General features: G+C 62.2%; 45 protein-coding genes and 2 rRNA genes. 20 read left to right on the plus strand and 27 right to left on the minus strand.

The features are described 5' to 3' along the window. Together rrf (NJC38_RS21420) and rrf (NJC38_RS21425) are read left to right on the plus strand one after the other, a co-directional pair. A 5S ribosomal RNA gene (gene rrf, locus NJC38_RS21420) occupies positions 1–103 on the plus strand; the annotation flags it as partial. Positions 104–207: 104 nt separating this feature from the next. Continuing rightward, positions 208–323: ribosomal RNA gene (rrf, locus tag NJC38_RS21425) — 5S ribosomal RNA — on the plus strand. Between the two features lie 65 nt (positions 324–388). On the opposite strand, the gene NJC38_RS21430 is transcribed toward rrf (NJC38_RS21425), so the two are convergent. From NJC38_RS21430 to NJC38_RS21455, 6 genes are all read right to left on the minus strand, one after another. After that, on the minus strand, positions 389–2,887 hold the full coding sequence (locus NJC38_RS21430) for a TonB-dependent siderophore receptor (protein WP_253117001.1): 2,499 nt from the start codon (positions 2,885–2,887) through the stop codon (positions 389–391). Between the two features lie 82 nt (positions 2,888–2,969). Then, positions 2,970–3,911 carry a DUF4880 domain-containing protein gene (locus tag NJC38_RS21435; protein ID WP_253117002.1) on the minus strand — a complete coding sequence of 314 codons (942 nt, stop codon included), beginning with the start codon at positions 3,909–3,911 and terminating at the stop codon, positions 2,970–2,972. Further along, the gene (locus NJC38_RS21440) at positions 3,908–4,408 is read right to left on the minus strand and encodes a sigma-70 family RNA polymerase sigma factor (protein WP_045485630.1); all 501 of its coding nucleotides are present in this window, start codon (positions 4,406–4,408) and stop codon (positions 3,908–3,910) included. The genes NJC38_RS21435 and NJC38_RS21440 overlap by 4 nt, the downstream gene beginning before the upstream one ends. A gap of 111 nt (positions 4,409–4,519) precedes the next feature. Next, positions 4,520–5,260: a GntR family transcriptional regulator gene (locus tag NJC38_RS21445; protein WP_253117003.1), complete on the minus strand. Its 741-nt coding sequence runs from the start codon at positions 5,258–5,260 to the stop codon at positions 4,520–4,522. Between the two features lie 298 nt (positions 5,261–5,558). Further along, positions 5,559–6,566: an aldo/keto reductase gene (locus NJC38_RS21450; RefSeq protein ID WP_253117004.1), complete on the minus strand. Its 1,008-nt coding sequence runs from the start codon at positions 6,564–6,566 to the stop codon at positions 5,559–5,561. A 31-nt stretch (positions 6,567–6,597) separates the two neighbouring features. Then, positions 6,598–7,290: an HAD-IA family hydrolase gene (locus NJC38_RS21455; RefSeq protein WP_045485638.1), complete on the minus strand. Its 693-nt coding sequence runs from the start codon at positions 7,288–7,290 to the stop codon at positions 6,598–6,600. A 252-nt stretch (positions 7,291–7,542) separates the two neighbouring features. Here NJC38_RS21455 and NJC38_RS21460 point away from each other — a divergent pair, with 252 nt between their 5' ends. Next, complete coding sequence (locus NJC38_RS21460) at positions 7,543–9,027, plus strand: YdgA family protein (RefSeq protein ID WP_253117005.1); 1,485 nt, start codon at positions 7,543–7,545, stop codon at positions 9,025–9,027. Between the two features lie 159 nt (positions 9,028–9,186). Here NJC38_RS21460 and NJC38_RS21465 read toward each other — a convergent pair whose 3' ends face one another. The 20 genes from NJC38_RS21465 to tssA form a co-directional block, all read right to left on the minus strand. Next, positions 9,187–10,014, minus strand: a complete 828-nt coding sequence (locus NJC38_RS21465) for a mechanosensitive ion channel family protein (RefSeq protein WP_253117006.1) — start codon at positions 10,012–10,014, stop codon at positions 9,187–9,189. Between the two features lie 185 nt (positions 10,015–10,199). Continuing rightward, on the minus strand, positions 10,200–10,790 hold the full coding sequence (locus tag NJC38_RS21470; RefSeq protein WP_253117007.1) for a hypothetical protein: 591 nt from the start codon (positions 10,788–10,790) through the stop codon (positions 10,200–10,202). After that, positions 10,787–15,139, minus strand: a complete 4,353-nt coding sequence (locus NJC38_RS21475; protein ID WP_253117008.1) for an RHS repeat-associated core domain-containing protein — start codon at positions 15,137–15,139, stop codon at positions 10,787–10,789. The genes NJC38_RS21470 and NJC38_RS21475 overlap by 4 nt, the downstream gene beginning before the upstream one ends. A 31-nt stretch (positions 15,140–15,170) precedes the next feature. Further along, entirely contained in the window at positions 15,171–15,605 is a 435-nt protein-coding gene (locus NJC38_RS21480) for a DcrB-related protein (protein WP_253117009.1), read from the minus strand. 21 nt (positions 15,606–15,626) lie between these two features. Continuing rightward, complete coding sequence (locus NJC38_RS21485) at positions 15,627–17,567, minus strand: type VI secretion system Vgr family protein (protein ID WP_253117010.1); 1,941 nt, start codon at positions 17,565–17,567, stop codon at positions 15,627–15,629. 42 nt (positions 17,568–17,609) lie between these two features. After that, positions 17,610–17,816, minus strand: a complete 207-nt coding sequence (locus tag NJC38_RS21490) for a hypothetical protein (protein WP_253117011.1) — start codon at positions 17,814–17,816, stop codon at positions 17,610–17,612. Positions 17,817–17,840: 24 nt separating this feature from the next. After that, positions 17,841–18,032: a hypothetical protein gene (locus tag NJC38_RS21495; protein ID WP_253117012.1), complete on the minus strand. Its 192-nt coding sequence runs from the start codon at positions 18,030–18,032 to the stop codon at positions 17,841–17,843. Next, a complete protein-coding gene (locus NJC38_RS21500; protein WP_253117013.1) occupies positions 18,029–21,994 on the minus strand; it encodes an RHS repeat-associated core domain-containing protein in 3,966 nt (1,321 codons plus the stop codon). The genes NJC38_RS21495 and NJC38_RS21500 overlap by 4 nt, the downstream gene beginning before the upstream one ends. Positions 21,995–22,024: 30 nt before the next feature. Continuing rightward, positions 22,025–24,091, minus strand: a complete 2,067-nt coding sequence (gene tssI, locus NJC38_RS21505; RefSeq protein ID WP_045485659.1) for a type VI secretion system tip protein TssI/VgrG — start codon at positions 24,089–24,091, stop codon at positions 22,025–22,027. A gap of 90 nt (positions 24,092–24,181) precedes the next feature. Beyond that, positions 24,182–26,851 (minus strand): type VI secretion system ATPase TssH, encoded by a 2,670-nt coding sequence (gene tssH / locus NJC38_RS21510; protein ID WP_253117014.1) that lies wholly within the window; start codon positions 26,849–26,851, stop codon positions 24,182–24,184. A 1-nt stretch (position 26,852) separates the two neighbouring features. After that, a complete protein-coding gene (gene tssG / locus NJC38_RS21515; protein ID WP_253117062.1) occupies positions 26,853–27,896 on the minus strand; it encodes a type VI secretion system baseplate subunit TssG in 1,044 nt (347 codons plus the stop codon). Then, positions 27,860–29,716, minus strand: a complete 1,857-nt coding sequence (gene tssF / locus NJC38_RS21520) for a type VI secretion system baseplate subunit TssF (protein ID WP_045485672.1) — start codon at positions 29,714–29,716, stop codon at positions 27,860–27,862. The genes tssG and tssF overlap by 37 nt, the downstream gene beginning before the upstream one ends. Next, a complete protein-coding gene (gene tssE, locus NJC38_RS21525; protein WP_253117015.1) occupies positions 29,713–30,228 on the minus strand; it encodes a type VI secretion system baseplate subunit TssE in 516 nt (171 codons plus the stop codon). Before tssE ends, tssF begins: the two co-directional genes overlap by 4 nt. After that, a complete protein-coding gene (locus tag NJC38_RS21530) occupies positions 30,222–30,632 on the minus strand; it encodes a hypothetical protein (protein ID WP_253117016.1) in 411 nt (136 codons plus the stop codon). Before NJC38_RS21530 ends, tssE begins: the two co-directional genes overlap by 7 nt. A gap of 23 nt (positions 30,633–30,655) precedes the next feature. Beyond that, complete coding sequence (locus tag NJC38_RS21535) at positions 30,656–31,105, minus strand: hypothetical protein (protein ID WP_253117017.1); 450 nt, start codon at positions 31,103–31,105, stop codon at positions 30,656–30,658. Then, positions 31,102–31,539 (minus strand): type VI secretion system amidase effector protein Tae4, encoded by a 438-nt coding sequence (locus tag NJC38_RS21540; protein WP_253117018.1) that lies wholly within the window; start codon positions 31,537–31,539, stop codon positions 31,102–31,104. The genes NJC38_RS21535 and NJC38_RS21540 overlap by 4 nt, the downstream gene beginning before the upstream one ends. A gap of 80 nt (positions 31,540–31,619) precedes the next feature. Then, positions 31,620–32,108, minus strand: coding sequence for a type VI secretion system tube protein Hcp (locus tag NJC38_RS21545; protein ID WP_045485680.1), 489 nt, complete (start codon positions 32,106–32,108; stop codon positions 31,620–31,622). Positions 32,109–32,245: 137 nt separating this feature from the next. After that, the gene (gene tssC / locus NJC38_RS21550; RefSeq protein ID WP_045485683.1) at positions 32,246–33,739 is read right to left on the minus strand and encodes a type VI secretion system contractile sheath large subunit; all 1,494 of its coding nucleotides are present in this window, start codon (positions 33,737–33,739) and stop codon (positions 32,246–32,248) included. A 14-nt stretch (positions 33,740–33,753) separates the two neighbouring features. Beyond that, positions 33,754–34,284, minus strand: a complete 531-nt coding sequence (tssB, locus tag NJC38_RS21555; protein ID WP_045485686.1) for a type VI secretion system contractile sheath small subunit — start codon at positions 34,282–34,284, stop codon at positions 33,754–33,756. Between the two features lie 86 nt (positions 34,285–34,370). Beyond that, positions 34,371–35,393, minus strand: coding sequence for a type VI secretion system protein TssA (gene tssA / locus NJC38_RS21560; RefSeq protein ID WP_253117063.1), 1,023 nt, complete (start codon positions 35,391–35,393; stop codon positions 34,371–34,373). 424 nt (positions 35,394–35,817) lie between these two features. Between tssA and tagH the strand changes: the two genes are divergently transcribed. The 15 genes from tagH (at position 35,818) to NJC38_RS21635 (ending at position 55,213) form a co-directional block, all read left to right on the plus strand. Continuing rightward, positions 35,818–37,326 carry a type VI secretion system-associated FHA domain protein TagH gene (gene tagH, locus NJC38_RS21565; protein ID WP_253117019.1) on the plus strand — a complete coding sequence of 503 codons (1,509 nt, stop codon included), beginning with the start codon at positions 35,818–35,820 and terminating at the stop codon, positions 37,324–37,326. A 29-nt stretch (positions 37,327–37,355) separates the two neighbouring features. Further along, entirely contained in the window at positions 37,356–37,871 is a 516-nt protein-coding gene (tssJ, locus tag NJC38_RS21570; protein WP_253117064.1) for a type VI secretion system lipoprotein TssJ, read from the plus strand. A gap of 15 nt (positions 37,872–37,886) precedes the next feature. Further along, complete coding sequence (gene tssK / locus NJC38_RS21575; RefSeq protein WP_253117020.1) at positions 37,887–39,221, plus strand: type VI secretion system baseplate subunit TssK; 1,335 nt, start codon at positions 37,887–37,889, stop codon at positions 39,219–39,221. Positions 39,222–39,228: 7 nt separating this feature from the next. Next, positions 39,229–40,518, plus strand: a complete 1,290-nt coding sequence (locus tag NJC38_RS21580; protein ID WP_045485693.1) for a DotU family type VI secretion system protein — start codon at positions 39,229–39,231, stop codon at positions 40,516–40,518. Beyond that, complete coding sequence (tssM, locus tag NJC38_RS21585) at positions 40,515–44,018, plus strand: type VI secretion system membrane subunit TssM (protein WP_253117021.1); 3,504 nt, start codon at positions 40,515–40,517, stop codon at positions 44,016–44,018. The genes NJC38_RS21580 and tssM overlap by 4 nt, the downstream gene beginning before the upstream one ends. Then, the gene (gene tagF / locus NJC38_RS21590; RefSeq protein WP_253117022.1) at positions 44,015–44,686 is read left to right on the plus strand and encodes a type VI secretion system-associated protein TagF; all 672 of its coding nucleotides are present in this window, start codon (positions 44,015–44,017) and stop codon (positions 44,684–44,686) included. Before tssM ends, tagF begins: the two co-directional genes overlap by 4 nt. Then, positions 44,686–45,402, plus strand: coding sequence for a protein phosphatase 2C domain-containing protein (locus tag NJC38_RS21595; RefSeq protein WP_253117023.1), 717 nt, complete (start codon positions 44,686–44,688; stop codon positions 45,400–45,402). The genes tagF and NJC38_RS21595 overlap by 1 nt, the downstream gene beginning before the upstream one ends. Positions 45,403–45,410: 8 nt before the next feature. Continuing rightward, positions 45,411–48,503, plus strand: a complete 3,093-nt coding sequence (locus NJC38_RS21600; RefSeq protein WP_253117024.1) for a serine/threonine-protein kinase — start codon at positions 45,411–45,413, stop codon at positions 48,501–48,503. Continuing rightward, on the plus strand, positions 48,503–49,222 hold the full coding sequence (locus NJC38_RS21605) for an ABC transporter ATP-binding protein (RefSeq protein ID WP_253117025.1): 720 nt from the start codon (positions 48,503–48,505) through the stop codon (positions 49,220–49,222). Before NJC38_RS21600 ends, NJC38_RS21605 begins: the two co-directional genes overlap by 1 nt. Beyond that, positions 49,219–50,421 (plus strand): FtsX-like permease family protein, encoded by a 1,203-nt coding sequence (locus NJC38_RS21610; protein WP_253117026.1) that lies wholly within the window; start codon positions 49,219–49,221, stop codon positions 50,419–50,421. Before NJC38_RS21605 ends, NJC38_RS21610 begins: the two co-directional genes overlap by 4 nt. Beyond that, positions 50,414–52,171 carry an SUMF1/EgtB/PvdO family nonheme iron enzyme gene (locus NJC38_RS21615; RefSeq protein WP_253117027.1) on the plus strand — a complete coding sequence of 586 codons (1,758 nt, stop codon included), beginning with the start codon at positions 50,414–50,416 and terminating at the stop codon, positions 52,169–52,171. Before NJC38_RS21610 ends, NJC38_RS21615 begins: the two co-directional genes overlap by 8 nt. Before the next feature lie 80 nt (positions 52,172–52,251). After that, a complete protein-coding gene (tagQ, locus tag NJC38_RS21620; RefSeq protein ID WP_253117028.1) occupies positions 52,252–53,262 on the plus strand; it encodes a type VI secretion system-associated lipoprotein TagQ in 1,011 nt (336 codons plus the stop codon). Positions 53,263–53,348: 86 nt separating this feature from the next. Next, positions 53,349–54,257 carry a hypothetical protein gene (locus tag NJC38_RS21625; RefSeq protein ID WP_045485714.1) on the plus strand — a complete coding sequence of 303 codons (909 nt, stop codon included), beginning with the start codon at positions 53,349–53,351 and terminating at the stop codon, positions 54,255–54,257. Next, on the plus strand, positions 54,254–54,697 hold the full coding sequence (locus NJC38_RS21630) for a hypothetical protein (RefSeq protein ID WP_253117029.1): 444 nt from the start codon (positions 54,254–54,256) through the stop codon (positions 54,695–54,697). The genes NJC38_RS21625 and NJC38_RS21630 overlap by 4 nt, the downstream gene beginning before the upstream one ends. Continuing rightward, positions 54,698–55,213, plus strand: coding sequence for a hypothetical protein (locus tag NJC38_RS21635; protein WP_253117030.1), 516 nt, complete (start codon positions 54,698–54,700; stop codon positions 55,211–55,213). A 327-nt stretch (positions 55,214–55,540) separates the two neighbouring features. Here NJC38_RS21635 and NJC38_RS21640 read toward each other — a convergent pair whose 3' ends face one another. Next, entirely contained in the window at positions 55,541–55,861 is a 321-nt protein-coding gene (locus NJC38_RS21640; protein WP_253117031.1) for a hypothetical protein, read from the minus strand. Positions 55,862–55,970: 109 nt separating this feature from the next. Between NJC38_RS21640 and NJC38_RS21645 the strand changes: the two genes are divergently transcribed. Continuing rightward, a complete protein-coding gene (locus NJC38_RS21645) occupies positions 55,971–56,408 on the plus strand; it encodes a thioesterase family protein (protein WP_045485720.1) in 438 nt (145 codons plus the stop codon). A 185-nt stretch (positions 56,409–56,593) separates the two neighbouring features. Continuing rightward, positions 56,594–57,655, plus strand: a complete 1,062-nt coding sequence (locus NJC38_RS21650) for a transposase (RefSeq protein WP_253117032.1) — start codon at positions 56,594–56,596, stop codon at positions 57,653–57,655. Positions 57,656–57,671: the final 16 nt, after the last annotated feature.

Raw genomic sequence — 57,671 nt, forward strand, 5'->3', positions numbered from 1 at the left:
GAGTGTTGGAACCACCTGATCCCATCCCGAACTCAGTAGTGAAACGATACATCGCCGATGGTAGTGTGGGGCTTCCCCATGTGAGAGTAGGTCATCGTCAAGATTCAAACACAGAACCCCTGATCGCTCTGCGATCGGGGGTTTTGCTTTTAGTAGAAGACATTCAAATTCGCTGGCACGTCGTTGACGGGTCGAGCTACAGAATTTCTTGACGACCATAGAGCGCTGGAACCACCTGATCCCATCCCGAACTCAGCAGTGAAACGGTGCATCGCCGATGGTAGTGTGGGGCTTCCCCATGTGAGAGTAGGTCATCGTCAAGATTCAATTCCGAAACCCCTGATCGCCATGCGGTCAGGGGTTTTGTCATTTCTGCGCCCTGCTTTTATCAGAACTCGTAGCTGACAGTCGCGACCACATTGCGCTCTTCGCCCATGTAGCAGTAACTCAGGCTGGCACAGGATGCGACGTACGACTCATTGCTCAGGTTATTGGCGTTGAGCCGTACATCCACACCTTTGAGTCCGACCTTGCCCAGGTCGTAACCCACCGAAGCATCGAACAGGGTATAGGCTGGAACCTTCAGGGTGTTCTCTGCATCTGCCCAGCTATAGCCGACATAGCGTACCCCGGCACCGAGGCGCAGCCCGTCCAGCGCCCCCTGGTTAAAGCGATAGTCGCCCCACAGCGAAGCCATCTGCCTCGGCGCCTGGGTTGGAGAGTTGCCTTTGTTCTCGATTACATTGCTCGCCGTGCTCAAGGTGCTGAGCATCGACTTGGAGTATTCGATGTCGGTAAAGGTGTAGCTGCCCAGCAACTTGAATTGCTCGGTGAGCTGCACATGGGCTTCCAGCTCCAGACCTTGCGAGCGTACTGCTCCTATCGGCCGGTAGAAGTTCTCCTGTGGCAGCTTGGACGCCAGGTTCTCCTGATCGATGCGAAATACCGAGGCGGTGAACAGGTTATCGGTGCCCGGTGGCTGATATTTGATCCCCGCTTCCCATTGCGTTCCGTCAGTCGGTGCCAACGGGTTGCCGTTGCTGTCGGCAAACGAGTTGGGGTTGAACGACTCGGAGTAGCTCAGGTACGGCGCAACGCCGTTGTCGAACAGATACAGCACCCCGGCGCGGCCGGTGAATTTGCTACGGCGATCTTCGACCTCGGTACCCAGCGGCCGAGCAAACTCGGCCAAACGGTTTTCTTCCGAGGTCTTGACCCAGTCCTGGCGCAAGCCGAGCGAGACGCGCCAGCGGTCCAGTTCAATCAGATCCTGAGCGTACAGCCCGGTCTGCTCCAAACGACGCAAGTAGCGGGTCGGGCTGTAGTAACTGATGGTCGTGTCGCCATACACAGGCGTAAACGCATTGAGCGGTGACGCCGCGCCGCTGGTCCAGTCGACCACGGTCTTGCGCCATTGATAGTCCGCGCCCAGTAATACGGTGTGCTTGATCGCGCCGGTGAAGAATTCGGCCTGCACCATATTATCGACAATGAACGAATGCAGCCTTTCGCGACCGCCCGAGTAATACCGGTTCAACTCGTTGCCGGTGGCACTGGTCCAGCCATAGCCGTAGACCTGATCCACGTCGACGTCCGAATCCAGATAACGGAAGTTCTGCCGTGCGGTGAAGGTGTCATTGAAACGGTGCTCGAACTGATAACCGAAAGACTGCTGATCGCGGCTGTAGCCATCGACGCCCGGCTCGCCGTCGAAGAAGTGTTCAGAGATCCGTTGGCCATTGCGCTGACGCAGCGAACCATCGGCGGGCACGCCGCTGTGATAACCGCCCTCAGGATCATGCTGCAAGTAGGCCTGCAAGGTCAGCGAGGTGTCTTCGCTGAAGTCGATACTCAAGGTTGGCGCCAAGGCATAACGCTTTTCTTCGACATGATCGAACTGGGTATCGGAGCGTTCGCTGAGGCCGATCAGCCGATAGGCGATGCGCTTGTCATCGTCCAGTGGTCCGCTGAAATCGAAGCCCAGCCCGCGCTGCCCTTGAGTGCCTATGGTCGCCTGAATCTGATGGTAATCCTCATACAGCGGCTTCTTGCTGGTCAGTGCCACCAGGCCACCGGGTGAACTGCGGCCATACAGCACCGATGACGGCCCCTTCAGCACGTCCACCCGCTCCAGAAAGTACGGGTCGACCTGCATGGTGCTGTAGGTGCCGCTGTCGCCCATCGATTTGAGGCCATCGAGGTAGATGTTATCCACCGAGCCATCGTTGAAGCCACGCATCGCCACATAGTCATAACGATGCGTTGCACCATAGGGATTGGTCAGCACGCCGGGGGAGTAGCGCATGGCCTGGGCGACGCTCTGGGCGCCCTGGTCATCCATCTGCTGGCGGGTCACCACCGACACCGACTGTGAAGTCTCCAGCAGCGCGGTACTGGTCTTGGTCGCCACTTGGCTGTGGGTCGCGTTGTAGCCTTCGGCACTGCCCAGTGCGTTGCCCAGCGAGAAACCGCGAATGTCCGTCGAGGGCAGCGACAAGGTCTGCTCGACGCTGCTGCTCAGGATGTAGTTGCTGCCATCGGCCGAGCTGGCCTGCAGGCCGGTGCCCTGTAACAGCAGCTGCAGAGCCTGGTCAGTGGCGTAACGGCCTTGCAGACTCCGGGAGCGCAGGCCGGCAGTTTGCTCTGGGGTGGTGGCCAGGCTGATGCCGGCCTGGCGGGCGAATTGATTCAAGGCTTCGCCCAGCGGCGCTGGCGCAATTGAGTAGTTGCGTAGCGCCTGGGTCACGCTCTCTTGCGCTTGTGCCTGGAATGACCAAGTGACGGCTCCTAGCGAAGAACAGATGATGGCTGTGCGTACGGCCAGCCCCAGGGCTGAGCGGATGATTGGTCTGGCAGCGGATAGCGAGGCAGAGTGAGGCTGGTTCATGGGCCGTTCCATTCGGGTCAGTAAGACAATGAGGGTTACTGACTGCTATGCCGAAGCAGCGGCACAAACCCGCCAGAAAATTTCACACCTGACGCTGCAGGGTGATCCACCAGCGTGTGCGGTAGTTGAGTTGGACCGGCAGGGTCTTGGGCAGCATGGCCAGCAACTGGTCGGTATCGGCAAGGCGGTACACACCCGACAGACGCAAGCCGGCGATGTCGTCAGTGCAACCCAGATAACCACGGCGATAGCGGCCGAGCTCCGCCAGAAAATCCGCCAGCCGCATATTGCGGGTGACGATCAGCCCTTGCGCCCAGGCGCCAGCCTCCATGTCCAGTTCGGCCAGGCGCTGCACGCCCTTGGTGTCGACCCAATAGTGTTGCCCGGCCGCTACCTGAGTGACGGGGCCGCCGACACCGTGAATACTCAGTTGGCCTTGCAGCACACTGACCCGGCTACGTGACGCTTCCTGGCGGATCACAAAACGCCCGGCCTGGGCTTCGAAGTGTCCATGGCGGCCCGCGACGCTGACCGGGGTGGTGCAGTCCAGCAATAGTTCGCCACGTTCCAGCTGCAACTGACCAGGCCCGGCCAGGCTGGCGACGCTGTCAGTATTGAGCTGCAACTGGCTGCCGTCGTCCAGTCGATAACTCTGGCACTGGCCGATTCCGGTACTGAAGTCGGCATTCCACGCCGGGTAATCCCTGGCCAGCCAGCTTCCCGCGCTACCGAGCAGCACAGTGCCCGACAACAGCTTCAGGGTCCGTCTGCGGCTCAACTGGCGTGCGCTGTTTTCCAGTGTCTCGAAGGTCTGGCCTGCACCAGGCAGCGCGTCGAAGGTGCTGTTCAGGTCACTGCTCAATGTCTGGACCCGCTGCCAGGCCTGCTCATGATCGGCATGTGCGCTGCGCCACTGGGTGCACTGTTCATACAGGCGTGGATCGACTTCGGGCTGTCTCAGGCGCAGTGACCAGTCGATAGCCTGGCGCACGACCTGCGCTGAAGGGGAGTGCAGGGTGCTCACGTCTCGTACCGCAACAGGTAGCAGTGATACAGCGCGTCGGCGACGTAGCGTTCCACAGAACGTATCGAAACGCCCAGGCGTTCAGCGATCTGCTTGTGGGTCAGCCCTTCGCATTGTGCCAGCAGAAAGGCCTGACGCACTTTGGGCTTCATGCCATCGAGCATGCGTGCCACGGCATTGAGCAATTCGAGGATCAATTCACGGGTTTCCGGGGACGGTGCTTCGCCAGGCGGCAAATGGGCGATAGTGTGCAGCCAGGCCCGATGCAATTCTTCACGACGCCAGTGATCAATCACCAGCCCGCGTGCCACGGTGCGCAGAAACGCGCGTGGGGTTTTCAGTTCCAGAGGCTCATGCCGGTTGCACAGGCGCACAAAGGTGTCCTGGGCCAGGTCGGCGGCATCGGCAGCGTTGCCCAGCTTGCTGCGCAGCCAGGCGTTGAGCCAGCTGTGATGATTGCTGTAGAGGTTATGCAGGGCCAAATGATGGGCAGACATCGTGACACGCCATCTCGATGTGTAAATGATAATAAGTCGCATTGTGTTGAGGCCGACAACAATTTGCAACTATTGCAGCGCGCAAGGCGCCCGTCGGAGTGCTCCGGGGGCTCAAGCGTCGACGGTGCCTTGCTTACGTTGGCGTCTGGGCCGGGTTTCAGCTGCCTTGCTCGCCAGATAACGGGTAATGGCGTTGACCGCACGATTGAGGTGGTTATGCAGGGCCTCGACAGTGGCGTCGATCTCCCGGGCTTCGGCAAGGCGCAGCAGTTGCCAATGGTCGTCCTGAACAAGTTTGCCCAGGCCCATGGCGGAAAGATTAAACCGCAGGAAGCGCTCTTCTTCGTTCAACCCGGCCTCGACCAGACGCATCAAACGCTTGTTGGGCGTCTTGGCGTACAGCGCCATATGGAACATGCGGTTGAGCGTACCGATACGGCTGTAGTCGGTTTCTATCTCCAGCTTTTCGATGCATTGGCGCGCCAGAGCGTAGTCCTCGGCATCAAGCAGCGGGATCGACAGGCGCAGCGCCTCGGACTCGAACAGGATGCGCAGCGCGTAGGCGTCTACGGCGTCTTCCGTGATCAAGGGAGCTACTACGGCGCCTTTATGCAATTGGACACGTACCAGCGACTGAGCCTCAAGCTGGCGCAGGGCTTCGCGTACCGGCATGCGGCTGACGCCGAACAGGGTCGCCAGCTCTTGCTGGCGCAATGCCGTGCCGCTGGGCAGGCGGCCGTCGAGGATGGCGCTGCGTAGTTTTTCTTCGATCACGGTTCGGGCAAGGTGCGCCGGCAGCTGCTCGTTGCCCAGCACTTCGTATAAAAAGGCTTCTCTATCGATCTTGCGCATCGCCATATTTCTTTATCAACCTGGCCTAATGGGATCCAATAAATGCACAGCCTGCCAACAGACTAGTCAAAATTCTTCCAGTGGCCATGAAAAACAACGGCCTGAGCCGTCTCAAGTACGTTGATTCGCATACAGGCGTAAAAAACGAGACGCATTCTTCTCATTCAAGGCGCGTTCATCAATATCTCTGGCAGATATTTTAATGTCGCTCGTCGGTCTGATGGATATGAGTATCTACCGACACAGGCGTTATGAAGTGTGGCATCGTGCGGGAGCGAGCCCGCACGGCCACTGTTCGTCAGCGCAGTGGACGCCCTGATACGAAGTGCTGCACATCATTGAAACCCGGCGTCGAGGCATGGCCAGGGGTAACCAGCGAGTCGACGAACGCTTCGTCTTCGGCGCTGATGCGCACCTCAAGTGCCTTGAGGTAGCTGTCCCATTGTTGCTCGGTACGCGGCCCGACAATGGCCGAGGACACCGCCTGGTTGTTCAGTACCCAGGCAATCGCAAACTCGACGATGCCCACGCCCTTCTCGCGGGTGTAGTCCTGAATGCGCCGGGCGATCTGCAGCGATTCGGCGCGCCATTCGGTTTCCAGCAGACGCTTGTCCTGGCGCCCGGCCCGGCTGTCACTGGCCGGGGCTGCATCCACGGCATATTTGCCACTGAGCACGCCACGCGCCAGCGGGCTGTAAGGCACCACGCCCAGGCCATGAAACGCTGCGGCAGGAAGCTGCTCAAGCTCGGCCTGACGGTTGACGATGTTGTACAACGGCTGGCTGATGACCGGTTTGTCCACCCCCAGACGCTGAGCGACATTGGCGATCTCGGCGATCCGCCAGCCGCGAAAGTTCGACACCCCCCAGTAACGGATCTTGCCCTGACGAATCAGATCGCCAATCGCCGATACCGTCACCTCCAGCGGCGTGTCGTGGTCTTCCTTGTGCAGGTAATAGATATCGATGTAATCGGTGTCGAGGCGGCGCAGGCTGTTGTCGATGGCGTTGAAGATATGCTTGCGGTTAAGGCCGGCCCGATTGGGCACGCCGTCGCTCGGCCCCACCGCGACCTTGGTTGCCAGCACCCATTCGCTGCGCCGCGCGGCGATGGCTTCGCCGACGATTTCTTCCGAACGCCCGCCGTTGTATACGTCGGCGGTGTCGATGAAATTCACCCCCTGGTCCCAGGCTTTATCGATGATGCGCAGTGACTCCTCGGTGCCGGTTTGTTCGCCGAACATCATGCTGCCCAGGGTCAGGGTGGAAACCTTAAGGCCCGATTGGCCCAGTGTGCGGTAGCTCATGCTCAACAATCTTCCATATGACTTAAGGGGTTCAGGTTGGCAGCGCAGGCAAGCCCCATTGCGCCAGCGGCGCCTCACTCAGCGAGCCGAGCACCAGGTCGGCGTGGTGATAGCGATCAGTCGGCATGTTCGGGTCCGGGATGGCCACGGCGAGCATGCCGGCGGCCTTGGCTGCGGTCACGCCAAAGGGTGAGTCCTCGAACACCAGGCAATCGCCCGGCGCTACGCCCAGGCGTTCGGCGGCACGCAGAAAAATGTCCGGGGCGGGTTTGGCGGCTGTCACCTCAGGGTCATCAGCTGTCACCACGGTATCGAACAGTTCGAACCAGGCTTGGTGCCGGGTGATCTTGGCGTGGTAATAGCGCACCGATGAGCTGGTGCCTACCGCGATGGGAATACGGTGCGCTGCCAGATGCCGGACCAGCGCCTCGGCACCGGGCATTGCGGGGCACTGCGGGAAGCGCTCATCGAGCAGCGGCTGGCGGATCTCCAGGAACTCGTCCACCGAGATCGGCAGCTCCAGGGTGTCGATGATGTAGCCGGAAAAGTCGCGGGCCCCGCGACCGATAGTGTTCTGCTTGATGCTCCAGTCGAAATGCTTGCCATAGCGTCCGGCAATCAGCTCGGTGACTTCGGTGTAGATCCCTTCGGTGTCCAGTAACAGACCATCCATATCGAAAATCACGGCCTTGATCGGCCCGCGCTCGCCCTGCTGTGCACTCATGTGATCGGCCTCTTGTCAGTCCGCAACCAGACTAACGCGTCCATTGCGGCACTGGCTACCCTGGGCCAACTGCAACGAAACACCCGCTAATGTGTCGAACCGCGCATTCAGGCCATGTTCTCGGGCCTGTGGGCGCTGCCGATGTTAATCTTCTCCGGTTTTTCGGCAGGGCATTGCCCGGCCTGGCTCTGCATCCGATAGCGGACAGGGAAGGCCTTTTCCAACCATCAGAACGGACATCTTCAGGTCGATATGAATAAATCAGGTATTGCAGCAGGCGTGATCGTGGCTGTCGGCGCACTGGCCATCGGCGGCGCCTGGTACACCGGTCAGCAACTGCCGGGCGTGCTCAACGAGACCCTGGCCAAGGGCAATCAGGAACTGACCAAGGCTTTTGCCGGCAGCCAGTACAAGGTCGATCTCCAGCTTGAGTCACTGGACAGCGGCTTGTTCAGCAGCACCGCGCGTTATCGTTCGACCGTCCAGGCGCTGGACGAGAATGGCCAGACCCAGACCCTGGAATTCAAATTCGTCGATCATATCCAGCACGGTCCTTTGCCGCTGTCGCGCCTGGCGTCCCTGAAACTGCTGCCGGTCATGGCGGTGAGCAAGGCCGAACTGGAAAAGACCCCCGATGTAGAAAAGTGGTTCGCCATGAGCCAGGGCAAGACGCCATTTCATACCGATGCCAGCATCGGCTATGACCGCTCGGTCAACGGCACCGTGACCTTCGCCCCGCTGCAATACAAGGACACCGACGGCGAATTCAATTTCTCCGGCCTGACCCTGCTGACCGACGCTTCGGCCGACGCCGACAAGCTCAAGATGACCGGCACCATGGACAGCCTGCAACTCAATGTGCAGTCGCCGGAAGGTCCGGTCGCCATGCAGGTCAAAGGCATGAGTTTCGATACCGGCGGCACCAAGGGCAAGGCAGGCTTCTACCTGGGCCACAGCAACGTCAAGGTCGACCAGTTGGTGTTCCAGCCGGTTGGCCGGCCTGCAGTGCAACTGGATAACTTCACCAACACCAACCTGATGCAGGAAGAGGGCGACAAGCTCGCTGCCCAGATCAACTACGATGTGGCAAAGATTTCCTACAGCGGCAAGGACATTGGTGCGGCGCATCTGGGGCTGCGGTTCAGTAATTTCGACGTGGCTTCCACCCGCTCGCTGTATCAGCTGTTCCAGGAAAAGGTCGTGCCTCAGCAACAGGCTGCCGCCGCCGCCGAACAGCCGCTGGAGCTGAACCTCAGCCCTGCCGACCAGGCACTGCTGGACGCCGAAATGCGCAAGCTGCTGGCCGGCAAGCCACACATCGAACTGGAGAAGTTCTCGCTCAAGACTGCCAACGGTGAAAGCCATGCGCACCTGAGCGTCGACCTGACCGACCCGGGTGCATTCGATCAGCCGCAGGACGAACTGCTCAGCAAGAGCCTCGGCCAGGTCACCGCTCGTGTGGTGCTGTCCAAGCCCATGATCCGCGACATCGTCGGCCTGCAAGCCAACCTGCAGGGCGTCACCGATCCGAAAGAAGTGGCCGACCAGGCCAACGCGGTCAGCGACATGGCGGCGGTCATGGCTCAGGGTATGCAACTGGCTAAGGTCGAGGGCGAAAACATCGTCACCAGCCTGCAATACGCCAACAACAGCGTCGACTTCAATGGCCAGAAGATGACCCCGGAGCAATTCGTGGCCTTTATCATGGCCAACTCCGGCGCGCTGGGCGCCCAGTAAGCTTAATGCCAGTACTGTTCGTTTGTGGGAGCGAGCTTGCTCGCGAAGAGGCCAGTAAAACCGGCACATCTGCTGTCGATGTACGCCTGTATTCGCCAGCAGAGCTGCCTCCCACCGGACTGCGTGGGCGTTCACTGATCGGCATGACCCAGTAAGCCGTCACACCGCGCCAGGGCTCTCATGCTCTGGCGCTTTCTCCTGCAACAACCCGCGCAACACCTCCATGGCCTGGTAATACACCGGCCAGTAATGATCGTTATGGCAGAACGAGCGCAGCGTCAGGGTGATGTTGTCGGCGCTGGCGGCTGACAGACGCACTTCGGCCGGCGGCCTGGCCATCACGTGGGGAATGGCCTGCAACTGATCGCTCAGCCGGGCCATGGTCTGCTGAGCATCCACGTCTGCCGGCAAGGTAGCGGTCAGCTCGACGCGCCGATAATCGTTGGTCGAGTAATTGATGATGTTGCTCGACAGGATCTTGTTGTTGCTCACCAGCACCCGCACGTTGTCGGCGGTATCAATCTCGGTGACGAACAGGCCGATTTCCTCCACCCGGCCACTGACATCAGCGATGGCAATCACATCGCCGACCTTGAACGGGCGCAGCACGATGATGAACCCGCCGGCCGCCAGATTGGCCAGCAACCCCGACCACGCCATCCCGATCGCCAGCCCCACCGCTGCCAGCAGTGCCGCAAAACTGGTGGTCTCGATACCGAAGTAGCCAAGAATGGCCACTACCAGGATGATATTCAGGGTCACGGTCACGAACGAGACAAGATAGCGCAGCACCGTCGGATCGAACTTCTGCCGGGTCAGCGAGCGTTGCAGCATCCTGACCAGCATCCCGATCGACCAGCGCCCGCCAACCCACAACAGCGTAGCGATCAGTAGCTTCAAGGCGATGGTGGCGCCGTATTGCAGCACCAGATTGAGCAGCGCATTGACCTTATCGGTCCCGATATTGATGACGTTCAATGCATCCACGGTCGCACCTCCACAGGTAAGGCCACACCGGGGCGCGATTGATTGTCATGGCCGACCGGTGCTACGGAACCCTACATTGTGCAAAGTGCGCTGCGAATATCTACTGACAGAACTGACAGGTGGCGAAGTGCTCTATTAGGTATCAACGCGCCTCTTGGCGGGCGGACTGTTTGTCGATGCTGGCATCAGCAGGACTGTTTGAATGTATGGAAGGTATTGGCGGCTGCGTTGAAAAAAACGTAGGCCTGAGAAGTATCGTGACTCAAGTCGCTGACATCCAGTTGCCCCACAAAGACCAAGGGCTTTCCATTCTCGATTGGCCACGCCGGAGCCTGTAACCACTTCGGTGATGTTTTCAGGTAGCGGAATTCGTCCTTGATCTTGTCCTTTAGCCAGGCCTGCAACTCTTTGGGTTTCTGTGACGGAGCCATTTCTAGCAGGCTGGAGAGGTAGCCCGATGACAGGCTCAACCACTTGGGTTGGACTTTAAGGAGCAGATTGAACAGGTCCTCATATCTCGTGCTTCGCTCATGCTCGACTGCCCGGCTTTGCAAGAAGCTTGATAGTAAGACTTGAGTATTGAATATCGATTCGACATTTGAATAATCCTGCCCAATCGCAAACGTGTACAGGTCAGGCTCTTCGACGTAGTCCGGGAGAGAGAAACCCTCCTGTAAAACGGCAGATAGCGCCGGGTTATCTCGCAACTGGTTTTCGAACTCATCAGGTGTCATCAAAGACTCTACAAACGCTTTTATGATTTCCAACGGTGTCATGGCTTGCTTCCTAAATGTCTGAACTCATCAAGCGCGGCATGTTGTTCACGCGTTACCTCACGTAAATTGCGGGGATTATTGACTTCTCTCCCCCCAAACCGTTGCGGATTGTGATGGTGTAGCTCCATCGGATTTCCGTTCTTGTCCAATGGCGCAGAGCCTCGTTTCATTCGGGCCAGATTGGCCGGGCTGAACTCTGTCGTATTTTTGGTCGCTTCGTGGCGGTTTTTCCAATAACGGGATCTGACGACGTCCCAGGCAGGTGCTTTACCACTGGGCAGTGGCTTGTCGATTGCGTCTCCTCGTTTCCAGCGTTTGAAGCTGGCGCAAGCCCACCCCCACGGATCCACCCAGCCAATTGGATTCGGTGCGTACTGATACAGATTGAACCCACCCGCCAACCCAATGGGGTCTGGCGTGGTGAACCTTCCGATATCCGGATCATAGAACCTGAAGGTGTTGTAGTGCAGGCCGCTTTCGCGGTCCAGGTACTGGCCTTGAAATCTGAGGTTCTGCTCCTCCACATAGTAGGGCTCACGCACTTCGCGCAGGGTGTTGCCCCACACCTGGTACTGCGCCTGCCAGACGGCCTGGCCGTCACTGTCGGTGAGTTGTTCGGGCAGGCCGTTGAGGTCGTTGTGGTAGTAGCGGATGCGCTGTTGGTCGCCGCTGCCGTCGACACGGGCCAGCGGCTCGTAGCTGTCTTCCAGATACACGTAGAGGCTGGTCAGACTGCTTTTCTGTTCTTGCAGCAGGCGCAGGCCGTCCCAGGTAAAGCGGGTTTCGCCCAGCAGGTGGCCGTGGCGGTCGTGTTCGGTTTTGGCGATGCGTCGGCCCAGCGGGTCGTAGTGCATGCGCAGTACATGGCCGTTGTCGTTGTGCACCTCGGTCAGGCGATGTTCGGCGTCGTAGGCGAAGCGCTGCACGCCGTGGCGGGTGCTGCGCTTTTCCACGGTGCGGCCGAAGGCGTCGTAGCGGTAGCGTTTGTCCTGGTAGGTCAGGACCTGGTTGTTGCGCACATAACCGGCGCCGCTGAGCGGGCGGTCGAGCAGGTTGGCGGCGGCGTCCCAGGCAAAGGTTTCGCTGTGCCCGGTCAGGCTGTTCTGGCTGGCGACGATGCGCCCGCTGGCGTCGTATTGCAGCAGGTCCTGCTGCTCTTGCGGGGGGTGGCGTTCGCGTTGCAGGCGGCCGACCAGGTTGTCGGCCGGGTCGAAGTCGTATTGCTGTTGCGTCTGGGCCGGTAACTGCGGCGGCTGCCCGGTCGGGCGGCGCAAGCGGGCACGCAGGCGGCCGGCGCGGTCGTACTGGCTGCGGGTGGTGATTCGGCCTTGGGTGCGCAGGATTTCGCGGTGCAGGCGGTCGCGTTCGAAGTCGCTGATCACTTGGCCGTCGAGGTTGATCTGGTGCAGATGGCCGCTGCCGTAATACAGCTGGTTGAGCCAGCGGCCATCCGGCAGGCTGGTCCGGATCAGCTTGCCCAGTTCGTCGTATTCATGTTGGAGAGTGCCGGCACTGCTGTGCTGTTCGCGCAATTGCCCGAGGGCGTCGTAGGCAAAGCCCAGCGTTTGCGTGTGCCCGTCACGGCTTGTCGAACTCACCTCGGTCAGCAGGTCCAGCGGCGTGTAGCGGTAGGCTGTCATGCCATCGGCGGTGATCTTGGCCACCAGCCGGCCCAGCGCGTCGCGCTCGAAGGTTTGCACCAGCGGCGGCAGCGGTTGTTCGGGCACCAGGCTCAAGCCGCTGCCATGCGCAGCCGGCAGGTGGGTCAGGCCGATCAGGTTGTCGCGATTGTCGTAGGCGTACTGCCGGGCGCTGCCGTCCAGGTCCTGTTGCTCGATCAGCCGGTCAGCGGCGTCCCAGGCAAACCGGTAGCGCTCGCCATTCTCGTTGCTCAGGCTGTGCAGACGGCCGTAGAGGTCGTAATCGAACTGCACGCGATGGCCAAGCGGGTCGATGCGCTGGCGCACCTGGCCGCGACGGTTGTAGCCATAACGGCTGGCGTGCCCGGCCGGGTCTATATAAGCGGTCAACTGGCCGCTGCTGTCACGCTGGAACTGCTCGGTCCGGCCGTCCGGCAGCTCGCTGCGCAGCAGACGGCCCTGGGCATCGTGTTCGAACGTGGTCTGTTCGCCAAGGGCATCGGTGATGCTCAGCAGGTAGCCACGGCGGTCGTAAGCGTAGTGGGTGGCGTAGCCGGAACAGTCGGTGTAGGTCAGCAACTGGCCGGTCTCGCTCCAGCGCAGGTACTTGCTGCGCCCGGCCGCGTCGGTGATCTCCAGCACCTGGCCCTGATCGTCGTAGCGGTAGCCGGTGCTGTGCCCCAGCGGATCGGTTTCGAGGGTGCAGTTACCGCGTTGATCGTAGCGGTATTGCCAATTCCCGCCGGCCTTGTCGGTTTCGCTCAACGGCAAGGACCAATGCTCCAGCCACAGGGTCGACTCGATCTGGCCCAGCGGGTCACGGGTCTCGCTCAGGTTGCCGCTTTCGTCATAGCTGAAGCGCCATTGCCCGCCGTCGGGATCGGTCGCGCCCAGCCACTGACGCTCTTCGTTCCACTCGAACTGCCAGGTGTGGCCGAGGTTGTCGGTAGACGCGATGATCTGATGCTGGGGGTTCCAGCGCCGGCGGCTGATCCGATTGAGTCCGTCGCGAATGGTGGTGGTGCCCGCCGCCAGATCGTACTCGAAGGCGTATTCGTCGCCCTCGTCGGTCCAGTGCCGCACCACCCGCCATTCGCGCTCCTCGATCATCTCCCATTCATAGAAACAGCGCAGCCCGGTGGGCAATTGATGCTCGACCATGCGCAGCCCGTCGTCATAGCTGAAGCGCCGCTGCAGCTGGCCGCTGGCGTCGCGCACCTCGGCCAGTTGGCCTTGGGCGTCGAGGGTGTAGCTGGCCAGTAGCTCACGCTGTTGATCGGCAAACACACGCTCGATGTGGCTCAGGCGCCGTGGCCATTGCAGCGAGTAATGCAGGGCCACGCGCACTTGGTCAACGCTGTCGCGCAGCCCGCTCAGGCGCCCCTGTTGGTCGTAGTCGACGAAGATGCGGTTATCGTTGCGGTCGCTGAGCAGGGCCAGGCGTAGCCGGTTGCTGTCCAGCGGTGATGGCTCGAACAGCCGGTACAGGCCGTCGTCGCTTTCAATCAGCAACTGGCCGCGAGCGTGACGCTTCACGCTCAGCCCTTCGCCAGCGCTGAACACCGCGCCGCCGAGGGGGATAACGCCCATGTCGATGCGCCGGCCCTGTTCGTCGGTGTACACCAGCCGTTCGCCGCCCTGGGGGTGAGGCGCGATTTCGACGCCGATTTCATAGGCTACGCTCCAGCCCGCGCCAAACAGGCCGTCACGGCGCAGGTCATGGCTGTTGTAGAAGCGTTGCCAGTCGATCGGCAATAGACCGGGCAGGGCAAAGTCCAGCTCGTCATCGCCAGCCAGGACCTTGGCGCCAGTGGCGGCATGCACCGGGTTGGGTGAGGCGCTGGTGGCGTTGACGATGGCGTTGGTCGCGGTGCTCATCACGTAGCTGTTGGCCATGCCCAGCGCCATGCACGGCAGGTTGCTGAGAAACTTGCCCTTGCTGCCCTTGAGCATCATCAGCACCGTGACCGCCAGGCCGATGCCCGGCGTCTTGCCGCTGCGGATCTCGCGCACCGTCAGCTTCTTGCCGCCAATGCGCACATCCGGCGAGATGGGGCCGGCCGACACCACCACGGCTTCACAGGTACTGCGGTCACCACTGCGTACTGCCGGCTGGCTGTTGATGGTGACCTTGTCCGAGCCCTCGGCCAGATACTGTTCGGGCATCGGCGGGTGCTTGCTGCACAGCACTTTGTCTTCGGGCAGCGGTTCGGCACCGGGGGCGGGGCTGGCCACCGTGGGCCGCCACATCTGGGAAAAGATGCTCTTGGCCATGTCCCAATAACTGGTCTCGGGCGGTTCGCCTTGTTGCTCGGCAATCTGAACACCCGGTGGAATCCAGCCAGCGGCACGGGCAGCAGGCAGGTTATTGGTTTTGGTGTTGTGCGAGCCCGTGGCGATGGTCGCCTGGATACTGGGCGGGAACAGCCCGTTGCCGATGCTTTCGCATAATCGCGACAGCCCCGTGTCCGCTCCGGTCTTGGCCATCACCACGCCGACCACCAGCCCGACCACTGCGCCGAGCACACAGGCCCCGATACCGCCGGTGGCGACGGTAATCCCGGTAGCGGCAACCACTGCGGCGGTGGCCAATGCGCCAATCGCCACGTGGGCGGCCACTTCGAGCACGCCGCCGACGATGTCGGCCATCATCGAGCTGTGTTCCAGACCGTCGCCCAGCCGGGCGGCCCAGATGGCGGCGTCAGACATGATCAATCATCCCTGTACGGTCCGGGGCCGATCAGCCGAGGGCGGCGAAATCAAGCGACTGCTTGATACCCGTCCACTGCGCCACTTCGGCCGCGCCCAGCGGCTGTGCCTTGACGTAGCTCAGGGCGAGCATGCGCCGGGTGCCGGGCAGTACCAGTGCCAGTTGAAACTGATAGACCCGCTCGTTGCCCTTGCTGAACTCGCTGCGCAGCTCGATGGCTTCGACTTCCTGCTGCTGGCCGACCTGCACGGTTTGCACCGGGTCGTGGCGCAGTTCCTGAACCTGCTGGCCGAGGCGCTCCAGCTGGGTGGCGAAGTTGCTGTGCAGGGTCTCGCCCTCGGCCAGCAGGCTGCGGCTGACGATCAGCGAAGTGCCCAGCTCGCCGAACTTGAGGATATTGATGGTCGCGTCCTGCAGTTGCTGATCAGGCAGGGCGAAGCTCAATTCATTGATGCGATAGGTCATGAAGCCGGGTTCCTGTTCTGGTTACTGACTGCCTTCAGGCTTGGGAAACATCTGCTCGACTGCGGCGTCGATCTGACCCTTGACGCCCTGGCCGTCGGCCTCGGTGCCCGAGCCGCTGCCGTTGTTCAGGTGCAGGATTTTTCCTGTGTTGAACAGCGCGGTGTCGCTGGCGTAGAAATTGATGTTCACCCCGGTCAGGTTGATCTGGCCGCTGGCATTGAGTTCCAGCACGCTTTTGCCGCACACCAGGCGCAGGTTTTCACCAACCTCGATCAGGTAGCTGCGGCTGATGCTGTCGGTCTTGGTCGAGCCGACCAGCAGAATGTCGTCGTTTTTGACCGCGCGAAGGCGATCAATACCGATGGTCACGGTCTCGTTCTTGTCCACGGTCTTGGTGCGGTTGGCGCCCACCCAGTGGCTTTCGTCGTTCTCGACCTCAATATCCTGATTGCGCTCGGCATGGATGAACAGCTGCTCCTGACCCTTCTTGTCCTCCATGCGGATTTCATTGAAGTTGGCCGGCGTGCCGCCCTTGCTGGAGCGGCTTTTCATGCCGCTTTGGGTGGCGTTGGCGGGCAGGTCGTAGGGCACCGTCTGTTCGGCGTTGTAGACCCGGCCGGTGATGATCGGCCGGTCGGGGTCACCTTCCAGAAAGCTGACGATCACTTCCTGGCCGATGCGCGGGATCTGCATCGAGCCCCAGTTCTTGCCGGCCCAGGATTGTGAAACCCGAATCCAGCACGAGCTGTTCTCGTTGGACTGGTCATGCCGGTCCCAATAGAAATGCACCTTGACCCGGCCATATTGGTCGGTCCAGATCTCCTCACCGGCCGGCCCGACGACACGGGCGGTCTGCGGCCCCTGCACCAGCGGTTTGATGGTGCTTGCCAGCGGCTTGAAGCTCTGCTGGGCGTCGATGCAGGTCAGCCCGACCTCGAACTGCAAGCCGCCGCCGTTACCGCTCTCCAGGCTTTCCTGGGCGATGTAATAACGCCCGGCGACCACCAGGTATTCACGGTTCTGATCCTGGCGGCCAAAGCCGGTCAGGCTGAACAGGTTCCCGGCGCCGGGGCCGCGGGCATTGCCGCTCAGCTCGACCCGTTCATGCAGGCTTTGCAGGGCTTCCAGACGAGTGCGGGCATAGTGCTCGCCGTCCTGGTTCTGCACGTAGGCGCCGGGATAATCGTACAGCGGGTAATCACCGGCGTTGTGCGGGCGCGGCATGGCCGAGCGCACTTCCATGCGGGCGCTGGGCCGTTCGAAGTCGTAGTCGTTAAGCTCCAGCGAACCGGGCTGCACCTCCTGGGCCAGCCGCCAGTCATTGAAGTGGTCACGTTCACGGTGCTGGCCATCGGGCGGAAAGTACGGCACCGAGGCATAGCCCGGGGCTGGCTGGTGTGCGCCGTAAGCGTCGGCCAGCACCAGCACATGACGGTCCTGCTCGTGGCGGAAAAAGTAATAGATGCCCTCGTGTTCCATCAGCCGGCTGACAAAATCCAGGCTGGTCTCGCGGTACTGCACGCAGTATTCCCACTCGCGATAGGGACGGCTCAGCGCGTCTTCAAAATCAGAAAAACCCAGATCACGAAACACCTGCTTGATGATCTGCGGCACGCTCAGGTGCTGGAAGATCCGGCAGTCGGAGGTGCGGCTGAGCAGCCACAGCCAGGGCCGCAGGGTCACCTGATAACTGGCGAACTGGCCACGGTCGGCGTTCTGGCTGCAGCGCGCGACGATGCCATGAAAATAACGCTGGCCACCGCCGCCCAGCTGCAGCGACAGGCTCATGGGCTTGCCGAGCAACTGGTTGAGGTCCAGCGCACCGTCCTTGGAAGTCAGTTGCAGCTCATAGTTGAACAACCGGCCCAACTCATCGCCACCGCTCATGTCCTTGAGCAACAGCACATCCGGCCCGAGCGGGCTGGTGACTTGGGTCATGCGGGTCAGTTGCTGAAAGCTCATGGGCATCTCGTCATCTGAGGGCCTGTGGATAACAGAATGGCGTTACGGCCAATACCATTTCTCATGATCAAGCGGGTCTTTGATACGCCTGGCACGCCGGTAACGGTACAAAGCGATGCGCAGTGGCAGAAAGATCAGGATGGCAACCACGACCATCTGCCACGTTTCGCCGAGCCAGGTTGCCAGCAGTTCGATGATGATCCCGGCAAGCAGGATGGTGATGGCCATGACCAGCGCTTCATGTTTCATCGCGTGTGGTTACTCTTAATCAAGTCAGTCATTTGGCCAAGTGTCCTTTATGCCTTTTGATTTTCTATAGAAATAAAGGCCTGTGCGAAACGCAATCAGCACGGCGCAGAAGATCCCGACCGTTACCCATGTGTCGCCAAAAAAATACTCCAGCGTGTTGTAGAAAATGGCGCACGCAATGGCAAAGGCCAGTATGAGAAGGGTGTACTTGATCATGATTGCGGACATTCCTCTTCATCATCATTCAACGGGCATTTCACCAGCGATTTGCCCGCTTGCCAGGCCGCATGGGCAGCAACAGTTTTCTTTATCTGGTCAGTATGAGCGGCTTTGCGCGCGGCCAGCTTTGCAGCACGATTGGCTGTGTTGGCTGCTTGGCCAGACAGTGTTTTAAGCGCCTTCGAGGATGCAAAAACAGATTTGGCAGCGTCAGTTGCTTTATGAGGAATCTTTCCAAATATCCCAGGCGCTATTGCTCCGAATGCCGCAGAAGCAACAATGTGTTTTCCATTGAAATGAATGCATCGTAACTTGATATCAGTCAGATCCCTGTCATTGTCCCAGTTATCCTTCACCTGCCCCAAAATCTGCTTGCCCGCTTGCATGGCTACTTCAATGGCTGCACCCGTCGCTGCCCGGGCTAGTAAGCCGCCAATAATCACCAGCGGCACAATCAACCCGCTCGGGTCATACGCCACCGAAGGCGCATTCAGGGCATAGCTGTAGGCATTCGGCCCGCCGCGAAAGCCGATCGGGTCCTGGCTGGCATAGCGGCCGGCTTCGGGCAGGTAGTAGCGATGGCGGTTGTAATACAGGCCGCTTTCTTCGTCGTGGTACTGACCCTGAAAACGAATCGGCTGGTCGGTTGCGCCGTTTTGTTGCGCCACCGCCCGCCAGTCATCATTAAGGGCCTGCCAGACCACTTGACCCTGTTCGTTGCTCAGTTGCAGCGGCGTGCCGATATGGTCGGTGTGAAAAAACTGCAGCGCCGGTGCCCCCAGGGCAGGCTGACACTGTGCGGGCAGCGGCTGGTCGGCTGCGGCCATTTCGCGCCGCAGGGCCAGCAGGTCCGGGCTGTCCGGCTCGCGGCTCTGCTCGATGCGCATGAGCGGGATGAAACTGTCGGGCTCATGCACGGTGGTGCGCAGCAGGTTGTCGAACACCTCGGCGCACTGACGCTCGCCATCCCAGCCAAAGCGGATCACCTGCTGCTCATCACCTTGCAGCAGGTGCTTGGCGATGCGCCTGGAAAAAGCGTCATAGCGGTAACGGGCCTGGGTGATGGCGCCGTCAGGACCCTGGCGGGTGACACCCACCAGCCGGTTGGCGCCGTCGTATTGCAGGTGCAGGCGTTCACCGTCAGGCGCGGTACGGGCGATCAGATTGCCCTGGCTGTCGAAGTGGTATTCGTAGCCTTCAAGGCGGCCGACGCGATTGCCGGTCCATAAGCCGGCTGGCGCACTCTCGGCTTGGCTGAGTTGCGAGCCGACATAGCCTGAGCGGTACAACTCGTTGTGGGCGTAGTGCTGTTGCCGGTCACCCGTGCCGTCTGGTCCAGTGTCGAGGCGGTTGCCTGCCGGGTCGTAGCGGTAAGGGCGGGGCAGTTCGCTGCCGTGCTGGCTGGAACTCAATCTGCCGCTCAGGTCGTAGCGGTAGTGCAGGTCGGGCCTCAAGTTGTCGTTGACCCGCAACAACTGGCCCAGCGAGTCATAGCGATATTGGCGCTGCCAGTTATCGGCGCCGGCCAGCGTCGAGCGGCTGGCAGTCAGGCGGCCCACGGCGTCGAGTTCACGGTGCTGTTCGAGCAGCGCCTGGGGCTTGCCCTGCAGGCGCACTTCGCGGTGCAGCTCGCGGTGCAGGCTGTCGCGTTCGAACGCCATCTCGACATGGGCGGCGAGCACACCATGCAAATGCCCCGAGCCGTAACTCAGCCAGGTCACTGGCGGGGCATCGCCATACTGGCTGGTCTCGCGCACGCCCAGCGGATCATGCTGATGGGCCACACTGTAAACCCAGCCATCGCTATGAATCTGGCTTTCCAGGCACAGGTTGCCGGCCTCGTCATAGGCCAGCCGCACTTCGCAATCCGGTCCCTTGACCATCGCCAGGCGGTCGTCAGGCAGCCAGTTGTAGTGTTCCGTGAAGGCCTCGCTGCTGGCGGTCGCTGGCAGGTGGCGGCAGATCAACTGGCTGTCGCGGTTGTACTCAAAGTGCGTCTCGCGGCCTTCGGCATCGATCCGGGTGAGCAGCTCATCGGCCTGGTTGTAGCGGTACTGCTGGCGGCGGCCATCGAAGCCGGTTTCTTCGATCAGGCGGTCCAGCACGTCGAAGCCGAAGCCGGCCTGTGCGCCGTTCTGGTTGGTCAGCATGCACAGTCGGCCGGCAGCGTCGTAGCTGTAGTGCAGGCTGTCACCGGCCGCATCGCTGGCTTGCAGCAGGCGCCCGGCGCGGTCCCAGACGAAACGTGTGGCGTGCCCATGGCTGTCGGCGATCAGCGTCTGCCGGCCTTGCGGGTCGTAGTCGTAGACCAGGCGGGTGCCGTCCGCCAGGTTGACCTCGATGACCTGCCCGAGCCGGTTGTAGCCGTAGCGGGTGCTGTGGCCTGCCGGGTCAGTTTCAGTCAGCAGGCGGCCTTCGCCGTCGTATTCATAGTGATGGGTCTGCCCCGAGCAGTCAGTGACACAGGCCGGCAACCCCAGACGGTTCCATTGCACCCGTTTCACGCCACCCTTGCTGTCGGTGATCCGGGTCGCGCGGTCTGGCAGGGCGGGATCATCGTAGCTGTAGTGGATCGTGCCGTTGGGGCTGGTCACGCAGGTCAGGTTGCCGGCCGCATTGCGTTCGAAGCTCCAGCGCCGGCCCACCGCGTTGACCAGTTCCTTGAGCAGCCCGGTCTCTTCATCAATCGTCTGGCGATAGTGCTTCTTGCCCGGTGATTGCTCGGCCAGCACCCGGCCCTGACCGTCGAGGCGCCGCCGTGACTCGCGGCCCAGCGGATCACGCATGGCGACCTGGCGGCCATAGATGTCATGTTCGAATTGCGTGCGGCTGCCATCGGCGCGCACCAGCGCGGTCCAGCGGCGCTCGCCGCCCTGACCGCTGAACTCATAGCGCTCGACCCGGCCCAGGCTGTCGATCACGTCGGTGGCGTCGGGGTAATAGCGAAACTCGCGGGTCAGACCGTCGGTTTCGATCTGTTTCAGCACCCGGCCATGGGGCTGGGTCACGTCCCACTCATAGCGCACCTCCAGGCCGCCCGGTTCACCGTGGGCGACCATGATGTGGTTGCTCCAGGCGAACACCCGGACCACTTCGCCAATGCGGTCGCGCACGGCAATCAGGTCGCCGCTGGCATTGAACTGATAGCGCACCAGCCAATCGTTGCCGCTGGCCTGCGGGTCGAAAAACTCCGGCACCGGGCCGTTGGGGTTGGCCAGGATCACGCCGCACAAACGTATGCCGTCATCCTCGGGACTGGCTTGGCAGGCCTGCTGATAGACCAGCACATAACTGCGCCCGGCGCTGTCACGGATGTTGCTCAGAAAGCCCCGTGGGCTCCAGTTGAACAGGGTCTGGTAGCCACTGCGGCCAAAGGTCGAATGCAGGCGCCAAAGGTCGTCGGCCTGGCGCATGAAGCACAAATGGCTGTTGCCATTGAGCACCACGACCACGTTGGGGTTGTGCTGCAAGGTGGCAGGCACTCTCGCCCAGCGGCCTGACCAGGGGGCTTGCGGGGTTTGCGGGTCAAAAGCCGCGCCGCGGCGCAGCCAGAGTTGCTCACTGCCTGAATACCACTGCTTGCCCGGCTCCAGCGCCGCAAAGCGAATCCGCCGGCCCTGGGCGTCGGTCAGGGTGCAGCTTTCGCTGTCCAGCTCCAGCAGCATGCTTTCGCCGGGCAGCGACCAGCCTTGGCCGAGCCGGCTGATGCGCGGATTACTCGACAGGTAGCCACGGCTGAAGGTCAGGGTGTCCGGTGCCGCCAGGGCAAAGTCGACTTCTTCGGGCAACAGTTTGCAGCCCAGCATCGGGTTGACCGGCTGGCCGACGAAGGGCACACAGGCCGAGGCGCGGTCGGCCAGGCCTGACGCGACACTGCCGACGTGCACGGTCGGCGAGCCGGTGGCAATCACGTTGCCGGAGACTTTTTCACCGACATGCGAAACGGGAAGGCCGCTCATGACGCTATTCCTGGTTGTCCATGCTGTAGATCAGCAGTTGATGTCGACATTGGGCGAAAGAATCTCGATTTCGTTAGCCGTGATACGAATGGTGCTCTGCCCGCAAGCCAGGCGAATTTCCTGGTCGGCAGTCAGCTCGATGACCTTGCTGCCCAGCTTGATGGTCTTGCCGTCCATGTTGATCGTCGAGCCGTCGTCAGTGCCGCCGACACTGAGGGTGTAGGCCTCGCCTACCGAGGTGGATTTCTTTTTCAGCACCTGGGTGGTCTGGCTCATGCCGACCAGGGTGTTCATCATCATCCCGACGTTGAGGCTGTAGCCGAAGCCGACGTTTTCCATCCGGCCCATGCCGACGTTCTGCAAGGAGGCCATGAGGATGGTTTCCGATTTGTTCATGCCGATCTTCACGGTCTCGTTGCGATCAACCGTCTTGCTGCGGTTGGCATGCACGGTGATGGTTTCGTTGTTATCCACGGTCTCGGTACGGTCGTGCTTCACATGCACGGTTTCGTCATGGTCGATGGTCTTGCGCCGGTCATGCCCGACCCAGTGGGTTTCGTCGTTCTCGACCTCGATGTCCTGATTGCGCTCGGCATGGATAAACAACTGCTCCTGACCCTTCTTGTCCTCCATGCGGATTTCATTGAAGTTGGCCGGCGTGCCGCCCTTGCTGGAGCGGCTTTTCATGCCGCTTTGGGTGGCATTGGCGGGCAGGTCGTAGGGCACGGTCTGTTCGGCGTTGTACACCCGGCCGGTAATGATCGGCCGGTCCGGGTCACCTTCCAGAAAGCTGACAATCACTTCCTGGCCGATGCGCGGAATCTGCATCGAGCCCCAGTTCTTGCCGGCCCAGGATTGCGACACCCGAATCCAGCACGAGCTGTTCTCGTTGGACTGGTCATGCCGGTCCCAATAGAAATGCACCTTGACCCGGCCATATTGGTCGGTCCAGATCTCCTCACCGGCCGGCCCGACGACACGGGCGGTCTGCGGCCCCTGCACCAGCGGTTTGATGGTGCTTGCCAGCGGCTTGAAGCTCTGCTGGGCGTCGATGCAGGTCAGCCCGACCTCGAACTGCAAGCCGCCGCCGTTACCGCTCTCCAGGCTTTCCTGGGCGATGTAATAACGCCCGGCGACCACCAGGTATTCACGGTTCTGATCCTGGCGGCCAAAGCCGGTCAGGCTGAACAGGTTCCCGGCACCGGGGCCGCGGGCATTGCCGCTCAGCTCGACCCGTTCATGCAGGCTTTGCAGGGCTTCCAGGCGGGTGCGGGCATAGTGCTCGCCGTCCTGGCTCTGCACGTAGGCGCCGGGATAGTCGTACAGCGGGTAATCGCCGGCGCTGTGCGGGCGCGGCATGGCCGAGCGCACTTCCATGCGGGCGCTGGGCCGTTCGAAGTCGTAGTCGTTAAGCTCCAGCGAACCAGGCTGCACCTCCTGGGCCAGCCGCCAGTCATTGAAGTGGTCGCGTTCACGGTGCTGGCCGTCAGGTGGAAAGTACGGCACCGAGGCGTAGCCGGGCGCCGACTGATGCGCGCCGTAGGCGTCGGCCAGCACCAGCACATGACGGTCCTGCTCGTGGCGGAAAAAGTAATAGATGCCCTCGTGTTCCATCAGCCGGCTGACAAAATCCAGGCTGGTTTCGCGGTACTGCACGCAGTATTCCCACTCGCGATAGGGACGGCTCAGCGCGTCTTCAAAATCAGAAAAACCCAGATCACGAAACACCTGCTTGATGATCTGCGGCACGCTCAGGTGCTGGAAGATCCGGCAGTCCGAGGTGCGGCTGAGCAACCACAGCCAGGGCCGCAGGGTTACCTGATAACTGGCGAACTGACCACGGTCGACGTTCTGGCTGCAGCGCGCGACGATGCCATGAAAGTAACGCTGACCACCGCCGCCCAGCTGCACCGACAGGCTCATGGGCTTGCCGAGCAACTGGTTGAGGTCCAGCGCACCGTCCTTGGAGGTCAGTTGCAGCTCATAGTTGAACAACCGGCCCAACTCATCGCCACCGCTCATGTCCTTGAGCAACAGCACATCCGGCCCGAGCGGGCTGGTGACTTGGGTCATACGCGTGAGTTGCTGGAAATTCATGGATCTCTCGTTATGTAAAAACCTGTAGGAGCAGCTTTAGCTGCGAAGTCATGCAGCCTTCGCGGCTGAAGCCGCTCCTACAGCGGCAGGTCATGGCGTCTCGGCGAATTCATAATGCAACTGCCCGTCGCGCTGGCTGATCCGCACGCCGGCCAGCGGCTGGCCTTCGAGCATGCGGGTCAGGAACTCGCGGCTCATGTCCGGCAGCAGGGTGTTGGTCAGAATGGCGTCGATCATCCGTCCGCCGCTTTCGGTCTCGGTGCAGCGCGAGACAATCAGGTCGATCACGCCGTCGTCGTACTCGAACGGCACCTTGTGGGTGCTCTCCACGCGCTTCTTGATGCGCCCCAGCTGCAGGTCGGTAATCGCCTTGAGCATGCTGTCGCTGAGCGGGTAATACGGGATGGTCACCAGCCGACCGAGCAGTGCCGGCGGGAAAATCTCCAGCAACGGCTGGCGCAGGGCCTTGGCGATGTCTTCCGGGTCCGGGACGTTTCGGGCGTCCTGGCACAGGTCGGCGATCAACTCGGTGCCGGCGTTGGTGGTCAGCAGAATCAGGGTGTTCTTGAAGTCAATCAGCCGGCCTTCGCCATCTTCCATCACGCCTTTGTCGAACACCTGGAAGAACATCTCGTGCACGTCAGGGTGGGCTTTTTCCACCTCATCGAGCAGCACCACGCTGTACGGCTTGCGGCGCACGGCTTCGGTGAGCACGCCGCCTTCGCCATAGCCGACGTAGCCCGGCGGGGCGCCCTTGAGGGTCGAGACGGTGTGGGCTTCCTGGAACTCACTCATGTTGATGGTGATGACGTTCTGCTCGCCGCCGTACAGTGCTTCGGCCAGCGCCAGGGCGGTTTCGGTCTTGCCCACCCCGGAGGTGCCGGCCAGCATGAACACGCCAATCGGCTTGCTCGGGTTATCGAGCCCGGCGCGCGAGGTCTGGATGCGCTTGGCGATCATCTGCAAGGCATGGTCCTGGCCGATGATGCGTTTTTTCAGGTGCTGGTCGAGCTTGAGCACGGTTTCCAGTTCATTGCGGGCCATGCGTCCAACCGGAATCCCGGTCCAGTCGGCGACCACCGAAGCCACTGCCTGATAATCCACGGTCGGCAGGATCAATGGGGTTTCGCCTTGCAGCTCGGCCAGGCGCTGTTGCAGGTCCACCAGTTGTTCGCGCAGGCCATGATTGGCCGGGGTGTCGCTGTCCACCACGCCGACGCTTTCGCGCAGTTGGGCACGCAAGGCCAGCAGTTCATCGACCAGTGCCTTCTCGTCGGCCCAGCGTACTTCGAGGCCGGTCAGGCGCTCGCGCTCGCTGTCCAGCAGCCCCTGAACGGTACTTTGCCGGGTGCCGGTATCCACCCCGATGGCATGTTCGCGGGCGATGATCTGCAGTTCGGTCTGCAGCGCCTCGATCCGCCGACGGCTGTCGTCGACCTGGGCCGGCACCGCGTGCAGGCTGATCGCGACCCGTGCGCAGGCGGTGTCCAGCAGGCTGACCGATTTGTCTGGCAACTGGCGCGCCGGGATGTAGCGGTGCGAGAGTTTGACCGAGGCCTCCAAAGCCTCATCGAGGATCTGCACCTGATGGTGTTGCTCCATGGTCGACGCTACGCCACGCATCATCAGCAGCGCCTTGTCTTCGGACGGCTCGTCGACCTGTACCACCTGGAAGCGCCGGGTCAGGGCCGGGTCTTTCTCGATGTGTTTCTTGTATTCAGCCCAGGTGGTGGCGGCCACAGTGCGCAGGCTGCCACGGGCCAGGGCGGGCTTGAGCAGGTTGGCAGCGTCACCGGTGCCGGCCGCGCCTCCGGCACCGACCAGGGTGTGCGCTTCGTCGATGAACAGGATGATCGGCTTGGGCGATGCCTGTACGTCTTCAATGACCTGACGCAGACGCTGTTCGAATTCGCCCTTCATGCTGGCGCCGGCCTGCAACAGGCCGACGTCGAGGCTGCGCAGCTCGACGTCCTTGAGTGCCGGCGGCACATCACCGGCGACGATGCGCAGGGCAAAGCCTTCCACCACGGCGGTCTTGCCGACCCCGGCCTCGCCGGTCAGGATCGGGTTGTTCTGCCGGCGGCGCATGAGGATATCCACCAGTTGGCGGATCTCTTCGTCACGCCCGACGATCGGGTCCAGCTCGCCGTTGCGTGCCTGCTCGGTGAGGTCGATGGTGAATTTCTTCAGCGCCTCCTGCTTGCCCAGAGCACTGGGCGCCATCGCGCCGCTGGCTTCGCCCGGTGCGCCGGCATTGAAGCCGTCGGTGGCGGCCAGGGCATTTTCCGGCGAGTCGCCGACGTATTCGTCGAAGCGTTCGGTGAGGCTTTCGATTTTGAGCTTGTTGAATTCAGTCGACAGTCCCAGCAGCGCGTTGCGCAGGCTTGGGGTCTTGAGAATGCCGATCACCAGATAACCGGTGCGCACCTGGCTTTCACCGAACATCAGGCTGCCGTACACCCAGCCGCGCTCGACGGCTTCTTCGACATGCGACGACAAGTCAGTGATTGAGGTTGAGCCGCGTGGCAGGCGGTCCAGCGCGTCAGTCAGGTCACGGGCCAGGCGTGCCGGTTCGACATTGAACTGTCGAATGATGCGGTGCAGGTCCGAGTCCTGCAATTGCAGCAACTGATGCAGCCAGTGCGCCAGCTCCACATAAGGGTTGCCGCGCAGCTTGCAGAACACCGTGGCGGCTTCGATGGCCTTGTAGGCGACGCTGTTGAGTTTGCCGAACAGCGCGGCACGACTGATTTCACTCATATCACTTGCTCCTTGAGGTCGTTACCGAGCTGGCCTGGTCGGCGTAGTGCCGGGCCAGGATCAGGTCGTCGGCGTCTTGTGCCGGTGTGCCCAGCCAGGTGTTGAACCCCAGCCGTTGACGGTTGTTGAGTTGCAGGCGCGGAACCTCGGGCTGCTCCAGCACCAGGTTCAGGTCCCAGTCCAGTTCGTGGCCCAGGTACTCGGCGACCCAGGCCACCAGTTCGCGAAACGGCTGGCCATCGGGCAGCATGCCCATGTAGTCGTCGAGCTTGAGCGGCCCCAGCCGAATTCTGAATTTGTGCTGGCGATCCCACACATGACTGCCCAGGCACAGGTCCATGCCGAGCCGGTTGGCGGTCACCCCGACCCGGCTGCGCTCGGGCAGCTCCAGCCATTGACCGACGTATTCCTCGATGTTCACCGGCACGCCGAAGTATTCGCTGAGGATCGCCCGTAATCCGTCGGGGTAGCGGGTCTGGGCGGCGAGGTGGCCGCTGTAGTGGAGCATCGCGGTGCCGGGCAATTCGCCCTGCTCCAGTTGCCCCGGCAAGCCACGGCCACACAGCGCGGCCAGCCGCCCGGACCAGTAATCATCGTCAGGCCGGTCGTGGCTGACGGTCGGTCGGGCTTCGGCCCAGGCGCGGTAGAACAGGCTCAACAGGCGGTGGTGGAACACATCCAGAAAGCGCTTGCTGGTCGGGTCGGCGTGATGGCGCTGGCGCTCGCGCACGTACTCGGTCAGGTGCAGCGGCAGCGGACCATTGGGGCCGCCGAGGCCGAAGAAGAACTGCTCCAGGCGCGCCGGCAGCTCGTCATCGCCCGGCTGTACGCTGGCCAGGGTCGAGGGTGCGAAGGCGCTGTCCTGACGCTGGCTCAGGCGCACCGGATCATCGGCCAGGCGCAGCGAATGGCCGAACCTTGGCAGGTCGGGATTTTCATTCTCGATGCGCCGCAGCGCCTGGAAGAAGTCGTACTCCCAGGGTTTTTCCTGCATCTGCTCCAGGCTGCTCACAGCGTCGGCCGCCGGCCGGGCGTGGCTTTCCAGCGCATGATCTCGCCGCGCTCGGTGCTGCGCAGCACGGTTTCGGTAAAGCTGTTGATCGAGACGTAACGGGCCAGGAAACGCTCGAATACCGCGCCGAGCAGGAACACGCCGCTGCCGCGAAAGGCGTTCTCATCGAAGCTCAGGGTGATTTCCAGGCCGCGGCCGAACACGATCGGGCCAGGCATCGGCAAGCGTCGGGTCACCGGCTTGCTGCTGACTTCGTGCAGGCCCTCGATCTGCAATTGCAGCGCGGCATCCTGATCGTCACCGTACAGGCGCAGCAGCTCGCGCAACGCTGCCGCGCCCTGACCCTGTTCACTGAGCGACAGGTAGTTCAGCGACAACTGGCTGATCAGCCGCCAGGCTTTATTGTCATGCGCATGGCTGGCGCGCGGACGGCTGGGGCCGGCCAGGCAACGGATGGCGGACACCGGCGCGCTGTCGGCCAGGGTGAAGTCGCTGTCACCGCCCAGGCGCATGAACAATGGCAAATCCCGGTTGGTGCACAGCGCGCTCAGGCCCAACTGGCGCAGGTCGTGGCGCCACGGCGACTGCTGGCTATCGACCAGGCTGATGAAGGTTTCACTGCCCACGTAGCTGGAACGGGTGCCGGTGCGGCGTTGCTCGCTGGACAGCACGCGGGGTTCGCGGCGCAGGATGTAATAGGCCTTGTCGCGGCCATAGCGCGACGGCTCACGCACGGCATAGAACGGCAGAAACGACTGATCAGGACCGGTGCCATGGCCGGTGACGCCGGTCAAGGAGTGAATCTCGAAATCCATTGGCCGGGTGCGGTCGGCAATCGCGTGGTACTCATGCACCCGGTCGGTCAGGTGGATACGGTCCAGGCGGCGCGCAAACAGGTTGATCGCCGGTGTGCAGTACGGCACCAGGTGCTCGCGGCCAATGCTGTTTTCCAGCTGCGGGTCCAGGCGCTCGAACAACACAATCAGTTCCAGCTCCTGACCATGGCAACGCTGCACGGCGGGTTGCAGGCCGCTGAAATCGACGAACAGAAAACGCTGCGGCAGGGCGAAATATTCCTGCAGCAAGCGATAGCCCTGGAACGCCTGGGGCACGACTGGCAAGGCGGCTTCGCGATCATCGAAGCCGCAGGGGCGCAGGCTCTCTACCGGTATGCGCTCGACCCAGTCGCGGCCCGGCTGACGGGCGAACACCGCGCAGGCGTTGCCCAGCAATTGTTCGTAGAGTCGATAGGGCAGTTCGTCGGTACCGTTGAGGTACAACGGCAGGTTGTCCAGCTTCAGGCTGTTGAACGGCAGTTCGGCGCCGCTGCGCAAGGTGATCCGCAGCGCCGCCTTGGCCTTGGGCTCAGCGGCGGCCAGCCGACCCAGCACGGTGCCCGGGTTGCCGAAGTATTCGGCCCGGCTGACCTGCACCGGCCACAGGTTGACGTCCTGGGTGCTGCGGTATTCGCAGGACGTCTGCGAGTCGCGGCCCAGCGCGGCGCGCAGCACACTGCCGCGTGGCAGGGTAAAACCGTCAGCCAGCGAACCTTCGTCCGGGTCGGCCTGCATCTGCACCACGGTCATCGACGGCGTGGGCGCCAGGTAATGCGGGTAGGCGACTTCCAGCAGGTTATGAGTAAAGGTCGGGTACTCGGCGTCGAGCTTCAACTGCACCCGGGCGGTCAGGTAGGCAAAGCCTTCGAGCAGGCGTTCGACATACGGGTCGGCGCACTCCATCCCTGACAGGGTCAGGCGCCCGGCGATCTTCGGATACTCGCGGGCGAACTCGGCAGCACTTTCACGAATGTGCTGCAGCTCCTGGTTATACAGCCCGAGCAGGCGCGGATTCATGAGCGTCTCCGTTGATCGGCAGGCAGCACCTGCACATGGCCGGACTCCAGGTCCAGTTCGGTGCGCAGCAGCAAGGGCAGCGCCACCGGCTGGGCCCACAGGTCGCCCTGAATCTCGAAACTCAAGGCGTTATGGTTCATCTGTTCTGAACCGACATGCGCCCGGACCCGCACGGTATGCGCCAGCAGGCGCGGTTCATACGTGGTAATCGCCCGGTGGATCAGGGTTTCCAACACTGCGATATCGACCCCGGAGACGCTGGTGCCAGCCAGTGCCGGCAAGCCGTAATTGACCACCGAGGTGCCGGCCGGGCTGTGCAGCGTGGCATCGGCATCGAGCAAGGAGGTGGTGTTGAGCAGCCAGCTCAAGTCGCGCAGCACCGAGGCCTTGAGCTGGCTCAGCGACAACACGCGCTTGTCGGCGCTTTCCTGCGGGTTGCCGGGGTCGTCGTCGGTCAGACGGTCGAGCAGGGAAGGTTGCAGGCGCTCGCGCGGGGTCATGGGACTTACCAATCGAATACCCCGGTATAGGCTTTCTGGTCGCCCTTGCCACGCATGCAACTGGCGTAGCGCCCTGCAACCGATGGTTCAAGTTCTCCCTTGTAAAGGCGAATCGCCTGATATTGCGAGCGACATTCGCTAGGCGTATCCGCAAGTGTCTTGATGTGCAGTGCCATTACGATCGGCACATTCTGGAATGTTTCGATGTGAGCCTTTGCGGGCTCACTGATGCTGAAATGACAAGGCCAAGGTATATCCAGCATCAGCAAGCTCTGGTCAGGTTTGCGCAACGCACAACGGTGCTGCTGATTCTCCAGCGCATAGCTCTGACCTGCCAGTACGGCCTCTAATGGCAAATCTGCATCGACGGCTTGGCCAGCCTGTGCCAGACCGGGCAAAAGCGCGGCAGGCAGCATGATATGAGCCGCCCTGATCATGCTCACCACTGGAACAGACCGCTGAACATTTTCTGATCCTGTTGGCCGATATTGCACATCGCACTTTTATTGACTCGTGATATCTCCAGCGTGCCATTGCGCAAGCGGACGGCCTGGGATTTCTTGATGCATTCGATATCAGGTGCGGGGTTGGCCTGAACGTGCTCGACCAACACGATGGGCGTCTTGTTGAACACTTCGGTCTGGACTTTGCCCTGCTTGTCGGGTGTGAACTGGCAGGGCCACTCCATGCCCATTTTCAACTGGCTGTTGTCCGGCCTGACCAATACGCACTGGCCGTCTGCTTCGATCAGATGCACAGATGAATTGCCCACTGTCGCTTGGGTCAGTTGCTTTGGTTGAACGTTCGTTTGCCCGTCGGGTTGCGCACAGGCACTCAGGCTGAACAACGCGCACGCAATCAGAGTGGCGCTTGAAAAAAGATTGCTCATGGCAGCTCCCAGAACCAGACCTGCCTGGACAGGTAGTCGCCGTCGTTGAAGCCTTGAGTCAAGCCCCGATTCCAGAGATCGATATGATCGCCGCTACGTTGTTCCAGCGTTTCTGATGCTCTGCGAAAGCAATCCTTGAAGAAAATGATGCCACGCTTATCACGTAGCACTTGTCGGTCAGCGGCACTGCCACCGATGATCAGTGGACGGCCCAGATGATGACGCCACAACCAGTTGGCCAGCGACTCTGCACCACGGGCATGGTCGTGTTTGCACTTGGGTTCGGTGTAGGTCGATTTGTTGACGCGAATGCTCTTTTCGCCGTTAAGCGCGATGCTCATGCGAATGGCGCACTGGTTTCCCCAAGGCTGGTCGCAAGGATCGGCAACTTTTGGGTAGGCCTGCTGCAAATTGATAAACGAAGGCTTTGCCACAACTCAGTCTCCTTGCCACATCAATCGGAGTCTTCCTGAAGCCGATCGCTCCCGATGCATGCACCGGGAGCGAATCCGGATCAGATCTTGACGTTGGAGCGAATGTTCCAGCCGTACTTGATCGGGCCGCCTTCCTTGGTGCCGTCGGCCTTCTGTGGCTGATAGTCGACGGTGACTTTGGCGAAGTTCAGCGTGACGTTCTCGATCAGGCGATCATCGCTGCCCGAACCGCCGGTGCTCAGCGAGGAGATCAGCACTTCTTCGAGGTTGATGATCAGGTACTCGACCTGATTGTCGCCGCCGGCCTTGCGCACGGTCAGGGTGACCTTGGCGACGTGCTTGCCGCTGGAGCAATGCATCATCAGGTTGGGGGTCGCTTTATCGACGTATTTGGTCAGCGACAGGTCCTGGATACTGACCTTGCCAGCGCCGCCGCCGGTGCCGGTGTGCATGTTGCCGGACTGGGACATGCCCCAGCTCCAGTTCAGCACTTCGATTTCGTCCTTGTGAGTCTTGTCGACCGACTCGCCCTTGATGTCACCGATCTTGATGAAAATATCGACAGCCATGTTTTTCTCCTGAGGTGGCATGGGCCACGGATATGATCTTGGGTTGACCGGCAGGAGCGGGCTTGATCGCGAAGCATTATTCGCGAGCGAGCTCGCTCCCACCGTGGTACGACGCCAATGTGGCGGTTAACCCCGGGTTATGCGCCTTTGGCCGACGGCAGCTTGGAAACCAGACGCAGCGACACGGTCAGGCCTTCGAGCTGGTAGTGCGGACGCAGGAAGAACTTGGAGGTGTAGTAGCCAGGGTTGCCCTCGACGTCCTCGACCACCACTTCGGCCGCCGCCAACGGGTGTTGGGCCTTGGTGGTTTCGGTGGAGTGGGTCGGGTCGCCGTCGACATAGTTGAGGATCCAGTCCTGCAACCAGCGCTGCATCTCGTCACGCTCTTTGAACGAGCCGATCTTGTCGCGCACGATGCACTTGAGGTAATGCGCGAAGCGGCAGGTGGCGAACAGGTACGGCAGGCGCGCGGCCAGGTTGGCGTTGGCAGTGGCGTCCGGATCGTCATACTCGACCGGCTTTTGCAACGATTGGGCGCCGATGAAGGCGGCAAAGTCCGTGTTCTTTTTGTGCAGCAGCGGCATGAAGCCGTTCTTGGCCAGCTCTGCCTCGCGGCGGTCGGAAATGGCGATCTCGGTCGGGCACTTCATGTCCACGCCACCGTCGTCGGTGGGGAAGGTGTGCGCCGGCAGGTTCTCGACCTCACCACCGGATTCCACACCGCGAATCCGCGAGCACCAGCCGAAGTGCTTGAACGAGCGGTTGATGTTCACGCCCATGGCGTAGGCAGCGTTGGCCCAGGTGTACTTGGCGCTGTCGGCACCGTCGGTGTCTTCTTCGAAGGCGAAGGCTTCCACCGGGTCGGTCTTGGCGCCGTAAGGCAGGCGCGCCAGGAAGCGCGGCATGGTCAGGCCGATGTAGCGCGAGTCTTCAGACTCACGCAGCGAGCGCCAGCCGGCGTACTCCGGGGTGGTGAAGATTTTGCTCAGGTCGCGAGGGTTGGACAGCTCCTGCCAAGAGCCCATGCCCATCACGGTTGGCGAGGCCGCCGAGATGAACGGCGCGTGCATCGCGGCGCAGACTTTTGACAGTTCGCCCAGCAATTCGACATCCGGCGGCGACTGATCGAAATAGTAGTCGCCGATCAGGCAGCCGTAAGGCTCGCCGCCGAACTGGCCGTATTCCTCTTCGTACATCTTCTTGAAGATCGGGCTCTGGTCCCAGGCGGTGCCCTTGAACTTCTTCAGGGTCTTGTGCAGCTCCGGCTTGGAGATGTTCAGCACCCGAATCTTCAGTTGCTCGTCGCTTTCGGTGTTATTGACCAGGTAATGCAGGCCGCGCCACGCGCTTTCCACCTTCTGGAACTCGTCGTGGTGGATGATCTGGTTGACCTGGGCGGTGAGCTTGGCGTCAATGGCCGCGATGATCGACTCGATCGACTTGATCGCGTCATTGGACACCAGGCTGGTTTGCGCCAGGGCCTGTTCGGCCAGGGTTTTTACCGCCGTTTCTACCGCTTCGCGGGCGCGCTCGGTCTTGGGTTTGAATTCCTGCAACAGCAACGAGGCAAATTCGCTGGTCTGTTCCTGAGAAGCCGGCTGGCTCTGGGTGTCGCGCAACAGTTCGCTCATGATCAAAGGTCCTCTCAGGCGTTGGGCTCGGCGTCATTGGAAGTGGCATCGCCAGGCTTGGGTGCGCTGGCAAGGGCCTGGAGCAACGCCGGGTCCTTGATCGCCTTGAGGATGATTTCCTCGGCGCCGGTCTTGCCGTCCATGTAGGTCAACAGGTTGGCCAGTTGGGTGCGGGCTTCGAGCAACTGGTTCAGCGAGTCGACCTTGCGGGCCACGGCGGCAGGGCTGAAGTCGTCCATGCTTTCGAAGGTGATATCCAGGCTCAGGTTGCCTTCACCGGTCAGCTCGTTGGGCACATGGAAGGCCACACGTGGTTGCAGGGCCTTGAGCCGCGAGTCGAAGTTGTCGACATCGATCTCCAGAAACTTGCGCTCGGCCACCGGGGCCAGGGGCTCGGCAGGCTTGCCGGTCAGGTCGGCCATGACGCCCATCACGAACGGCAACTGGACCTTTTTTTCGGCGCCGTACAGTTCCACGTCGTATTCGATCTGCACACGGGGCGCACGATTGCGCGCAATGAATTTCTGCGAACTGGTTTTCGCCACGTTGCTTCTCCTGGTCGCTGTTGCGACGGTGTTGGCATCAATGCCGGTAACGGGCTGCACGATTGGGGCGTGATCCGGGTGGCGGATCAGTCAGCCTCGGGGCCGCGCAGGGTTTCAAACTGGGACATGCCGTCGGGAATCAGATTGCGCACGATGCTGGCGAAGTCGGCGTGGACCAGCCCTCTGGCCCTGTTCAACAGCACCGGCAACGGGCTGGAAGGCTCATGGCGGGCGTAGTACGCCAGCAGGCGGTCAAGGTTACGCACGACATCATCACGATCAGTAATCTCGCCGCTCGCGCGGGGTGCGGCGGCGGCGACCGGAGCTGGCGCTGCGGCATGCGGCTGGTCGCTGGCGGCGGGCTCATCGTGCGCTGGCGGGGCGTGTGCCGGGGCCGGCTCACCGAGTACCTGCAAGGCCTGCCGCAAGGGCTGTTTGAGCGGCGTCAGATCGACGCCCTGGGCCGAGCCCACCTGCTCGTTGACGAAGGTCTCGATGCCTGTCGCTCGTTGCAGTGCCAGGCTGAGTGCATCCCGGGTGTCCTGCAGGCTCTGCGGATCGCTGTCGCGCAGGGCGGCGTTGAAGGTGTCGAGGCTCAGCGACTCATCGCTGGCAATCGACACGCCACTGGCATGCAATGCGGCGCGCAGGCTCAGCGTACCGAAGGCTCTTGAGCGCACCAGCGGGCTGTCACGCAGCAAGCGCAGATTGGTGTCGCCGCTCAGACCTGCCAGGGCATTGATGCGCAGGGTCGGATCGTTGTCGTCATCGGCGTCGAGCAACGGATACAGCCCGTCCCAGTACTGGCGCAGCAGTTGCTCGATCAGATCCAGGGTATTGGCCAGGCCTGCGATGCCATCGAGCGCCAGCGCACTCTGGGCCAGGAAATGGGTAATGCGCAGGTCTTTGCTGCGCTGTAACAGGGCACTGCTGGACTGCTCTATCTGGCGCCACTGTGGTGGTTCGGCCGGTTGCACGGCGTCGCCCATGATGCGCTCGGGTTTACCCAGGGCATCACGCTCCAGTTGCAAAAAATCCGCGTCATATTCCAGGTCTTCGCCACACGGCAACTGGGCTGAAACAGCGCTAAGCAACATTGCGACATCCACCACGTCCGATCTCCTTATCTGTCAGATGATGTCTTGCAGTCGTTTGGGAAAATTTTTTTGAACCATTTATTAGTGTGGATGTCGCACTTGGTTAGTTAGTGGCAACGTGATATCACACAATATCAGGAGTTGTGCATTCTTGAAGTAGCGCGCAGGGCTTGTCAAGGTGCTTATATGCAGCCGAAAGAGCGGTTGTGACGCAGGTAACAGCTTGCATGTTATTTTGACATCGCCTGCGTCGGCATGATTATCATGGCGCCGCAACCGACCGTCAGTCGGGGCTTAGTGCAAATAGGAAATTATTGAACTTTAGCGAAAGATGCCTGTCAGGGGCTGATTCGCGGCCTTTTCAGCGTAGCGAGAGCAGCGCGGGCAGTTTGCAGGGCACTCAGAAGTTAGTGTGCAAGATAAGCAGGGAATCGCAATGTCACTGAGCTTGACGATCACTAGTTACCATAAAATCACGCCCGGTCAGTGCGCTGAAAAGACACTGGATACCGGAGTGATGGCAATTGGCCGTAGTCAGGATAATGACTGGGTACTTCCTGATCCCGAGCGCCTGGTATCTTCGCGGCATTGCGTCATCCAGTATAAGGATGGCCGCTACTACTTGACCGATAACAGCACCAACGGGGTAGAGCTGGTGCAGGCCGGGGTGCGTCTACGGCGGGGCAACAGTGAAGTACTGCAAGACGGTGAAGTTATCCGTATTGGTGAGTACGAGATTCGCGCGCGTATCGACTTTGATATGCAACTGACGGATCAGGCCGCCCCGCTCAGTGAATCCCCCAACAGTTTTGAAGCACTGATGAGCCGTCAGGAAAGCAACTGGCAGACGCCGCAAAGTGCGCCGGCGGTCGCATCCGGCATGGCTCATTTGCAGGGCGGCTCGGCCCAGGACACCTTCCCGGACCTGTTCGACTTTCTGGGCAGTTCCAATGTCGCGCCGGCCACCCAGCCCGACCATGTACCGGCCCGCCAGCATGATTTCCGCCCACCGGCTGCGGTGCTGCTCGACAAGCCGGTAGCGCCGCCAGCGCCAGCCGCCGAGGCGGGTGCCGGTGCCGGTCTGATTCCGGATGACTGGGACCCGTTTGCCGATCTCGGCGCCGTTGCCGCCCAGCCATTCGTGACCCCGGTCGAGCCGGTGCCGCCAGCACAAGACATGATTGTCGAGGCAAAACCTGCCGCGCCAATCCCGCCAATCCCGCTTGTCGAGCCTGAGACCGAGCCGTCCATACCCGTGCCGCCTGTACCCGTGCCGCCTGTACCAGCATCGTTGGCACCTGCTCAGCCGTCGCGGCCAGCCGCTGCGGTGACTGCTGCAGCCGCCCCGGCACCGAGTGGCGAACTGCTCCAGGCCTTTCTGCGCGGCGCCGGTCTGGACCATTTGCGTATCGACCCTCAGCAGGCCGAGGCGCAGATGGAGGCTATCGGCCGTAGCTACCGGCTGATGGTCGAAGGACTGATCGACGTGCTGCGCGCCCGCACCAGCCTCAAGGGCGAGTTTCGCATGCAGCAGACGATGATCCGCCCGGTCGAAAACAACCCGCTGAAGTTCGCGCCCAACGCCGATGAAGCGTTGTTGCTGCTGCTGCGCCATGGCAATCAGGCTTTCATGGACCCCGAGCAGGCGGTCAACGACAGCTTCGACGACCTGCGCGCGCACCAGTTGGCGGTGATGGCCGGTGTCGAGGCGGCCATCAAGCACTTGCTCAAGCGCTTCGAACCGGCCGAGCTGGAAGCACGCATGGGGAAGCCTGGCGGGCTGTCGAACCTGTTCAGCGGTTCGCGTCAGGCGCAGTACTGGCAGCAGTTCACCGCGCTGTACCAGCGTATTTCCCAGGAAGCCGAAGACGATTTCCAGGACCTGTTCGGTCGCGAGTTCAGCCGTGCCTATGAAGCGCACAGCGAACGCCTGCGCCGCTCTTGAGAACCCTCTGTGAGAATGCCCCTGTGAAAATGCCGCTGCTCGCCACCGTTGCCCGAATTGCTGTCCTGGCCAGCCTGCTCAGTGCCTGTTCCAGCGCTTCGTCGCCAGCGTCCGGTCCTGCCTCGCAAACGTCTGGCGACGACGCCAGCGTGACCCTCGACATCCATGCCAGTGCCACGCTCAACCCCGGCGCCACCGGGCAACCGGCGCCAGTGCGGGTGCGGATCTTTGAACTCAAAAACAGCGCAGCTTTCAGCCGCGCCGATTACTTCGCGCTGGCCGAGCGTGGCAGTCAGACCCTGGGGGCTGACCTGGTCGATCAGGACGAAGTGCTGATCAGGCCCGGCGAAACCCGCAGCGTGGTACGCCCGCTCAACCCGGCGACCCGGCATATCGGCCTGGTGGTCGGCTACCGCGAGATCGACCGTGCCCGCTGGCGCACGGTCCTGAACCTGACGCCGCAGCACGGCTCGCACTACCGGATCGACCTCGATGCGCTGGCGATCAGCAGTGCTGCCGCCGCCGCAACCCGCCCCGCTCAATAGGCAATCGGAGAACCCATGTCCTGGAACAATCGTGTGGTCTGGTCGGAAGGCATGTTCATCGGAACACAGCATTTCCAGCAGCATGACCGTTACCTGGAAAACCTGATCGACGCCCGCAGCCGCCCGCTGTCGGCGGCGGCCTGGGGGTTTTCCGAACTGCTCATCGATCAGGGCCTGCTGGCCCAGGGCAAGCTGGCCATCGTCGCAGCCCGTGGCCTGTTGCCTGACGGCACGCCGTTCAACATCCCTCACGATGATCCGGCACCGAGCCCGTTGAGTATCGATGACAGCCTGCGCGATGGCCTGGTGTATCTGGGCCTGCCGCTGCGCCGGGCCGGGGTGCGTGACACGGTCGAGCAAGGCGAGGCTGCGGGGGCGGCACGTTATCAGAGCCAGGTGCGTGAAGTGCGCGACGACAATGCGCAGTTCGAAAGTCGTGCGCCGGTGGCGGTCGGCTCACGGGCGCTGCGCCTGCTGACCGACAAGGACGGCCTGAGCGACTACGCCGTGCTGGGCGTGGTGCGGATCATCGAAAAGCGCGCCGACAACGTACTGTTGCTTGACGAGCAGTACATCCCGCCGCTGCTGGATGTGGCGGTGAGCCGCCCGTTGAGTGCATTTCGCAGTGAGCTGCAAGGCTTGCTGCGCCAGCGTGGCGAGGCGCTGGCCGGGCGGGTGGTGGCTTCGGGTGCCGGCGGCGCCTCGGAAATTGCCGACTTCATGCTGCTGCAACTGGTCAATCGCGCCGAACCGCTGATCCAGCATCTGGGCCAACTCAGCCCGCTGCACCCGGAGCGCTTCTACAGCGAGCTGGTCAGCCTGGCCGGTGAGTTCGCGACCTTCTCGACCCGCGAGCACCGCCCGCAGGAGTTCCCGCGTTATCAGCACGACGACCTGCAAGTCAGCTATGCGCCGGTCATGCAGGCCCTGCGCGAGGCGCTGTCGATGCTGATTGACAGCAAGGCAGTACCGATTCCGATCGTCGAAAAAGCCTACGGCGTGCACGTGGCAATGCTGGCGGACAAGAGCCTGCTGGACAACGCCAGTTTCATTCTGGTGGTGCGCGCCGATATTCCGGGCGAAACCTTGCGGGCGCGGTTCGGCCAGCAGAGCAAGATCGGTTCGGTGGAGCACATCCGCGACCTGGTCAACCTGCAACTGCCGGGCATCGGTCTGCTGCCATTGGCGGTGGCGCCACGGCAACTGCCGTTCCATGTCGGTTCGACCTACTACGAACTGGACCGGGGCAGCGAGCACTGGCAGCAACTGAGCCGCTCCGGCGGTTTTGCCTTTCACATTGCCGGTGAGTTCCCCGGCCTGAACCTGGCTTTCTGGGCGATTCGAGGATAACGCGGCGATGCATTCGAACGACGATCGCACCCAGTTCATGCCGCGTCCGGGCGGCCGCCCGGCGCCCTCCAGTGCGCCGGCACCACAGCCGCCGAGCGAAGCCTCAGGTCCTGCCCTGGCGGCGGGTCAGGGCGACGGCCTCAACCCGCTGGAGGCTGCCGCCGGTCCTTTGCTGGCGTTGCTGACCCGGCTGCGCAATACCATCGCCCATCCGGCACCGGCCAGTTTGCGCGCCCAACTGCTGGCCCAGTTGCGCCAGTTCGAAGAGCGCGCCGATGCCGCCGGTGTCGCGCGTAACGACGTGCTGCTGGCGCGTTATGTGCTGTGCACGGCCCTTGATGAAGCGGTGATGAGTACTCCGTGGGGCAGCGCCAGTGAGTGGGGCAAGCAGAGCCTGCTGGTCACCGTGCATAACGAAAACTGGGGCGGCGAAAAGTCCTTTCAGTTGCTTGAGCACTGCCTGCAAACGCCGCGTGAACGTTTGTACCTGCTGGAACTGCTGTACCTGTGCATGAGCCTGGGTTTTGAAGGCAAGTATCGGGTCATGAACAACGGCCGCAGCCAGCTTGAAGCCCTCCGCGAGCGCACCAGCGCGGCAATCCGCAGTGCCCGTGGCGAGCGTGAGCAAGAGCTGTCGCCGCGCTGGCGTGGGCTGGTGCTGGCCCGTGACCGGCTGGCTCAGTTCATGCCGCCCTGGGTCGGTGTGGCGATTGGCGTGGCGCTGCTGTTGCTGCTGCTGTTGGGCTTGCGGATGAAGCTGGCCAATGACGCGGAGCCGGTGTTCAAGCGCATTCATGCGCTGGGCGAAATCCCGGTGCAGGCCATCGACCGGCCAGTGATTCAGCCAAAGGTGGTCGAGCGTCCACGCCTGGCCGGCTTTCTGGCTGACGAGATTCGCGCCGGCAAGGTTGCTGTGCAAGACGCCGTAGACCGTTCGGTGGTGACCATTCGCGGTGACGAACTGTTCGCCTCGGGCAGCGCAACCATTGTCGATGCCTATCAGCCGCTGATGCTGCGTATCGCCGAGGCGGTGAGCAAGGTCAAGGGCGAGGTGCGCATCACCGGGCATAGCGACAACCGACCCATCGCCACCCTGCGTTTTCCGTCCAACTGGGCGCTGTCCCAGGCCCGTGCCGAGCAAGTGCTGCAAATCCTCGCCGCCCGCACCGGCCAGCCGCAGCGCTTCACGGCCGAAGGCCGCAGTGACACCGAGCCGGTGGCCTCCAATGCCACCACCGAAGGACGGGCGAAGAATCGTCGGGTTGAAATCACCGTACTGGCGGAGGGCGTCGAGTGAAGGCGTTTCTGGGGTTTGTCATTCGCTGGGTGGTGCCGGTACTGGGGCTGATTGCCCTGAGCCTGATCATCTGGTTTGTGGGGCCGCTGCTCGATGCGCTGGTCCCGGAAGGCCGGCGCTGGGTGCTGATCGGCCTGCTCTGGGCGGTGTGGATCGGCTGGCGGCTGTACCGCATTATCCAGGCGCGCCGTCAGGCCGCCAAAGTCATCGAAAGCCTGGCCGCCGAAACCGCGCCCGACCCGACCAGTGTCGCCACCGCCGAAGAGCTGGCGACCCTGCGCCAGCGCATGGACGAAGCGCTGGCGCTGCTTAAAAAGGCTCGCCTGGGCGGTGACCAGCGGCGCAACCTGTATGAGCTGCCGTGGTACGTAATCATCGGCCCGCCGGGGTCGGGCAAAACCACCGCGCTGGTCAACTCTGGCCTGGACTTTCCGCTGGCTGCGCAGATGGGCAGCGGCGCGATCCGTGGGGTCGGCGGGACGCGTAACTGCGACTGGTGGTTCACCGACCGCGCCGTGCTGCTCGACACCGCTGGCCGCTACACCACTCAGGACAGCCACGCCCAGGTGGACAAAGCCGCCTGGCTGGGCTTTCTCGACCTGCTCAAGACCCAGCGTCCGCGCCGGCCGATCGACGGTGCGTTCATCGCCATCAGCCTGTCGGACCTGTTGCAGTGCAGCGAACAAGAGCGCGCTGCCCATGCGGTGGCGATCCGCAGCCGGGTTCAGGAGTTGCACGATCAACTGGGTGTGCGCTTCCCGATCTACCTGATGCTCACCAAGCTGGACCTGCTGCCGGGCTTCATGGAGTTCTTTGATGCGCTGAGCAAGGATGAGCGGGCCCAGGTGTGGGGCACCACCTTCGCCCTGGACGACGGCAAGAGCGCCTCCGGCCCGTTGCAGGATTTCCCGGCGGAACTGGCCGCGCTGGAACAACGCCTCAACGAGCGGCTGGTCGAGCGCCTGCAACAGGAGCGCGACCCGGCGCGGCGCGACCTGATCTATGGCTTCCCGCAGCAGTTCGCTGCTTTGCGCCAGGCGTTGCAGGGCTTTCTGGAAGGCGTGTTCAAACCTAACCCTTATGAAACCCGGCCGTTGCTGCGTGGGGTGTATTTCACCAGCGGCACTCAGGAGGGCAGCCCGATCGACCGCCTGATTGGCGTGATGGCGCAGAGCATGAGCCTGGACCGTCAACACCTGGCGCGGCAAAACGGCACCGGGCGCAGTTACTTCATCGAAAAGCTGTTCACCGCCGTGGCTTTTGCCGAGCAAGGCTTGATGAGCGCCGACCCGAAAGTCGAGCAGCGCCGCAAGTGGATCGCCCGTGGTGTGCTGGCGGCCACCGCGCTGGTGGTGGTCACCGTCGCCTCGTTGTGGTGGGTCAGCTACCGTGCCAATCAGGATTACATTGCCCAGGTCGATGGCAAGCTCGCCCCGCTGGGCCAGCAGGTGCAGAACCTGAGCCCCGCGCAGCGCGATGTGCTGGCCGTGCTGCCGCTGCTCGATGCTGTGCGGCAACTGGCCGGTGATCCGCCGGGCTGGTCCGAGGGCCTGGGGCTGTATCAGGGTGACATGCTCGAAGCCGAATCCGGCAGCGTGTACCGCAAGCTGTTGATCGCGGTATTCGCGCCGCGGCTGGTCAGCCGCATCGAAGAGCAGCTGCGTTCCGGCGGCTCTTCGGACTACCTGTACGAAGGCTTGAAGGCGTACCTGATGCTGGCCGACCAGGAACACTTCGATGCCGACTTCATCAAGGCCTGGATCAGCCTCGACTGGGAGCGCAACCTGCCCCGTGACCTGCCGCCCCAGCAGCGTCAGGCGCTGGCCGGGCACTTGCAGGCGCTGTTTGAACGGCATCCGCCCAAGGCGCGTCTGGATCAGCCGTTGATCGACGACCTGCGTCGCCAGTTGCAACAGTTGCCGGTGGCGCAGCGGGTCTATGACCGGGTCAAGCGTCAGAAGCTGCCTGACGGGGTGCCGGACTTTCGCCTCAATGAAGCGGCCGGGCGTGATGCGGCACTGGTGTTCAGCCGCAAGAGCGGCAAGCCGCTGGGCGAGCCGCTCAGTGGCCTGTTCACCGCCAAGGGCTACCGCGAGGGCTTCTTGCGCAACAGCCTGAGCCAGGCCGGCGTGCTGGCCGAAGAGCAGTGGGTGCTGGGCAGTGCCCAAGGTGGCGTGCTGGATGTCGCCAGCCTGGCCGGTGAAGTGCGGCGCCTGTATTTCCAGGATTTCCTGCGCGAGTGGGATGCGTTGCTCGCCGATATCGACTTTGTACCGATCACCAGTGTGGCCCAGGCGGCTGACGTGCTGCGGGTGATTTCCGGCCCTGACTCACCGCTCAAGAGGCTCCTGCAAGCGGTGGCGCAACAGACCGATCTGCAAGCCGAACAGCGCCTGCTCGCGGCGCAGGGCAAGCCGGTTGAAGACGGCGTGGATCAACTCAAGCAGCGCCTGGGCTCGTTGCTCGGGCAGGAACAACAGGCGGCCACGCCTTCAGCACAAACAACCAATGACGACCCGGTCAGCGCGCATTTTGCCGAGTTGCGTCGGTTGGTGGGCAGCGCTGAGCAGCCGGGCAGCATTGATGCCCTGCTGGCAGACATGAATGCCCTGTACGTGCAGGTCAGTGCCATGGTCGGGGCCAGTGGTGATGCCTTGCTTGGCGAAGCCAAGAACCAGGCCAGTGCTGCCGCCACACGCGTCAACCTGAGTGCCGAACGTCAGCCGCCGGTGGTGCGCGGGCTGGTCAAATCGGTGGTCAACTCCACCACCAACACCATGATGGGCGGCGTGCGCAACCAGCTCAACGCGGCCTGGAGCAGCGAGGTGGTGAACGTCTATCGCCAATCGCTCAGTGGCCGCTACCCGCTGTCGGCGGGCAGCGCCCGCGATGCGACGCTGGATGACTTCGGCATGTTCTTCGGGGTTGGCGGGGTGATGGACAACTACTTCCGCAAGTACCTGCAACCGTACGTGGACACCTCGGCCAACCCGTGGCGCTGGCAGCCCGGTGCGGCGCAGAAACTGGGCATCAATGCCGGCGTGCTGCAGACCTTCCAGCGTGCCAGCGCCATTCGTGATGCGTTCTTCCGCGCCGGCGGCACCCAGCCGGTGGTGCGCTTCGAACTCAAACCGGTGGCCATGGATGCTTCGATCACTCAATTTCTGCTGGACCTCGACGGCCAGCAGATCAGCTACGACCACGGCCCGAGCCGCCCGGTGGCCATGCAGTGGCCCAACCCCGGCAGCATTGGCGTGGTACGCCTGTCGATCAGCCCGCCGTCGGCCAGTGGCCGCTCGGCCGTAACCCTGGACGGCCCGTGGGCCTGGTTCCGCCTGTTGGAGCAATCGGACCTGGTTGCGGGCAGTGCGCCGGACCGTTTCAACCTGCGCCTGCGTGTGGATGGCGCCAGCATCGCCTACGAGTTGCGCGCCAACAGTGCTTTCAACCCTTTCAAAAGCCGTGTCCTGAGCGGTTTCAGTCTGCCGGAGCGGTTATGACCCCAGAGCAACAACACCCTGGTGCGCCGGGCTTTTACGGCAAGCTGGCTTGCCGTGGCGACTTCGTCAGCCGTGGCCTGCCGCAGTCGTTCATCCAGCCTTGGGACCAGTGGCTGGCCGCCGGCCTGCTGGCCAGCCAGGAACAACTGGGCAGCGCCTGGCTGGAGACTTATCTGGTCAGCCCGCTGTGGCGCTTTGCACTGGCGCCAGGGGTCTGCGGAGCGCAAGCGGTGGCCGGGGTGCTGATGCCCAGCATCGACCGGGTCGGGCGCTACTTTCCATTGACCGTGGCAGTGACCCTGGCGCCGCATGAGTCGCTGAGCGCCTGGCTGCAGGCTGACGGCTGGTTCGAGCAGGCCGAAGCGCTGATGCTCGACAGCCTGCAGGCCGAGGCCAGTTTTGCCGACTTTGAAGCGCGCCTGCAGGGTCTGCCTGCGCCGCAGGGGGCGCCGTGGGTTGCTTCGCAGGTCGATGCCAGCCTGCAACGCTTCGCCGCCACCGACCCCCAGGCGCGGATGGCGGCCCTGGCCGAGCACACCTGTATCGGTTCCAGCCTGTGGTGGGGGCGCGGTGGCGAGCATATCCAGCCCGGCCTGTGGCGTTGCCCAGGGCTGCCGGCCGCCAGCGATTTCGCCCGCGCCTTGCTTGGCAAGGAGGGCCGTGCTTGATGACGTTGACTTACCAGGCGGCCAGTTACAGCCATACCGGCATGGTGCGTTCGCTTAACGAAGATGCCTGCCTGGCGTTGACCGAACGTGGTCTGTGGGTGGTGGCCGACGGTATGGGCGGCCATGCAGCGGGCGACTACGTGAGCAACCTGATCGTCGATTCGCTGCGCGGTGTCCCGCCGTTGGCCACGTTGCAGGTGTATTGCGATGCACTGCGCCAGCAACTGGACGACATCAACCGCGAAGTGCGCGCAGAGACGGTACGCCGCAAGGCGACCATGATGGGCAGCACCGTGGTGGTGCTGGCCGCACGTGATAACCAGGGCATCTGCCTGTGGTCCGGTGACAGCCGCCTGTACCGGCTGCGCGACGGCGTGCTGCAAAGCCTGTCCCACGATCACAGCTATGTGCAGGACCTGGTCGACAGCGGCCTGCTCAGCGAAGCCCAGGCGCGGGTTCATCCGCGCGCCAATATCGTCACCCGCGCCGTGGGCGTTGCCGACCCGCTGGAATTGTCACAGGTGACCTTGGACATTCAGGCCGGCGACACCTACCTGCTATGCAGTGATGGCCTGAACAAGACCGCCGAAGACCATGAAATCCGTGACGTACTCGGCCACCCGAACCCTTATGAAGTCGTGCGCAGCCTGGTCCATCTGGGGCTGACCCGCGGCGCGCCCGACAACATCACCGCCATTGTCGTCAAGGCCAGTTGAGAGCCGCTATGGACATGCAAATTCCTGGATTCGACATTGAAGGCGAAATTGGCGAAGGCGCGATGGCTACGGTGTATCTGGCCATCCAGCGTTCGCTGGAGCGCAAGGTAGCGCTCAAGGTCATGGCCGCCAGCCTGGCTGCCGACCCGAGCTTCTGCGAGCGCTTCCTGCGCGAAGGCCGCACCCTGGCGCGGCTGGCGCATCCGCACATTGCGACCATTCACGACATTGGCAACGTCGGCCCGCTGTACTACATGGCCATGGAGTATCTGCCCGCCGGCACGCTTAAAGAACGAATCGCGGCCGGGCTTTCAGATGAGCAGGGGCTGCTGTACATCCGCCAGATCGCCGCCGCGCTGGGCTACGCCCATGCCCAGGGTCTGGTCCACCGCGACGTAAAACCGGCCAACATCCTGTTCCGCGCCGATGGCACCGCGGTATTGTCGGACTTCGGCATCGCTAAATCACTGGACGACCGCACCCAGTTCACCCAGGCCGGATTTGCCGTGGGCACGCCGAGTTACATGAGCCCGGAACAGGCTCGCGGCCAAGAAATCGACGGCCGCGCCGACCTTTATGCGCTGGGCGTAGTGTTCTACGAGATTCTGGCCGGGCGCCTGCCGTATAGCGGCCCGGATGCGTTATCCACAGCACTGGCGCACCTGACCGAACCGCTGCCGGAACTGCCGGTGCAGCATGGCCGCTACCAGCACGTACTGACCCGCCTGCTGGCCAAAGACCCGGCCGAGCGGTTTGCCAATGCCCAGGTGCTGGTCGCGGCGCTGGACGAACTGATTCAGAGCGACAGTGAACGCACCCTGCTGCGTCCTTTACCAGTGGTCGATACCCTGCCGGGTAATGAGCCGGTCAGCGAAGCCGCGACCGATGAGCTGGCCGGGCTGACGCCAGTGTCCATCGTGATTCCTGACAGCCCGCCACCGGCAGCGGCAGAGCCGGTCAACCGCCCCGCGCCGAATCTGAGCAAATCCCAGGCTCGCCCGGCGTTGCAGGATCAACCGCCCCGTCGCGGACCCGCCATGGCCTTGCTGGCGGTGGCGATTGCCGCCGCACTGGGTATCGGTGCCGGTGGTTATCTCTGGCTGAGCGCTGACAAGCCCGCCGCTGCCCAAGGCGGCGCCGCGTCGGCCACGCCCCAGGCTGCAGCCACCGCAGCGCCGACGCCTGCAAGCACGCCAGCCACCGCAACGCCGGCCCTCAATGCCGCGCAACAACCGGCAACCGATACCGGCAAGCCGTTGCTGATGGCAGGCAAGCAGACCCTCTATCAACGGGTGCTGAGCAAGCCCGGTGCGCGGTTTGCCAGTGAGCCTGGTGGTAATGTCGATAAACCGCTGCCGGCCTTCTCGGTGCTGTATGTCTACGAGCGCCGCCAGGCAAACGGTGAGCCGTGGCTGCGGGTCGGTGCGGGCAGTGACGGGCGCAGTGAAGGCTGGCTGCCGGCCAGCCAGGTCAGCGACTGGAAGCAGAGTCTGGTGCTCAAGTTCACTGAACGCTCCGGGCGCTCGCCGGTGATGTTCCTGCGTGATCCCGGCAAACTGGAAAGCCTGATTGCCGATCCGGTAGCGGCGCGCAAGCTGTTGATGCAGGCGCAGAACGACACTCAGGACAACAGCCAGGTACTGGCCCTGGAACCGGCTGCCAGCGCTGTGCCGCAGGACCAGTTCTACCTGCTGCCGATCTTCGATTCGCGGGAAAGCTTCGACGAAGACGGTCAGCCGGTACAGATGCTCAACATTGCCTCGATCGACCCCGGCAACCTGCCGCAAAAGACCGCTGGCGATCAGCCCAGATCCGCAGGGGCCAGCAATGCATTTCGTACGGCGGTGGTACTGGTGGTCGATACCTCGGTGTCGATGCAGCCGTACATCGATCAGGTCCGTGAAGTCGTCCATCAGTTGCAGGACAAGATCGCCCAGCGCGGTGAGCTGGACAGCGTCAGCTTTGGCCTGGTGGGCTTTCGCAACAACACCAGTAAGACTCCCGGCTTGCAATACCTGAGCAAGACCCTGATCACCCTGGAGCAGGGCCGCGACCCGCAGCGCTTCCTGGAACTGGCCCGGCAGGTCAAGGCCACGCCAGTGTCCAGCCATTCATTCAATGAAGACGCCTTCGCCGGGATCATGCAGGCGGTCGATGGCATGGACTGGTCCGGCTACGGCGGGCGGCTGATCCTGCTGGTCAGCGATGCCGGTGCGTTGCGCAAGAGCGACCCGCTCAGCAGCACCCGGATGAACGAAGCCGAAGTGCGTCAGGCCGCACTGGGCAAGCAGATCAAAATCTACGCGCTGCATCTGCGCACCGAGGCTGGCAAGAAAAATCACGATTCGGCCGAACAGCAGTATCGGGTCCTGACCGCCGACCCGAACCCGCGCATTGGCGACCTCTATGTGCCGGTGGCCGGTGGTGATGTGCAGCAGTTCGGCGAGCGGGTTGGCGAGATCGGCTCGGTGTTCGCCGACCTGGTGCACCAGGTGCGCAGCAACCAGCCGCAAGCGGTACCGCTGCTGGCCAAGGCGCCCAGCCTGAGTGAGAAATCCGCCGCCGTCGGTTACGCCATGCACATGGATTTTCTCGGTCGCAAAGCGGCGATCCAGGCGCCGCAGCTGGTCAGTGCCTGGGCCGCTGACCGCGACCTGACCAACCCGGCGCTGCCGGCCTTTCAGGTCTGCGTGATGCTCACCAAACTGCAACTCAACGACCTGCAGCAATCGCTGAAGCTGATCGTCGATGCGGCGCGCAAGACCCAGACTTCACCCAAGGATTTCTTCCAGGAAATCGCCAGTGCCAGCGCTTACATGAGCCGCGACCCGCAAGCCTTGCGCAACGGCGCCAACCTGGCCGCTGGCGGGGTGTTGGGCGAATACCTTGAAGGGCTGCCGTACCGCAGCAAGTCGCTGAACATGACCCAGGATTTGTGGTTGTCGTTGAGCGTGGCCGAGCAGGAAGACTTTATCGACGAGCTGGAATCGAAGATCCGCCTCTACGAGACCTTCCACAACGATCTGGCCAACTGGGTCCGCTTCGGTGATGCCGAGCCGGGTGATGCGCTGTACCGCGTACCGTTGTCGACGCTGCCGTGATGCTCAGTTTACGAGAGGTGCGCAAAACGCGCGGCAGCGCCAGCCAGCGTTACAGCCTGGTGATTCCGCGCCTGGAGCTGGAGCGTGGCCAGTGTTGCGCGCTGGTCGGGCCGAGCGGTTGTGGCAAGAGCACCCTGCTTGACCTGTTGGCGCTGGTGCTGGCCCCGGATCATGCCCAGCGCTTTGACTTTTCCACCGCCCAGGGCGAGTTCGATATCGGCGGGCTGTGGCGTGAAGCACGTCAGGAGCAACTGGCGGCGCTGCGCAGCCGGCATCTGGGTTATGTGCTGCAAACCGGCGGGCTGCTGGGCTTTCTGGACGTACGCAGCAATATCGAGCTGTCGCGGCGCCTGCTGGGCATGAACAACGACGGCACGGTCGAGCACCTGGCCGAGCAACTGGAAATCAGCGACCAATTGCGCAAGAAGCCTGCCGCGCTGTCGGTGGGCCAACGCCAGCGGGTCAGTTGTGCCCGCGCCTTGGCGCATTCCCCGCAACTGTTGCTGGCCGATGAACCTACCGCCGCGCTGGACCCGCTCAATGCCGGGCGAGTCATGCAGTTGCTGCTCAAGCAGGCCCGCAAACAGCAAGCCTGTTGCGTGATCGCCACCCACGACGAAGGGCTGGCCCGGCAATCGGGGTTGAGCCTGCTGCGCATCGACTGCCAGCGCGATGCCGATGGCGGCGTGACGGCCACGCTGGGGCAGGTCAGCTCATGAACCTGACCCTGATCGCCAGCATGGCCTGGCAGGACTACCGTGCCGACAGCCGTCTGTCGGCCTGCAGTGTGCTGGCGCTGGTGGCGGTGATCGCGCCGCTGCTGGTGCTGTTCGGCCTCAAGTTCGGCCTGATCGGCAGCCTCACCGAGCGCCTGGAACAGGACCCGGCGGTGCGCGAGATCATCCCGTTGGGCGGTGCACGCTTCAGCGCCAGCCAGATCGCTGACCTGAGCAAGCGCCCGGAGGTCCTGTTCGCCCTGCCGCGGACCCGGCAGATCGCCGCCGCCGCCGACCTGAGCCTGCCAGGCCAGTTGCAGGCCGTGAACGTCGAGATGATTCCCACCGCTCACGGCGACCCGCTGCTGGGTTCGCTACCGGTGCCGGTCGGCCTGGACAGCATGCTGCTGAGCAAGACCGCCGCCGAGAAGTTGCAGGTCAAGATGGGCGACTGGCTGGACGCGGCAATCACCCGGCAGGTCGCCGGTCGTGTTGAAGTGCGGCGGGTGCGCCTGAAGGTCGAGGCGGTATTGCCGCTTGAGGCGTTCCAGCGCGATGGCTTGTTTGCCAGCCTGGAACTGTTGCAGGCCGCAGAAGATTATCGCGACGGTCGTGCGGTGCCGGCACTGGACTGGCCGGGCGAAGCCAGACCGGCTGATGCACCGCGTATCTATCCGGCGTTTCGCTTGTATGCGCGGCATCTGGACGATGTCGAGCCGCTGCGTCGGCACTTTGCCGACAGCGGCATTCTGGTCGCCACCCAGGCCCAGGCCATCGCCCAGGTGCAGTCGTTGAGCCGCAACCTGACCATCGTGTTCTGGGTGATCGCCGCTCTGGCAATGGCCGGTGCCTGTGCGGCGATTTTCGCCGGCACCCTGGCGGCCATCGCACGCAAGCGCCGTGAACTGTCGGTGTTGCGCCTGCTGGGGTTCGGCAGCGGCGCGCTGCTGGGGTTCGTCATGCTGCAGGCGCTGTACAGCGGGGTACTGGCCGCCGCCCTCGCCGCGTTGCTCTACGGCCTGGCCGAGTGGGGCCTGAATCGGCTGTTCGTGCAGGTGGCCGGTGAATACGCCAGCCACCTGCTGGCGCGTCATTACCTCGTGGCCCTGTTGGCCGTGCTGGGGGCCAGCGCCGTCGCCGCCGCCCTGGGCGGCTTGCGGGTGTCACGTATCCAGGCTTCGGAAGGAATCAGAGATGTTTGAGTTGCGCAGGGCTTGTCTGGCGCGAGCAATGGCCGCGCTGTGTCTGACCACACTGGGCCTGACCTCGCTGGTCGCGTGTGCCGAGAGCGACAGCGAGGCACCGGCCAGCAACAAGCTGGATAACCCCAAACCGTTGCCCGATGACGTCAGCCTGCCATTGCCGTGTGGCGGCGAAATGGTCATGCGCTACGTATACATCCTCGCTGAAGGCGCGCTGGATGACCGTGAAATCAGCCTGGGTTATCCGTTCAGTGAAGGTGAGGCGGGCTACAAGCAGTCGTTCATTTCCGGCTACCGACGCGACTTCATTAATGGCCAGTTCACCGCTGAAGACCTGGCGCCGGCCTGGCGCAAGACCATCGCGCCACTGTTGCCCAAGGCTGAAAAAGGCACGCCGCTCAAGCCGATGATGTACTTCATCGGCAAGTACGAAGTCACCCAGCGCCAGTACGCCCAAGTCATGGCCCAGGCGCAATCGCTGGCCAGTGGCGAACCCGCCCCGGCTTGCGAGGCCCAGGACGGTATGGCCGGGCGCTTGCCCAAGGTCAAGCTGTCGCGCTTCGAAGCCGAGCGTTTCGCTGCGGTGTACAGCGCCTGGCTGATGAAAAACCACCGCGACCTGTTGCCGGTCAGCGGTCGTGGCAAGGACGCCGAAGACGGCGGGATCGGCTTCGTGCGCCTGCCCACGGAAGTGGAATGGGAATTCGCCGCCCGTGGCGGCCAGGCGGTCAGCCGTCAGGATCTGGAAGGCCGGCTGTTCCCGCGCCGTCAGGACGGCCAGGAAGGCGACGGCCCGTTGGCTGACTGGGCGGTGTACAGCCAGGTGGCTGGCGGTACGGGGCAGGGCGCGCGGCTGATGCCGATTGGCACCAAGCTGCCCAACCCGATCGGTATGTTCGATGTGATCGGCAACGCCGCCGAGATGGTGCAGGAATCCTTCCAGTTGGTGCATGCCGGGCGCCGCCAAGGTACCTATGGCGGCTTTGTGGCCAAGGGCGGCAATTACCTCGAAGGCGAAGGCACGCTGTTCACCGGCATGCGTCGCGAGTATCCGTTGTTCGCCGCCGACGGCACCGAGCAGCGCAACGAAACCACAGGGTTTCGGGTCGCGCTCGGCGCGCTGTCGGCGCCGCGCTCACGTTACAAGGAGCTGTTCGAGCAATGGCAGAAGGACGGCCGGCTGGCGTCGCTGACCGATGACATCGATGCGGTCAATGACCCGACCAAGCGCCTGGACAGCATCATTGGCACCACTGCCGACCCGCGTCTGCAAGCCGAGTTGGGTCTGGTCAACGAAGAGCTCAAGCGCAACGTGGCGCTGATTGCCCTGCAACGTGAAGAGGCTGCCGGCAACCTGATCCAGTCCGCTGCCCTGGTGGCCGAGACCATCAATAACTACAACATCCGCCTGACCAACCTGCAAAAAACCCAGAAGCAGGCCGCCGATGCCGGTGACCAGGCCAGCGCCGCGATGTTCGCCTCGGCGATGGCCAACGGGCGCAGCGCGCTGGAGGGTGCCGTGGCGATCTACATCGACAACCTGGCCACTGGCACCCGCTATACCGACGCGGTGATTCAGGCGCAGTTCCAGCGGGTCAAGGAAGAGCTGGCGCGCAAGCCGGTCATCGGCAAGAGCCTGATGAACCGCGCCACGCTGTTCGTGCGTCACGTCGGTGAGTACCGCAAGAACAAGCGCGTCGACCCGGCCGACATCCTCAAACAGTTACTCGTATCGGCCAGCACGCAATGAGTGTGCCGGCCAACACCGCAAGACCCCGCACTGCATTGGGCCGTGCGGGCCTGTCCAAACCTGAAGAAGAGAACGCAGCCATGTTTTTGTCTCGCAAACCATTCGAAGCTCTCGCCAAAAGCCGCAGCCTGTTGCTGGCTACCGCCGGGTTCGGCGCTGTCCTGCTGACCGGTTGCGCCAGCTCACCGGTGTCCAAGGTCGGTGCGACCACCAAGGTCGAGTTCTACCCGACCTGCTACCAGCCTGTGCAGCACTTGCGCCAGACCGACTCAGACATGACCAAGTCAGTTGTCACCGGTGCCGCCATCGGCGCAGTGGGTGGGGCACTGGCCGGCGCGCTGACCGGCAACTCGGAAAAACGCGGCCGTAATGCCGCCATCGGCGCCGCCGGTGGTGCCTTGGTCGGTGGTGCGGCCGGTTACTACACCGAGCGTCAGAAGCAGATCGCCGACGACAACCAGCGTATTGCGTCGTACGCCGCCGACTTCAACAAGAGCTCGGCCGATATCGACCGCAGCACCGCTTACGCCAAGGCTTCACAGTCGTGCTACCAGCGCGAGTTCGCCAGCCTGGTTACTGCCCGCAAGGCCGGCAGTATCAACGACACCGAAGGTCGCAAGCGCCTGGCAGAAATCGTCGCCGGCCTGAAAGAATCCAACGACCTGATCGTGGCCGTGAACGGCCGTGCCAGCGAAGACCTGAACAACTACACCCAGGCTTACGAGAAAGACCTGCAGCAGGTCGGCGTGAAGCGTAACGACGTGGTGGTTGTCGCCCAGGCTGAAAACCCACAACTGGTCACCACCAGCAGCAACAAGCAGGGTGCCAAGGCCGCTGACAAGAACACCGGCAAGGCTACTGGCAATAAAACCGGTAACACCGCCAAAGCTGGCAACACCGGCAAGGCCAACCGAGACAAGCTGCCGGACGTGCCGCGTGAAGCGGTAGGCACCGAGAAGTCTCTGCAGGACGCCAAGAACAAACAGGCAGAGAGCCAACAAGTGGCTGCTGCCGGTCAGAGCGAAGTCGGCCGTATGTGCAAGAACCCTGACGTAGGCGATTGGGCTCCGGTGCCTTGCCCGAATGTGTAACCCGCTGTCTTGAGCGGCCTACCGGTCGCACTTCTGCCTGAGGGCAGAAGTGCCCGGCAGTCGTTCATTGTTTCAAGGAAGAGTCCATGTCCCAAGTTTTAATCGGGTTGAACAATACCCACTCACAAATGATGGCCCGGCAGCGTATCGAGGCCTCCATCAATCTCAAGAAACTCTATGCCGATATTGATGCCGACCCTGCTATCGTCGGTGCGGGTGTGGTCTACATCGATGCCGATTTCAATGTTGTCACCCTGCGCGAGTTCACCCCTCTGTGCAGTCTCAGACCCAAACGGATCATCCTGCGTGAGGCCAAGCCCTATATTGCGCCAGCGCAGTTCGTCCAGCAGGTGCAGAACAACCCCCGCGAGTCCCGACTGCTGTATGAAGCGGTCAGTACCACCCTGGCGTGCAGCGGAGCGGTGCTGGGGTGGATTGCGGTAATTGGCGGTAGTGTGACAGTGCCGTTTACCGGTGGTGCGAGTCTGGCCATTACTGCCATCGGTGCCGCCTCGCTCGGCGCCGGCACCCTGCAATGCGCGAACGGTCTGTACCGGGTGAAGAACGAACTGCTCAGCCCCGAAATTAACGATCAACTGGACAGTAAAGAGTGGTACACCACCACGTTGGACGTCCTGGATGTGGCTGCATTACTGGGTGTTGCGGCCACGGGTGCAACGGCGGCTCGGTTGCTGCATATGCGCAAAACCATGACCGGTCGCAGCTTTAATCAGTCCCTGCAGAATCTGAACAGACAGGAGCGCAAGCGTCTGACTGAAGAACTACTGGCTTTACGTCACCCTGACCTGACGCCCAGGCTGATCAAGTTGCAACAACGCAGCGGTGTACTGCCCAAGCGTTACCCAGCGACGGAAATTTCAGCAGCATTCAGAATTAAACTGTCTGAAACCCTCGGTATGGGCGTGGGGCTTGCTGGCAGTTCCCGAGTGCAAAAGAGCATCGCAGTCGGCTTGTACGAGGAACTACCGGAATGAATCATGAAACGGGGTTCTTCACCATTTTGCGGGTGCATCTGCCTATTTTTGCCGCTGCGTTTTTCATGGCGCTGTTTGCCATGTCACTGGCGACCATGATTGTGCTGCAACAGCATGTCTCGGACCCCGAGCAAAATATTCAGTATTACTTTCAGGCCATCGTCGTTCTGTCTGTCTATCTCTGTTCGGCCAACCTTCTGGTGGTGCGCGGACGGCCATGGGGCGTCTGGCTCGTCGTTGCGCTGATGCTGGCCTGCATCCTGACGGTCGTGCTGGGTAGCGGTTATCGCGTCCCTCGCATCATGTATTTTCTCGGGCTGTTCTTTCCTCTGGTTGCACTCTTGCTGCTCAATACCCGGCGTCACCGGGCCATGCGTGAGGTCATGGTCAAGGTGCGGGCGGAGCGGGCTGCCATACGTAACAAACGGAAGAAAAGATGATTGTTTGCTCCACTGAGCCAGCATCTACAAGGCGTTGTAGTGAGAGCAGACCTCGATTTCCTATCGATCATGCGTTGGCATTTCCCTGTTTTCATCGTCACGTTTTTTCTGGCGATGTTTGCCTGCATCCTGATGGTGTTGTTGCGCTGGGGAGAGCGACGTGTACCGGGCTCGTGGTCTGTTATCGGCCTGTTGCTGCCGTTATTGGCCCTGTTGATGCTCAACAGCAAGCGCCATCGAGAGTTTCGCAAGGTGATGGTTGAGGTTCGCTGGCAGCGTGCTGCAAGAAGCACAAACAATGATTTCTGTGCAGACGATGGCTGTGGTGCGAGGCTCATTCACCTGATCCGCAAGATCGGTGCGGTCTATCAACCCGGCCTGGTATCTGTTCAAGGCCTAGCAGGTTTGTTTACAGCCTTTTTCGCAGGCAATAAAAAACCCGCCGAAGCGGGTTTGTGTCCAAAACCATTCCAACTCCCTGTCAGTAGCATCCGGGCAATGGCTGATCGTCCTTGATCCTGACCAGCGTCCTGCTCGTCAGTGGATTGGATCCCATAGTAGAGAGTTCCCATCCGGGTTCAAATAGCCAAATGCCTCGTCAGCGTGTAAGACATTGGCTATTTATGCAATTAATTCTTATTTGGTTTTGCGCAGGCACTAAAAAACCCGCCGAAGCGGGTTTTTTGTCCAGAACCATTCCAACTCCCTGTCGGCAGCATCCAGGCATGGTCGATCGTCCTTGATCCTGGCGAGCTTCCTGTTCACCAGTGGTTGGATCCGATAGTAGGCCTGCTGGCCGAGCATTCAAATGGCAATTGTTCGCTAGCGCGTGTAAGCCTTTGGCTATTGTTGCGCTTCAGATTCCGGTGAGACCGGTGCTGGGCTGGCTTCTTCGGCTAATTGTGGTGCGGCAACAGGCGGCAGGCTGGCGGCAGGCGGGGCGATGTCAGCGGTATGGCGGCTCAACTGCGACAGCATCAGGCACAGGCTAAGGATCGCCAGGAGCGCACAGAGCATGATCAGTCCATAGGGGCGCGGTTCGCGCAGCGGGCGGGGCAGGCTTTTGCCTGGGTGGCTGCCAAGTACCACGTCAATGTGGCCAGGTTCGGTGCGATTGATGCGGATGATGCCGTCATCCTTGTCCGGTGTTCCGGGGGCTTGCATTGCTGCTCCTTGCAGATCCATTGCGTATCCAGCTGTATCGGCGCTGACGGATTTTTCTGTAACGTATCGGGTCTGCCGGCACACCACGCCATTCAACGAGCGAGCGACCATGCCCGACACCTTGCTGCAACGCCACGACTATCGCCACTTCCAGCCGATCACCACGCGCTGGCAGGACAACGATATCTATGGGCATATCAATAACGTGGCCTATTACAGCTTTTTCGACAGCGCTGTGAATGCCTGGCTGATCGAGCGTGGCGGGCTGGATATCCATGACGGTAAGGTGGCGGGGCTGGTGGTCAGTTCGGCGTGCGACTACTTTGCGTCAGTCGCTTATCCGGAACTGATCGAAGTCGGGCTAAGGGTGGCCCGACTCGGTGGCAGTACCGTGGAGTATGAGCTGGCAGTGTTCCGGGTCGGGGAAGACGAACCCTGTGCGGCGGGGCGGTTTGTCCAGGTGTTCATCGACCGGCAGTCAAGCCAGCCGGTGGCGATTCCAGATGCCTTGCGTGAGGCGTTGCAAGCGCTGCTTATCGCCTCGTAGGAGCAGCTTCAGCTGCGAAAGCTCGCAGCTAAAGCTTCGCTGCTAAAGCAGCTCCTACGAAAGCCCGGTTACCGAGCTGGCGCGAAAAGCCCCTTCCTTCAGGTGGGGGATGAAAGCGCCACCGCGAAGCGGTCATAGGGGTTAAGATCCATAAAACCACCCCTATTCTGTGTTTCATGACTGAAATGAAAGCGACCAAAACCCTCAAGGTTCGAGTGCGGGATAAGCATGCAGCGCAGCTGCGTGAAGCTTCTCGTGCTGTGAATTTTGTGTGGAACTACGTAAACGAGTTGAGCAGTCGCTCGATTCGTGAGCACGGTCGTTTTCTGTCAGCGTTCGACATTCACAAGTACACCAACGGGGCCGGCAAAGACCTGGGACTGCACAGCCAATCGGTGCAGGCTGTTGCCGACGAATATGTCACACGGCGCAAGCAATTCAAAAAGCGCCAGCTACGCTGGCGTTGCTCGGGCGGCGCTCGGCGCAGCCTGGGCTGGGTGCCCCTCAAGGCCGGCGCTGCTGTCTGGAAAAACGGCCAGGTCGTCTTCAACAGACAGCACTTCAAGGTCTGGGACAGCTACGGCCTGGCGGGCTTTAAATTCAGATCCGGCAGCTTCAACGAGGACAGCCGTGGACGCTGGTATTTCAACGTCGTGGTCGAGGTCGACCGCCAGTTATCGCCAGGCCAGGACGCGGTGGGGATCGACCTCGGACTGAAAACCACGGTCACCTGCAGCGACGGTGATCGTCTTGAAAGCGGCAGGTTCTACCGGGATCTGGAGAGCGCCCTGGGCACGGCCCAGCGGGCCGGCAAGAAGGCCCGTGTGCGGGCGATTCACGCCAGGATTGCGAACCGCCGCAAGGATGCCCTGCATAAGTTCAGCAACGCGCTGGTAGCGCGTTGTGGCGTCATTGTGGTGGGCGATGTGAACTCACTGAAACTCGCGAAAACCAGGATGGCCAAGTCGGTGCTGGACGCCGGCTGGGGCCAATTGAAAACCATGCTGGAATACAAATGCGATCACGCAGGCACGGTTTTCAAGGTTGTCAGCGAGAGAAACACCACCCAAACCTGTTCGAGCTGCAAGCAATTGCCGGACTCGAGGCCGAGAGGTATCGCAGGGCTTGGAATAAGGGAATGGACTTGTTGTGGGTGCGGTGCCACCCACGACCGCGACGTCAACGCCGCAAAGAACATTCTCGCGCTCGGGCATGAGCGTCCAATTGTGGGAATCCCCGCCCTTTAGGGCGGGGAGGATGTCA

It is taken from the genome of Pseudomonas sp. 21LCFQ010 (assembly GCF_024129905.1).
Classification (GTDB): Bacteria; Pseudomonadota; Gammaproteobacteria; order Pseudomonadales; family Pseudomonadaceae; genus Aquipseudomonas.

Bases quoted from the DNA above. Each gene is read 5' to 3' on its own strand.
- NJC38_RS21650 (WP_253117032.1), top strand. From the start codon at position 56,594: ATGAAAGCGACCAAAACCCTCAAGGTTCGAGTGCGGGATAAGCATGCA.
- NJC38_RS21470 (WP_253117007.1), bottom strand. From the start codon at position 10,790: ATGACACCGTTGGAAATCATAAAAGCGTTTGTAGAGTCTTTGATGACA.
- NJC38_RS21485 (WP_253117010.1), bottom strand. From the start codon at position 17,567: ATGAGCTTTCAGCAACTGACCCGCATGACCCAAGTCACCAGCCCGCTC.
- NJC38_RS21615 (WP_253117027.1), top strand. From the start codon at position 50,414: ATGTTTGAGTTGCGCAGGGCTTGTCTGGCGCGAGCAATGGCCGCGCTG.
- tssF (WP_045485672.1), bottom strand. From the start codon at position 29,716: ATGAATCCGCGCCTGCTCGGGCTGTATAACCAGGAGCTGCAGCACATT.
- NJC38_RS21530 (WP_253117016.1), bottom strand. From the start codon at position 30,632: ATGCTGCCTGCCGCGCTTTTGCCCGGTCTGGCACAGGCTGGCCAAGCC.
- NJC38_RS21645 (WP_045485720.1), top strand. From the start codon at position 55,971: ATGCCCGACACCTTGCTGCAACGCCACGACTATCGCCACTTCCAGCCG.
- tssJ (WP_253117064.1), top strand. From the start codon at position 37,356: ATGCCGCTGCTCGCCACCGTTGCCCGAATTGCTGTCCTGGCCAGCCTG.
- NJC38_RS21580 (WP_045485693.1), top strand. From the start codon at position 39,229: ATGCATTCGAACGACGATCGCACCCAGTTCATGCCGCGTCCGGGCGGC.
- tssH (WP_253117014.1), bottom strand. From the start codon at position 26,851: ATGAGTGAAATCAGTCGTGCCGCGCTGTTCGGCAAACTCAACAGCGTC.
- NJC38_RS21605 (WP_253117025.1), top strand. From the start codon at position 48,503: ATGCTCAGTTTACGAGAGGTGCGCAAAACGCGCGGCAGCGCCAGCCAG.
- NJC38_RS21460 (WP_253117005.1), top strand. From the start codon at position 7,543: ATGAATAAATCAGGTATTGCAGCAGGCGTGATCGTGGCTGTCGGCGCA.
- NJC38_RS21475 (WP_253117008.1), bottom strand. From the start codon at position 15,139: ATGTCTGACGCCGCCATCTGGGCCGCCCGGCTGGGCGACGGTCTGGAA.
- NJC38_RS21490 (WP_253117011.1), bottom strand. From the start codon at position 17,816: ATGAAACATGAAGCGCTGGTCATGGCCATCACCATCCTGCTTGCCGGG.
- tssC (WP_045485683.1), bottom strand. From the start codon at position 33,739: ATGAGCGAACTGTTGCGCGACACCCAGAGCCAGCCGGCTTCTCAGGAA.
- NJC38_RS21545 (WP_045485680.1), bottom strand. From the start codon at position 32,108: ATGGCTGTCGATATTTTCATCAAGATCGGTGACATCAAGGGCGAGTCG.
- NJC38_RS21495 (WP_253117012.1), bottom strand. From the start codon at position 18,032: ATGATCAAGTACACCCTTCTCATACTGGCCTTTGCCATTGCGTGCGCC.
- tssI (WP_045485659.1), bottom strand. From the start codon at position 24,091: ATGAATTTCCAGCAACTCACGCGTATGACCCAAGTCACCAGCCCGCTC.
- NJC38_RS21430 (WP_253117001.1), bottom strand. From the start codon at position 2,887: ATGAACCAGCCTCACTCTGCCTCGCTATCCGCTGCCAGACCAATCATC.
- NJC38_RS21455 (WP_045485638.1), bottom strand. From the start codon at position 7,290: ATGAGTGCACAGCAGGGCGAGCGCGGGCCGATCAAGGCCGTGATTTTC.
- NJC38_RS21450 (WP_253117004.1), bottom strand. From the start codon at position 6,566: ATGAGCTACCGCACACTGGGCCAATCGGGCCTTAAGGTTTCCACCCTG.
- NJC38_RS21500 (WP_253117013.1), bottom strand. From the start codon at position 21,994: ATGAGCGGCCTTCCCGTTTCGCATGTCGGTGAAAAAGTCTCCGGCAAC.
- NJC38_RS21445 (WP_253117003.1), bottom strand. From the start codon at position 5,260: ATGCGCAAGATCGATAGAGAAGCCTTTTTATACGAAGTGCTGGGCAAC.
- NJC38_RS21595 (WP_253117023.1), top strand. From the start codon at position 44,686: ATGACGTTGACTTACCAGGCGGCCAGTTACAGCCATACCGGCATGGTG.
- NJC38_RS21625 (WP_045485714.1), top strand. From the start codon at position 53,349: ATGTCCCAAGTTTTAATCGGGTTGAACAATACCCACTCACAAATGATG.
- NJC38_RS21600 (WP_253117024.1), top strand. From the start codon at position 45,411: ATGGACATGCAAATTCCTGGATTCGACATTGAAGGCGAAATTGGCGAA.
- NJC38_RS21535 (WP_253117017.1), bottom strand. From the start codon at position 31,105: ATGAGCAATCTTTTTTCAAGCGCCACTCTGATTGCGTGCGCGTTGTTC.
- tagF (WP_253117022.1), top strand. From the start codon at position 44,015: ATGACCCCAGAGCAACAACACCCTGGTGCGCCGGGCTTTTACGGCAAG.
- NJC38_RS21630 (WP_253117029.1), top strand. From the start codon at position 54,254: ATGAATCATGAAACGGGGTTCTTCACCATTTTGCGGGTGCATCTGCCT.
- NJC38_RS21440 (WP_045485630.1), bottom strand. From the start codon at position 4,408: ATGTCTGCCCATCATTTGGCCCTGCATAACCTCTACAGCAATCATCAC.
- NJC38_RS21640 (WP_253117031.1), bottom strand. From the start codon at position 55,861: ATGCAAGCCCCCGGAACACCGGACAAGGATGACGGCATCATCCGCATC.
- NJC38_RS21610 (WP_253117026.1), top strand. From the start codon at position 49,219: ATGAACCTGACCCTGATCGCCAGCATGGCCTGGCAGGACTACCGTGCC.
- NJC38_RS21480 (WP_253117009.1), bottom strand. From the start codon at position 15,605: ATGACCTATCGCATCAATGAATTGAGCTTCGCCCTGCCTGATCAGCAA.
- tssK (WP_253117020.1), top strand. From the start codon at position 37,887: ATGTCCTGGAACAATCGTGTGGTCTGGTCGGAAGGCATGTTCATCGGA.
- tagH (WP_253117019.1), top strand. From the start codon at position 35,818: ATGTCACTGAGCTTGACGATCACTAGTTACCATAAAATCACGCCCGGT.
- tagQ (WP_253117028.1), top strand. From the start codon at position 52,252: ATGTTTTTGTCTCGCAAACCATTCGAAGCTCTCGCCAAAAGCCGCAGC.